This is a genomic window from Heliorestis convoluta (genome assembly GCF_009649955.1).
Lineage (GTDB): Bacteria > Bacillota > Desulfitobacteriia > Heliobacteriales > Heliobacteriaceae > Heliorestis > Heliorestis convoluta.
Map to the genome: position 1 here is coordinate 2,113,943 of NZ_CP045875.1, position 57,671 is coordinate 2,171,613.

55 protein-coding genes and 4 pseudogenes (2 of these 59 running past the window's edge) are annotated in these 57,671 nt (G+C 41.5%); 33 read left to right on the plus strand and 26 right to left on the minus strand.

Annotation, left to right across the window (positions count from 1 at the left end):
- Positions 1–796 carry the 3' portion of a metallophosphoesterase gene (locus FTV88_RS10160; protein ID WP_153725524.1) on the plus strand. Its footprint begins 296 nt before the window's first position, so the window shows 796 of its 1,092 coding nt (coding positions 297–1,092); the start codon falls outside the window, past its left edge; the stop codon is at positions 794–796.
- Between the two features lie 131 nt (positions 797–927).
- Here the strand turns inward: FTV88_RS10160 and FTV88_RS10165 are convergent, their stop codons facing one another.
- On the minus strand, positions 928–1,698 hold the full coding sequence (locus FTV88_RS10165; RefSeq protein WP_243137085.1) for a carbonic anhydrase: 771 nt from the start codon (positions 1,696–1,698) through the stop codon (positions 928–930).
- Positions 1,699–1,912: 214 nt separating this feature from the next.
- On the opposite strand from FTV88_RS10165, the gene FTV88_RS10170 reads away from it, so the two are divergent.
- The 5 genes from FTV88_RS10170 to FTV88_RS10190 all read left to right on the plus strand — a co-directional run bounded on the left by FTV88_RS10170 (position 1,913) and on the right by FTV88_RS10190 (position 4,654).
- Positions 1,913–2,446 (plus strand): hypothetical protein, encoded by a 534-nt coding sequence (locus FTV88_RS10170; protein ID WP_153725525.1) that lies wholly within the window; start codon positions 1,913–1,915, stop codon positions 2,444–2,446.
- Positions 2,447–2,701: 255 nt separating this feature from the next.
- Positions 2,702–2,899 carry a hypothetical protein gene (locus tag FTV88_RS10175; protein ID WP_153725526.1) on the plus strand — a complete coding sequence of 66 codons (198 nt, stop codon included), beginning with the start codon at positions 2,702–2,704 and terminating at the stop codon, positions 2,897–2,899.
- A 339-nt stretch (positions 2,900–3,238) separates the two neighbouring features.
- Positions 3,239–3,418 carry an aspartyl-phosphate phosphatase Spo0E family protein gene (locus FTV88_RS10180; protein ID WP_162007994.1) on the plus strand — a complete coding sequence of 60 codons (180 nt, stop codon included), beginning with the start codon at positions 3,239–3,241 and terminating at the stop codon, positions 3,416–3,418.
- Between the two features lie 88 nt (positions 3,419–3,506).
- Positions 3,507–3,899: an ATP-binding cassette domain-containing protein gene (locus tag FTV88_RS10185; protein ID WP_153725528.1), complete on the plus strand. Its 393-nt coding sequence runs from the start codon at positions 3,507–3,509 to the stop codon at positions 3,897–3,899.
- Positions 3,896–4,654: a DUF4351 domain-containing protein gene (locus FTV88_RS10190; protein ID WP_153725529.1), complete on the plus strand. Its 759-nt coding sequence runs from the start codon at positions 3,896–3,898 to the stop codon at positions 4,652–4,654. Before FTV88_RS10185 ends, FTV88_RS10190 begins: the two co-directional genes overlap by 4 nt.
- Before the next feature lie 595 nt (positions 4,655–5,249).
- Here the strand turns inward: FTV88_RS10190 and FTV88_RS10195 are convergent.
- From FTV88_RS10195 to FTV88_RS10210, 4 genes are all read right to left on the minus strand, one after another.
- Entirely contained in the window at positions 5,250–5,588 is a 339-nt protein-coding gene (locus FTV88_RS10195) for a type II toxin-antitoxin system PemK/MazF family toxin (protein WP_243137086.1), read from the minus strand.
- Positions 5,578–5,775 carry a DUF2281 domain-containing protein gene (locus FTV88_RS10200; RefSeq protein ID WP_151621232.1) on the minus strand — a complete coding sequence of 66 codons (198 nt, stop codon included), beginning with the start codon at positions 5,773–5,775 and terminating at the stop codon, positions 5,578–5,580. Before FTV88_RS10200 ends, FTV88_RS10195 begins: the two co-directional genes overlap by 11 nt.
- 276 nt (positions 5,776–6,051) lie before the next feature.
- Positions 6,052–6,336 carry a site-specific integrase gene (locus FTV88_RS10205; RefSeq protein ID WP_153725530.1) on the minus strand — a complete coding sequence of 95 codons (285 nt, stop codon included), beginning with the start codon at positions 6,334–6,336 and terminating at the stop codon, positions 6,052–6,054.
- A gap of 328 nt (positions 6,337–6,664) precedes the next feature.
- Positions 6,665–7,237 carry a hypothetical protein gene (locus FTV88_RS10210; protein WP_151621236.1) on the minus strand — a complete coding sequence of 191 codons (573 nt, stop codon included), beginning with the start codon at positions 7,235–7,237 and terminating at the stop codon, positions 6,665–6,667.
- A 553-nt stretch (positions 7,238–7,790) separates the two neighbouring features.
- Here FTV88_RS10210 and FTV88_RS10215 point away from each other — a divergent pair.
- Positions 7,791–8,060: a DUF4190 domain-containing protein gene (locus tag FTV88_RS10215; RefSeq protein WP_153725531.1), complete on the plus strand. Its 270-nt coding sequence runs from the start codon at positions 7,791–7,793 to the stop codon at positions 8,058–8,060.
- A 163-nt stretch (positions 8,061–8,223) separates the two neighbouring features.
- Entirely contained in the window at positions 8,224–8,370 is a 147-nt protein-coding gene (locus tag FTV88_RS10220; protein ID WP_153725532.1) for a hypothetical protein, read from the plus strand.
- A 122-nt stretch (positions 8,371–8,492) separates the two neighbouring features.
- Here the strand turns inward: FTV88_RS10220 and FTV88_RS10225 are convergent, their stop codons facing one another.
- Positions 8,493–9,224 carry an AAA family ATPase gene (locus FTV88_RS10225; RefSeq protein ID WP_151621240.1) on the minus strand — a complete coding sequence of 244 codons (732 nt, stop codon included), beginning with the start codon at positions 9,222–9,224 and terminating at the stop codon, positions 8,493–8,495.
- Between the two features lie 327 nt (positions 9,225–9,551).
- On the opposite strand from FTV88_RS10225, the gene FTV88_RS15510 reads away from it, so the two are divergent.
- Positions 9,552–9,761, plus strand: coding sequence for a hypothetical protein (locus FTV88_RS15510; protein ID WP_151621242.1), 210 nt, complete (start codon positions 9,552–9,554; stop codon positions 9,759–9,761).
- A 307-nt stretch (positions 9,762–10,068) separates the two neighbouring features.
- On the opposite strand, the gene FTV88_RS10230 is transcribed toward FTV88_RS15510, so the two are convergent.
- From FTV88_RS10230 to FTV88_RS10260, 7 genes are all read right to left on the minus strand, one after another.
- Positions 10,069–10,533: a CBO0543 family protein gene (locus tag FTV88_RS10230; protein ID WP_162007995.1), complete on the minus strand. Its 465-nt coding sequence runs from the start codon at positions 10,531–10,533 to the stop codon at positions 10,069–10,071.
- Positions 10,534–10,746: 213 nt separating this feature from the next.
- On the minus strand, positions 10,747–10,974 hold the full coding sequence (locus tag FTV88_RS10235) for a LysR substrate-binding domain-containing protein (RefSeq protein ID WP_153725534.1): 228 nt from the start codon (positions 10,972–10,974) through the stop codon (positions 10,747–10,749).
- A gap of 360 nt (positions 10,975–11,334) precedes the next feature.
- A complete protein-coding gene (gene tnpC / locus FTV88_RS10240; RefSeq protein WP_153725535.1) occupies positions 11,335–12,930 on the minus strand; it encodes an IS66 family transposase in 1,596 nt (531 codons plus the stop codon).
- A 71-nt stretch (positions 12,931–13,001) separates the two neighbouring features.
- A complete protein-coding gene (tnpB, locus tag FTV88_RS10245) occupies positions 13,002–13,358 on the minus strand; it encodes an IS66 family insertion sequence element accessory protein TnpB (protein ID WP_153725536.1) in 357 nt (118 codons plus the stop codon).
- On the minus strand, positions 13,355–13,918 hold the full coding sequence (gene tnpA, locus FTV88_RS10250) for an IS66 family insertion sequence element accessory protein TnpA (protein WP_153725537.1): 564 nt from the start codon (positions 13,916–13,918) through the stop codon (positions 13,355–13,357). The genes tnpB and tnpA (FTV88_RS10250) overlap by 4 nt, the downstream gene beginning before the upstream one ends.
- A 164-nt stretch (positions 13,919–14,082) precedes the next feature.
- The gene (locus tag FTV88_RS10255; RefSeq protein ID WP_153725538.1) at positions 14,083–15,768 is read right to left on the minus strand and encodes an MASE3 domain-containing protein; all 1,686 of its coding nucleotides are present in this window, start codon (positions 15,766–15,768) and stop codon (positions 14,083–14,085) included.
- 369 nt (positions 15,769–16,137) lie between these two features.
- The gene (locus FTV88_RS10260; RefSeq protein ID WP_243137087.1) at positions 16,138–16,518 is read right to left on the minus strand and encodes a GyrI-like domain-containing protein; all 381 of its coding nucleotides are present in this window, start codon (positions 16,516–16,518) and stop codon (positions 16,138–16,140) included.
- Between the two features lie 217 nt (positions 16,519–16,735).
- Between FTV88_RS10260 and FTV88_RS10265 the strand changes: the two genes are divergently transcribed.
- The 3 genes from FTV88_RS10265 (at position 16,736) to FTV88_RS10275 (ending at position 19,822) form a co-directional block, all read left to right on the plus strand.
- On the plus strand, positions 16,736–17,746 hold the full coding sequence (locus tag FTV88_RS10265; protein WP_153725540.1) for an arsenic resistance protein: 1,011 nt from the start codon (positions 16,736–16,738) through the stop codon (positions 17,744–17,746).
- Positions 17,747–18,070: 324 nt separating this feature from the next.
- Positions 18,071–18,268, plus strand: coding sequence for a hypothetical protein (locus FTV88_RS10270; protein ID WP_153725541.1), 198 nt, complete (start codon positions 18,071–18,073; stop codon positions 18,266–18,268).
- 147 nt (positions 18,269–18,415) lie between these two features.
- Complete coding sequence (locus tag FTV88_RS10275) at positions 18,416–19,822, plus strand: transposase (protein WP_243137088.1); 1,407 nt, start codon at positions 18,416–18,418, stop codon at positions 19,820–19,822.
- A 173-nt stretch (positions 19,823–19,995) separates the two neighbouring features.
- Here FTV88_RS10275 and FTV88_RS10280 read toward each other — a convergent pair whose 3' ends face one another.
- Together FTV88_RS10280 and FTV88_RS10285 are read right to left on the minus strand one after the other, a co-directional pair.
- A complete protein-coding gene (locus FTV88_RS10280) occupies positions 19,996–20,157 on the minus strand; it encodes a hypothetical protein (RefSeq protein WP_153725542.1) in 162 nt (53 codons plus the stop codon).
- A complete protein-coding gene (locus tag FTV88_RS10285; protein ID WP_153725543.1) occupies positions 20,157–20,399 on the minus strand; it encodes an AbrB/MazE/SpoVT family DNA-binding domain-containing protein in 243 nt (80 codons plus the stop codon). The genes FTV88_RS10280 and FTV88_RS10285 overlap by 1 nt, the downstream gene beginning before the upstream one ends.
- A gap of 308 nt (positions 20,400–20,707) precedes the next feature.
- Here FTV88_RS10285 and FTV88_RS10290 point away from each other — a divergent pair, with 308 nt between their 5' ends.
- The 3 genes from FTV88_RS10290 to FTV88_RS10300 all read left to right on the plus strand — a co-directional run bounded on the left by FTV88_RS10290 (position 20,708) and on the right by FTV88_RS10300 (position 22,953).
- Positions 20,708–21,307 carry a helix-turn-helix domain-containing protein gene (locus tag FTV88_RS10290; protein WP_153725544.1) on the plus strand — a complete coding sequence of 200 codons (600 nt, stop codon included), beginning with the start codon at positions 20,708–20,710 and terminating at the stop codon, positions 21,305–21,307.
- A gap of 144 nt (positions 21,308–21,451) precedes the next feature.
- Positions 21,452–21,850, plus strand: coding sequence for an IS200/IS605 family transposase (gene tnpA / locus FTV88_RS10295; RefSeq protein WP_153725545.1), 399 nt, complete (start codon positions 21,452–21,454; stop codon positions 21,848–21,850).
- Positions 21,850–22,953 carry an RNA-guided endonuclease TnpB family protein gene (locus FTV88_RS10300; protein ID WP_153725546.1) on the plus strand — a complete coding sequence of 368 codons (1,104 nt, stop codon included), beginning with the start codon at positions 21,850–21,852 and terminating at the stop codon, positions 22,951–22,953. Before tnpA (FTV88_RS10295) ends, FTV88_RS10300 begins: the two co-directional genes overlap by 1 nt.
- Before the next feature lie 149 nt (positions 22,954–23,102).
- Here the strand turns inward: FTV88_RS10300 and FTV88_RS10305 are convergent, their stop codons facing one another.
- The 3 genes from FTV88_RS10305 to mntA all read right to left on the minus strand — a co-directional run bounded on the left by FTV88_RS10305 (position 23,103) and on the right by mntA (position 26,017).
- Positions 23,103–24,815 carry a hypothetical protein gene (locus FTV88_RS10305; protein WP_153725547.1) on the minus strand — a complete coding sequence of 571 codons (1,713 nt, stop codon included), beginning with the start codon at positions 24,813–24,815 and terminating at the stop codon, positions 23,103–23,105.
- Between the two features lie 345 nt (positions 24,816–25,160).
- Positions 25,161–25,484, minus strand: coding sequence for a type VII toxin-antitoxin system HepT family RNase toxin (gene hepT, locus FTV88_RS10310; RefSeq protein ID WP_279236996.1), 324 nt, complete (start codon positions 25,482–25,484; stop codon positions 25,161–25,163).
- A 119-nt stretch (positions 25,485–25,603) separates the two neighbouring features.
- Positions 25,604–26,017 carry a type VII toxin-antitoxin system MntA family adenylyltransferase antitoxin gene (gene mntA, locus FTV88_RS10315; protein WP_153725548.1) on the minus strand — a complete coding sequence of 138 codons (414 nt, stop codon included), beginning with the start codon at positions 26,015–26,017 and terminating at the stop codon, positions 25,604–25,606.
- 336 nt (positions 26,018–26,353) lie between these two features.
- Here mntA and FTV88_RS10320 point away from each other — a divergent pair, with 336 nt between their 5' ends.
- From FTV88_RS10320 to FTV88_RS10340, 4 genes are all read left to right on the plus strand, one after another.
- Positions 26,354–26,764, plus strand: a complete 411-nt coding sequence (locus FTV88_RS10320) for a nucleotidyltransferase substrate binding protein (RefSeq protein ID WP_153725549.1) — start codon at positions 26,354–26,356, stop codon at positions 26,762–26,764.
- A complete protein-coding gene (locus FTV88_RS15640) occupies positions 26,761–26,922 on the plus strand; it encodes a nucleotidyltransferase domain-containing protein (RefSeq protein ID WP_207707856.1) in 162 nt (53 codons plus the stop codon). Before FTV88_RS10320 ends, FTV88_RS15640 begins: the two co-directional genes overlap by 4 nt.
- Before the next feature lie 964 nt (positions 26,923–27,886).
- Positions 27,887–28,027, plus strand: a complete 141-nt coding sequence (locus FTV88_RS16170; RefSeq protein WP_207707857.1) for a nucleotidyltransferase substrate binding protein — start codon at positions 27,887–27,889, stop codon at positions 28,025–28,027.
- A 121-nt stretch (positions 28,028–28,148) separates the two neighbouring features.
- Positions 28,149–30,377, plus strand: a complete 2,229-nt coding sequence (locus FTV88_RS10340) for a hybrid sensor histidine kinase/response regulator (protein ID WP_153725551.1) — start codon at positions 28,149–28,151, stop codon at positions 30,375–30,377.
- Between the two features lie 3 nt (positions 30,378–30,380).
- On the opposite strand, the pseudogene FTV88_RS10345 reads toward FTV88_RS10340, so the two are convergent.
- Together FTV88_RS10345 and FTV88_RS10350 are read right to left on the minus strand one after the other, a co-directional pair.
- A pseudogene (locus FTV88_RS10345) lies at positions 30,381–30,822 on the minus strand (YaiI/YqxD family protein).
- Between the two features lie 70 nt (positions 30,823–30,892).
- Positions 30,893–31,006, minus strand: a pseudogene (locus FTV88_RS10350) (peptide-methionine (R)-S-oxide reductase MsrB); the annotation flags it as partial.
- Positions 31,007–31,205: 199 nt separating this feature from the next.
- On the opposite strand from FTV88_RS10350, the gene FTV88_RS10355 reads away from it, so the two are divergent.
- Entirely contained in the window at positions 31,206–32,060 is an 855-nt protein-coding gene (locus FTV88_RS10355) for an RpnC/YadD family protein (protein ID WP_153725552.1), read from the plus strand.
- A 48-nt stretch (positions 32,061–32,108) separates the two neighbouring features.
- Here FTV88_RS10355 and msrB read toward each other — a convergent pair.
- Positions 32,109–32,534: pseudogene (gene msrB / locus FTV88_RS10360) on the minus strand (peptide-methionine (R)-S-oxide reductase MsrB); the annotation flags it as partial.
- 272 nt (positions 32,535–32,806) lie between these two features.
- Here msrB and FTV88_RS10365 point away from each other — a divergent pair.
- The 3 genes from FTV88_RS10365 (at position 32,807) to FTV88_RS10375 (ending at position 36,202) form a co-directional block, all read left to right on the plus strand.
- Entirely contained in the window at positions 32,807–34,963 is a 2,157-nt protein-coding gene (locus tag FTV88_RS10365) for an ATP-grasp domain-containing protein (protein ID WP_153725554.1), read from the plus strand.
- A gap of 40 nt (positions 34,964–35,003) precedes the next feature.
- A complete protein-coding gene (locus FTV88_RS10370; protein ID WP_153725555.1) occupies positions 35,004–35,420 on the plus strand; it encodes a secondary thiamine-phosphate synthase enzyme YjbQ in 417 nt (138 codons plus the stop codon).
- A 242-nt stretch (positions 35,421–35,662) separates the two neighbouring features.
- The gene (locus FTV88_RS10375) at positions 35,663–36,202 is read left to right on the plus strand and encodes a nitroreductase family protein (RefSeq protein WP_162007996.1); all 540 of its coding nucleotides are present in this window, start codon (positions 35,663–35,665) and stop codon (positions 36,200–36,202) included.
- A 698-nt stretch (positions 36,203–36,900) separates the two neighbouring features.
- Here the strand turns inward: FTV88_RS10375 and FTV88_RS10380 are convergent.
- Positions 36,901–38,055, minus strand: a complete 1,155-nt coding sequence (locus tag FTV88_RS10380) for an iron-containing alcohol dehydrogenase (RefSeq protein ID WP_153725557.1) — start codon at positions 38,053–38,055, stop codon at positions 36,901–36,903.
- A 360-nt stretch (positions 38,056–38,415) separates the two neighbouring features.
- On the opposite strand from FTV88_RS10380, the gene FTV88_RS10385 reads away from it, so the two are divergent.
- Positions 38,416–38,637: a hypothetical protein gene (locus FTV88_RS10385; protein ID WP_153725558.1), complete on the plus strand. Its 222-nt coding sequence runs from the start codon at positions 38,416–38,418 to the stop codon at positions 38,635–38,637.
- A 112-nt stretch (positions 38,638–38,749) separates the two neighbouring features.
- A complete protein-coding gene (locus FTV88_RS10390) occupies positions 38,750–40,903 on the plus strand; it encodes a stalk domain-containing protein (RefSeq protein ID WP_153725559.1) in 2,154 nt (717 codons plus the stop codon).
- Positions 40,904–40,982: 79 nt separating this feature from the next.
- Here FTV88_RS10390 and FTV88_RS10395 read toward each other — a convergent pair whose 3' ends face one another.
- Positions 40,983–42,176 carry a M14 family metallopeptidase gene (locus tag FTV88_RS10395; RefSeq protein WP_153725560.1) on the minus strand — a complete coding sequence of 398 codons (1,194 nt, stop codon included), beginning with the start codon at positions 42,174–42,176 and terminating at the stop codon, positions 40,983–40,985.
- 362 nt (positions 42,177–42,538) lie between these two features.
- Here FTV88_RS10395 and FTV88_RS10400 point away from each other — a divergent pair, with 362 nt between their 5' ends.
- Positions 42,539–43,231, plus strand: a complete 693-nt coding sequence (locus FTV88_RS10400; protein WP_153725561.1) for an ABC transporter ATP-binding protein — start codon at positions 42,539–42,541, stop codon at positions 43,229–43,231.
- On the opposite strand, the gene FTV88_RS15645 is transcribed toward FTV88_RS10400, so the two are convergent.
- The 3 genes and pseudogenes from FTV88_RS15645 to FTV88_RS10420 all read right to left on the minus strand — a co-directional run bounded on the left by FTV88_RS15645 (position 43,226) and on the right by FTV88_RS10420 (position 49,010).
- Positions 43,226–44,893, minus strand: coding sequence for a DUF92 domain-containing protein (locus FTV88_RS15645; protein ID WP_207707858.1), 1,668 nt, complete (start codon positions 44,891–44,893; stop codon positions 43,226–43,228). The genes FTV88_RS10400 and FTV88_RS15645 overlap by 6 nt on opposite strands.
- 643 nt (positions 44,894–45,536) lie before the next feature.
- On the minus strand, positions 45,537–47,195 hold the full coding sequence (locus tag FTV88_RS10415; RefSeq protein WP_153725562.1) for a glutamine--tRNA ligase/YqeY domain fusion protein: 1,659 nt from the start codon (positions 47,193–47,195) through the stop codon (positions 45,537–45,539).
- A gap of 202 nt (positions 47,196–47,397) precedes the next feature.
- Positions 47,398–49,010, minus strand: a pseudogene (locus tag FTV88_RS10420) (ABC-F family ATP-binding cassette domain-containing protein).
- A gap of 421 nt (positions 49,011–49,431) precedes the next feature.
- Between FTV88_RS10420 and FTV88_RS10425 the strand changes: the two are divergent.
- The 7 genes from FTV88_RS10425 to FTV88_RS10455 form a co-directional block, all read left to right on the plus strand.
- Positions 49,432–50,364: an alpha/beta hydrolase gene (locus FTV88_RS10425; protein WP_153725563.1), complete on the plus strand. Its 933-nt coding sequence runs from the start codon at positions 49,432–49,434 to the stop codon at positions 50,362–50,364.
- 634 nt (positions 50,365–50,998) lie between these two features.
- Positions 50,999–51,283 carry a hypothetical protein gene (locus FTV88_RS10430; protein WP_153725564.1) on the plus strand — a complete coding sequence of 95 codons (285 nt, stop codon included), beginning with the start codon at positions 50,999–51,001 and terminating at the stop codon, positions 51,281–51,283.
- 17 nt (positions 51,284–51,300) lie between these two features.
- Positions 51,301–52,575 (plus strand): hypothetical protein, encoded by a 1,275-nt coding sequence (locus FTV88_RS10435; protein ID WP_153725565.1) that lies wholly within the window; start codon positions 51,301–51,303, stop codon positions 52,573–52,575.
- Positions 52,576–52,791: 216 nt separating this feature from the next.
- A complete protein-coding gene (locus FTV88_RS10440; protein ID WP_497006441.1) occupies positions 52,792–55,062 on the plus strand; it encodes a heavy metal translocating P-type ATPase in 2,271 nt (756 codons plus the stop codon).
- 88 nt (positions 55,063–55,150) lie between these two features.
- A complete protein-coding gene (locus FTV88_RS10445; RefSeq protein ID WP_153725566.1) occupies positions 55,151–55,693 on the plus strand; it encodes a PadR family transcriptional regulator in 543 nt (180 codons plus the stop codon).
- 102 nt (positions 55,694–55,795) lie between these two features.
- A complete protein-coding gene (locus FTV88_RS10450) occupies positions 55,796–57,034 on the plus strand; it encodes an efflux RND transporter periplasmic adaptor subunit (protein WP_153725567.1) in 1,239 nt (412 codons plus the stop codon).
- Positions 57,031–57,671 carry the 5' portion of an efflux RND transporter permease subunit gene (locus tag FTV88_RS10455; RefSeq protein ID WP_153725568.1) on the plus strand. The gene runs 2,458 nt beyond the window's last position, so only the first 641 of its 3,099 coding nucleotides appear in the window; the start codon lies at positions 57,031–57,033; the stop codon falls past the right edge of the window. The genes FTV88_RS10450 and FTV88_RS10455 overlap by 4 nt, the downstream gene beginning before the upstream one ends.

The window sequence follows — 57,671 nt, forward strand, 5'->3', positions numbered from 1 at the left end:
AGCGCTTCTACTAACCTATGGTTCCTGGAACGCCAAAAACCCGCAAATCACTTCTTATGAGATTGCGATTGCCAAAGAAGCTAGCAATGAAGCAGGCTCTTTAGAAGAAATGACAATAGCCGTCGTATCCGATCTGCATCTTGGTACCATCATCCATAACGATCGCTTGTTGAAAATGGTAGAAATGGTCCAAGCCTTAGAGCCTGATCTGATCTTATTTCCCGGCGATGTTATCGACGAAGACCCAGGCCCTTTTGCCAAGCAAGATATGAAAGCAACTTTTGAAAAACTAAGAGCTCCTTATGGCATATACGCTGTACCAGGCAACCATGAATATATCGGGCAGCAATGGGATGAGATTTTTGCTTATCTCGAAGAATCGGGTGTCACCGTCTTGCGCGATGAATATAGACGAATTGATGATCTTTTCTACATTGTCGGCAGAGATGACCTTTCTCGGAAAAACTTCGCTGGAACAGAGCGAAAAAGCCTTGCAGAAGTCATGGAACAGATCGATCCAACATTGCCCATTCTTCTCTTGGATCATCAACCTTTTTATTTAGAAGAAGCCGTAGAGCAAGGCGTGGACCTGCAAGTATCAGGTCACACCCATCGCGGTCAGCTATTTCCCTTTAATCTAGTCACCCACTTTATGTTCGAGACAGACTGGGGTCATCTCGTGAAAGGCGACAGCCACTTTATCGTTTCTACAGGCTTTGGCACCTGGGGTCCACCGATTCGAATCGGCAATCGACCTGAAGTGGTAGAGATTCGGCTTTATTTTCGAGCCCCGTAAAAAGTTTTTAAGCATCGCAACAAGCGTGAAAAACATCAAAGGATCGTAGACACGATGCCTACCCTAAAGGCCTTTTTCTAGTAAAAAGCCAGATGACACTTTTTAAAAGGTCATCTGGCTTTACAGAACATTTAATCAAAAAAGCGTACTTCACCCGTTTCTAAAAGATACTTTGCCCCAACAATCTCTACCTTTCCTTGATCAACAAAAGGGCGAAGCGTCGTATTATTAAGTAGTTTTCCTACAACGGTTTCTATGTTCTTATTAATCGACGCTTCATACAGCAAATCTTCTTGTACACCTTCGCTTTGTGCTTTTTGTACCGAGGGCTGAATCAGCGATAGCAACGTAGTCATAGGGCTTGCCTCAGGATTTTCAATGGCTTCACAGCAGCTATCGACAGCGGCTATGACGGCACCACAGTTTTCATGACCTAACACAACTATCAGAGGGCTATGCAAATGCTCCACAGCATACTCTACAGAAGCCATAGCCACAGCATCAGCCACATTACCAGCAACTCGAATCACAAAAAGATCACCCAAAGCTTGATCAAAAATAATTTCAGGTGGCACTCTCGAGTCAGAACAACCAACAATAACGGCAAAAGGCTGTTGACCCTGCTCCTTCAATTGCACACGTTGGTCTTTGCTAACATCCTTGTCGGTCAATTTATGTTCTATATACCGCTTATTACCCTCTATTAACCGCTTTTTGGACTCTTCGGGTGTTAATGCCGCTTCTGCATTTATATTTTTCCCATCTAATAAAGCTAGGGCTGATTCTTCCTTGTCAAAAACAAGAGAGAATCCTGCAAAGGCTACGAGCAGAGCAATGCCTAAAAGGCTAAAGACTACATACATTTTCCAAGAACGAGGTCTTTTCCAAATAAAAATCTTCAAAAAATAGCTCCCTCCCTCAAACAAAAGAAACGTCTGCCTACATTTCTAATCTTTTTACTAAAATTTTTCTCTCAATGACCAAAAAAAGAATCACCAACCTTTCATAAAAAACTTATGAAGGCGATGGGAGGGTGAGAATCATAAGATTGTATTTTAGCCCTATATCACATTGGGGTTACTTCATAGAGGGCCTGGGATAACTAACAACAAAAAGGTGAACAAAACATTTTTTACTGCAATAACGCTATTTTTATTTGCTCTTGTTCTTTCTACAAAAGCTTTCGCAGTTGGCGGAGGAGAAATAGCTACAGAGGAGATTCATTTTGAAGAGTCCATAGTTGCTACGGAACAAGAAAAGCAGATAGAACAATTAAAATTTAATGAAATTGCAATTGAGAGCGAAATCAATGAAATTGATGAAAGTGAACCAACTCTTTTAGGCGTCAATACCTCAAAAAATCTGAATCTCTCACTAGGCGAGAAATGGTCAACAAACTTCAAAATGAATAACTGGTTTTCCGATGATCACAACGCATTTAACGTAAAAGTATCGAACGTGACCAGTGGCAAATATAAAATCCTGATCAAGGCTACAAATGGCTATAATTACGAAAGCCTTGAATATTCAAAAGGAGCGACTGTTACGATAAGCAATGCACAAAGTGACGTTACTTACACTGTAATCATCCTGAGCACATCAACCAATAATTTGATTGCAAAAGTTGATATTACAAGTTATATCAAGTGAAAAGTATAAATTTTCTTGCGAATGAGAATACAAAGGCACCTCAATAGGGAGGTTAAGATGAGAAAAGAAGCTTTTTTCATCCAAATTGTCATACCACTATTTGTTGGGAACTTTATAGCTGGTTTTCTAGGTAAGTATATTACAGACGGAATGATTGACTGGAAGTTCGCTTCATTTTATTCGCTTATATGGAGTCCAATATATTCAATGATATTATGGAAATCTCGTCATAAATTACATCCGTAGGGGATTTATATGAGTAGAATCACCTTGTACCTCCACTCTACACCTACATTAACCAACGAAGAGCAGTTCCCCACACATCGTGGCTGGACTGCTCTTTTTATTTTTGTAGAGGACGGTGGCTTTAATGACGAAAAACAGCAACAGCAATCTCCAACTCGACACCATCCACAACATCGACATCCACGACGGCCTCCGACTACTCCCTGACAACTCCATCGACCTCATCATCGCTGACCCACCGTATGGCATCAGACACTGTAAAAGCCCTTTGACATGGTTACGTCATGATCTTTTACTACCTTACGTCACGGATTTTTACTAGGTATTGACTAAAAAGGCTAGGGGATGTCACGATTTTTTACATGGTCAAAACTATCTTTATGCAGATAAAGAATGACTTCGTCAAACCTTAAACAATAAACAAACATTACACAATAAAAAGAGGTCTAGCTGTCAAAAAAATAAGAGATCTTTCACCCAAAAGCAGGAATTTGTAAGGGCATGTCGAATTAAGCAGATAATTCCACTTACAAAGGGATGAGGTATATGAGGGAGAAACTGGCGTTACTTAGAAAGATAGATAGAAAAAGAAAAGCCATGTACCGAGCTGCCGAATTAGGACAAGCCTATGAAACAATTTACAAACTCTCCTGTGAATTAGATGTTTTGATTGTGGAATATATGAAAAAATACCAACAGACAGATTTGATGCAATCGGCCTGTTAATGATGGCTTACATAGTAATAGATCGAGCATAGAATAAATAAATCTATGCTCTTTTTCATGCCTATTTTTACGTAAAGGTGGTGTAGCCGTGGTTTCTACGAAATACGAAATCTCCAAACAATTCACCATGGAAAGCCCGATCACGCCACGAACCCTCGCCATATCCGAAGCCTTTGGTATTTCCTTAGATGATGACCAGACCTTTACCGTTTACGATAACATAGCTATCACCATAACCCCCGGCGATATCGTCTACATTACAGGCGATTCAGGAAGTGGTAAGTCCATTCTACTACATGAACTAAAACAACGAATCCCTAACGGTATCAGCAACAGCGATTTTATCATCAACTCTGACCAACCCATTATCGAAGCTGTCGGCAAAGACCTTGATGAAGCCATGTACTTCTTATCGTTGGTGGGCCTCAACGATGCTTTCATCTTCCTCCGAAAATACAGCGAACTAAGCGATGGCCAATGATCAGCCGAGTCGTCCTTCATCCCAAATATCGTGGCATTGGCCTTGGTAAAAAGCTGATAAAAGATACTCTGCCGTTGACAAACAAGCGATATGTAGCTTTTATTCAGTTTTTCACAGGGCAAGACTATAAGCTAGAAGAAACTATGACCATAGAGTTTCCCAAGACAGAAAATCGTCGTGCTGATGGAGTTTTTCTTATAAGCAGTACAGAAGGCGAGATAGTCTGTCATATCGAATTTCAAAGCTCTAATGATTCGACGATACCTTATCGCACTGTTGACGTAGGTGCAATGAAGCACGAAGAGATTCTTAATCTCAGCAATCCAAAGCTGTATGCTCTATTGCCTGTCGTGGATCGAGAATATTACCAGTACAAGCCAGAAGAACACTTGAAGAAAAGTACTGAAGTGATTCTTGACAGTACATTATCTTTGGAAGAAAAAAGGAAAGTGCTATTTCAAGCTAATCTCTTAGCTGGCATAGTTCACGAAGATTCGTTGGTTAAAAAAGTCTTTGCGGAGGTGGATAAAATGATCAATCTTCAAGAGTCATCTACCTATCGACGTATTATTAGAGAAGGACAAAAGGATGCATTAACTAAGACTTTAATACGTTTGCTTAATATTAAGTTCGGAAAATTACCAGAGTCATACGTGGATCGTATAGAGAAGCAGGAGTATCATGCATTAGAGAATATTGCCGATAAAATATTTGAACTTGATAAACCTGAAGATTTAGACAAATATCTTAATTAAAGCATCATAGGTACAGGTAAACTACGGCCTGTGTCTCTCTCTATCTCGACGAGTTCCTTCCTTATTATATATACGTGTATTAACGTACAAAAAATTGCAAAAAATGAATATGCAGAGGGAGCAATGGCGAGGGCGTGTTAAACGCTTCTCGTCTTTTTTTGTTTCTTTCCAGATGACAACATCGTAATCACCGACCTTCGTCAATTCAACGATTATCAGCATTTGCTTACAGCAGGTTTTAGAATCGGCCGTATATGGGCCAATGAAAAGAGTCGACGTGACATTACCCAGCAAGCCGTAAGTGATCACGTTAACGCTGCCATTCGTAAGATAGCAACATTATATCGTCGTAAGGAGGTTGCCTAGATTATGTACGAAGTTCATAGTTTAACTTCGCCAGTGAATGATATTTTAGATACAGGTAGGAAGAGGGTTAGGTCGTTGGTGAAGCAGGGGAAGAAGTAGGGTTGTTGTAGTTAATCGTTTGAGTTAAGGCTGTATGTTATTGAAAGAGAAGCCCGTCAGAAATGATTTCTGGCTGGTTTTTAACCAAAAAGGACTGCTTATCGCAGTCCATCTAGACAAGTATTAATTGCTATTTTATTAAGTGTTCTATTTTAGTTCGTACACTTTTTAATACTTCTGTGTTCACTTTACCAAATCTTTTCCTGATGATTCTTTTTGAAAGTGTATAAACTTTGTCTGCTCTTACTGCTGATAAAACTTTAAGGGCACCCTCGTCTAAGTCTTTTTGTTCAATCAAGACTGAATAATCAAGGTCTTTTAATTTTGATGTAATAGCAACAACAAGAACATCATCGGTTATTTGATTATAATCATCATTTGAAATAATTAGAACAGGACGTTGTTTACTACTTGTTAAGTCACTGAATGGAACTGGAATTAAAACAATATCACCTTGTTTATGCATCATTCCAAACCTCATCATCTATATCATTATCCCAAAAATCAATACTACTTTCACTCGCTTTTGTTAAATCTTCTGATAAACTTTTTTCTTTTTTTGCTTTTAAATATTCAGCAAAGTCTAAGATTTTATTGACTTCTTGCTCTGGAATTTCATCAATAATTTTTAATAGTCGTTCCTTAGCAGTATTCATGATGTTCTTCACCTCTTTCAATGAATATTTTATCTTACGAAACTCTCGTTGTTAAATAACTAGCCGTTAGCCGTCATGAGCTAAAGTTGCCTTTTACTGTTAGCCTACCGTAGGCATCGGTCAATCACCTCTTACAGCAATTGTAAACGATAATTCAGTATAAATAAAGTTCAATCGTAGAAGTCAGCCATTTATCGCCATCCCAATCTTCTCAACAGCGTTAACCTTCAACTTCTGCGAAACACATCCGTACTTCTCCATGAAGTAGTCCAAGTGTTAATGCCCATAAGCTCCTGTATAACCCACGTCATCCCACCGAAGGGCCAGCAGTTCACCAACTCGTAACCCCGTTCCTAGCAATAGTTGAAAAGCGATACACAGTCTGTCCTCTTTGGAGATGGCAAGGAAAGTCGCCATCTCCGTTGGACTCATATAGGCCATATCGGTGTTTTCGTTGTTATTTTCTTTTCGTGGTTTATGTACGGTATTAGCAATGTTGACCGTTACATGACCTTCTTCAACAGCTTTTCGTAAAGCCGACCTAGCTGTAAACAGAATCAACTAAAGTTATCAAGACCCAGAAGGCTTATCGTAATAGCTGGACTCGCTTTACCGAATGGCTGGCGAAAGAGAACCCCCCACAAGACTTTTTCTCAACTTTTTAAGCCAATGCAACAGCAATCGTCAGAGGTCCAAGACGGCCTATGAACATAGGAATGACTGTTGTAGTTAATTGCTTGAGTCGTTTGAGTTAAGGCTGTAGTTATCGCTGTAGAAAGAGAGGCCCGTCAGAAATCATTTTTCTGGCGGGTTTTTACGTATATGCTGTGAACTATCGCACCCATTAGTTAAACAATTATTTGGCAAAAGTGCAGACTAAAATTATTTTTTATTCGGCTACTTTATGCCACTTAATATCATCAGTATTGAATACATTTGTATCCTTGGGAAGACCATAGTAAAAAAGTTTTTCCCCATCTTTATTAAATGCAGTAGGATTAAGTAAATATATTTGTTTACTAACTGGAAACAAGAAAGTAACACGTTCTCCCATGTTAATTCTCTTACTTTTTACATTAGGCTCTACACCAACTTCTATATATGAGACTTCTTCATCGTTGGAGATGATACTTATAAAAGTTGCGTCCGTATTTCCTGTTGAGACGTTTAGAACACCAGCTGTTTGAATTTTATCTGAGCTATATGGTGTATAGGTTGATACATTACTACGATAAAAAAGCCCATCTTTTTCAGTTAATACAGTTCGGTATAACTCTTCCTTGTCACTTTTAAACAAAAAAATAAAAGATGAACCTACTTTATATTCGCCTATCAACTCTGCATCGTTCTCAAGGAAGGAATGATTTTTAGCAGAACTTACTGCCGTAAACCTAAATTCACTAATAAAAAATATAAATACGATAACCAATAAAATAGGAAGCGTAATCATTAACTTTTTCATACCTTATCTCCTCTCTATATAGTAGACCCCTACAATAATAAAACTCTTGTTCCACTAAACTGCTCGTTAGTTAAATAAATGCTCGTAATCCATCATGAACATAGTAGCTTTTTGCCGATATCTTACCGTGAATATAACTTTTTATCTCTTACGGCGAAGGTTTGCTTTCGCCAGGAGTTGATGAAACTTCCTCGTAAGATTCCGTTGCAATACGGCTGTTCCTTTCGACGTTGTAACCACAAAGCCTGTATCTACATTCTGTGAATCGCCACAGAAATATCTAATTTGCCTCCTGTTACGAAAACAGGGTAGGATAGGTATATTTCCCATACCAAAAGGGGTAACGAATCAAACGTGGCCAATCTACGAAGTAGCTGGATAAGGGTCTTTTTAGTTTCATAAAAAGAGGGAGGACGGTGTCTTCCAAGTACAAAATCAGTTAACGCCTCTCTTATTGAAACAGTCGCTTGTAAAGTGGATGAATTTGTCCTAGGATAATACGTATATACTCTTGCCGGAAACAATTCACCAGAGAATTACATAGGGGGGAAGCATGAGTGATATGACGAATGGTAAAGCTATCGCTTCACTGGTACTGGGTATATTCTCCATATTATCTGCTATCTTAGTATCTATAGGACTTATACTTGGTGTTGTTGGCTTAATTCTTGGAATCTGGGGACTACAAGAAATAAAACGTCTTGAACAAAAAGGTAAGAACATTGCAATAGCAGGAATTGTTTGTAGTAGTATCGGTGCTATTCTACCCATATTGGCAGTTATTTTTGCGTATACGGCTTATCTGAACTATACTAATTATTAAACTATTAGGTGTAATTAATAGCTAATGAAAATCCTCACAAAAAAAGATTCTTAAGAAAGGCATCTCCCAATACGAAATCTAATTGGAGGAAAGTTGACGGAGCTGTGGAAAAGTCTATGGGATAAACCTAAATGCACTATCTGTAGCAAAGAGATCAAGGGTAATGACGTTGGCCGTCCAAGAAATCTACAAACTGGTCAACGGCAAAGAAATTGTAGGTGTTATCGTCTACGTCTATCCACTACTAGCTTTGGCAGGCCGTAATGTGGTAGCTGGCCTTCACGAAATGACCTCCCTCATTTATCAATAGAATAACTGTAGTTGAATATATCCGTCCGACTTTTTGTGCACCATTTTGTCGGTTGTAGAAAGAGAGACCCGTCAGAAAATTTTCTGGCGGGTTTTTGCAATAAAATGTTACAGCTTAAATTTTCATTCCATCAAGATTTCCAGCATTCTTTTTCTATTCATAAGAAATTCTCTGGTAACACGAAAATGCTCTGTTTCTTCGTAGGCAATCACAGCGATGCCTTCCTCTGAAAAGTGCATAATCGTTGCGTCAGGATAGGCCATAATAATTGGTGAGTGAGTAGCGATAATGAATTGTGAATCCAAACCAACTAAATCATGGATTCGAGAGATCATTGCCATTTGACGAGTAGGAGAAAGTGCAGCTTCTGGTTCATCTAAGATATAAATTCCACGACCCATAAAACGGTTCATGAATGTTGCAAAAAACGCTTCACCATGCGATTGATGATGAAGAGACTTGCCACCATACGAATCGATAATGCCAAGAACATCAACATTTGTAGAGAAATTATAAAAACTTTCTGCTCGTAAAAAGAATCCGTCTCTAGGTTTTTTTGGACTGCGGATTACTGTAAGATAACGGTGTAAATCTGAATGAGAATCCTGGGTAGAAAAGTTAAAATTCTTCGTTCCACCTTCTGGATTGAAACCAATAGCGACAGCAATAGCCTCTAATAATGTTGACTTACCTGTGCCATTTTCCCCTACAAAAAAAGTCACTTTAGGATGAAGTCTGATTTCATCTAGTTCTCGAACAGCTGGTAGGGAAAAAGGATATTCCGAATATGAAGGTAATTCTTCTTTACGAATCCGAATACTTCGGATATACATATCTCGCTTTTCTTCTAGCATCTATGCACCACCAAACAAATTGCAGAAAAAGGATTCGATGTATGTACGATTTATTGTAACATATTGGGCTCAGTTTGGCATAAACGTATCGGGTGGACAGGGCGTGAATCGAATATAGAATGTCGCCTCTGAATATTACGGTTCCAGAGAGCCGCAATTCCGGTGGTAGTTGAGCCACTTCTCCGGAAAAAATGAGCCTCGAAGAGACGGGCGAAGCCCCTTGCCATTGACAGACGGCGGTCTCGAACGGACAATCTAGGTGGCGGTGTTTGTGCGACATTGCTATAAATAATGCCAAGTACCTTAAGGGGCTCATTATCCGGAAGGGTGGCTCAAACAATCCGGAATAGTTGCTTGAAGCACGAAGAGTTTCGTAATCTCAGCAACCCAAAGCTGTATGCTCTACTGCCTGTAGTGGATCGAGAATACTATCAGGACAAGCCAGAAGAACACTTGAAGAAAAGTACTGAAGTGATTCTAGACAGTACATTATCTTTGGAAGAAAAAAGGAAAGTGCTATTTAAGCCAATCTCTTAGCTGGCATAGTTCACGAAGATTCGTTGTAATTAAAATAACACAGACATAGCTTAAATACGGCCTGTGCCTGTCTCTCTATCTCGACGAGTTCCTTCCTTATTATATATACGTGTATTAATGTACAGAAAAGTTGCAAAAACCTTCGTCAATTAAACGAATATCAGCATTTGCTTACAGCAGGTTTTAGAATCGACCGTATATGGGCCAACGAAAAGAGTCGACGTGACATTACCCAGCAAGCCGTAAGTGATCACGTCAATGCTGCCATTTGTAAGATAGCAACACTCAATCGACGAAAGGAGGTGGCTTAGTCATTATTCCGATATGTCTCTAAGAGAGGGTGGATTTTTTTCGAGTAATAGTAAATAATTACAATCCAAGCGAAATACGAAACAAAAGTCCAACCAATGTTCCATCCATTAAAATACATAACAAGACTAAGATAATGGGCAATGGCTTCACCAGCAGTAAGTGCTGTAGGAAATAACAGAATCAGCCATAGATGGTTCATAGAACGTCTGATTAGTAAATATCCGAAGTAAGATGCTACGACAGGATAAAGTCCAAGATTAAAAGGCAGGGCACTTATTGAGACATGATCATAAATCGGATAAAGGAGCCAGTAGCCCAAAGAAAATCCAAGCTCGTTAAAGAGAAAAGCAACAGCAGAAGCAATTGGGGCAGTCAATAAGACGATAAATTTATCTTTTCTGTACAAAAGAAGACCAAATATCCACGGCAAAATAAAGGCAAGAACAATATTTATTATCATGTAAATTAGGTTTTCCTAAGAAAGATAATCCATTCAAAAAACTTCTCGCCTTCTTTTGTTTCTTTCCAGATGATAATGTATCGTAATCACCGACCTTCGTCAATTCAAGGTGATGTGAGAGAAGTTCACAGTTTGACTTCGCCAGTGAATGATATTTTGGATACTGGTAGAAAGAGAGACCCGTCAGAATAATTTTCTGGCGGGTTTTTGCAATCACACTGAAATATTCTTTAAGCCTAAAAATGCAACAGCAGGGACAGACAATGCAATATCTTTGAGGTAAATTACGTTAATACTTCGAGCAATCATCAACTCAGGCACTTGGATAATATGTAACCGTCCTTCAATAACATCTTCTTCAACGACCATACTTGATAATACTGTAACGCCTAAATTGGCCGATACAGCTTGCTTAATGGCTTCTAAACTGCTGAACTGCATATGTATTTGCAGTTATATGGGCTATTTTTAGTTTGTATTTATTGAATGATTATCTTAAGAAACACTTTCTCAAAAGTGAATACTCCCCTCCACAGTGGGGTATGGTTTGAGGTATTGTTGGCTCCCAAGTTTTGGGAGTTTATGTACATGGTCTTTATTTTCAGAGTTCAATAATAGAAGTAATAAACTATGGCAGTATCGTTTTGGTAGTAATAGTCTACCTACTGATCTTAAGGAAATTTCAGAGAAATAATAAGATTGAAAAGTCTAAACGTAAGCGTCAAACAGTACCCACCTTCCTAATGCAAAAAAATCCCCACCTTGAAAAACAAGATGAGGATTCCGTTAATCTCTAAATTCCTATTTTGTTGCTAGACAGCTATTAGGCAAAGATTCTTTTGACCATGGAAGCAGTTGATCTAGAACCTGTTCATCTTCAGTATCTATGTTGGGCAACTGCTCGAAAAGGTATATCAGATAGGTAAAAGGATTCAAACCATTCTCCTTGGCTGTTTCAATAATGCTATAAACAATTGCGCTTGCTCGTGCGCCACTAGGAGTGTTACTGAACATCCAGTTCTTTCTTCCAACTACGAAGGGTTTTAAAGATCGCTCACTGCGATTGTTGTCAATTTCTAGGTTACCATCAAGCAAAAAGCCCTCTAGTTTTTCCCATTGGTTCAGGCAGTAAGTGATCGCTTGACCAAAGGAACTTTTAGGAAGAACTTTAGTTTCTTGTGTATGAAGCCATGCTAAAAAAGCATCTAGAACAGGTTTACTGCGCTCTAGACGTTCTTTATAACGTGTTTTAGCATCAACTTCTGCTTCTTTTAAGTCGCCTTCAATAGCAAAAAGTTGATTGCAATATTCTAGTCCTTGTTGGGCAACGACAGGCTTGGAGGATTTTTGGTTTGGTAGTGCTTTTAAGGCCTCATTGAATTTCCTCCGCGCGTGAGCCCAGCAGCCACAAAGCCTGACATTTTCCACGAGGTGGTACCCAGAATACCCATCTACGTGCAAAAAGCCTCTAAAATCCGATAAAAACTTTTTAGGATGCTCACCAGCTCGTGTCTCTTGATAGTCAAAAAGCACGATGGGTGGACCGACTGGCCCTGTGCGGTACAACCACATATAAGAATTGGTCTGCGCTTTCCGACCTGGCTCATGAAGTACCTGCAAGCTCGTCTCGTCACAATAGAGGTACTTCTGTTGCAACAGGTGGTGGTGCATCCGATCATAAAGCAGACTTAACCATCGGTTAGCGCCGTAAAGAACCCAGTTGGCCAGATTTTGGCGAGACAAATTAACGCCAAGGTGCAAAAAATGCTGCTCCTGACGGTAAAGAGGCATACCATATGCATATTTTTGGGTCATCACGTAAGCCATAACTGATGGAGAGACAAAGCTCTTTTGGAGTACCGGTGCTGGCATGGGTGCAGTGATAACCAGAGGTTTATCTGCATCAGGTGCGTCTTTCTCACAACAGCGACAAGAGTAGACATAGCGCACATGCTTGACCACTTTTACCTGGGCAGGAATGATCTTCAACTCTTGCCGTTCTTCTGTGCTCATTTCGTGCAAAGCACCACCGCAACAAGCACAATGCTTCTCTTCTTCGGGTAGACGGTATTCAATCGTTTCCACGGGCAGTCCTTCTATGTTAACAACGCGAGAACCCCGCTTTTTACGGCGTTGATGAGGTTGCACCTCAATGTTTTCTATGGGAGGCTCAACCAGAGGCGCTAGCGCTTCTAGCTCAGTTTCATTAAAAAGAAGCTCCTGCTGACCTGGAACAGTTCGTTCGCTAGAAGAGCCGTATTGCCGATGGCGATTAAGTTGAATCTGCTCCTTCAGCCAGTTCAATTGAGCCATTAATTCAGCATTTTGCTGTTCTAGTTGTTTACAGCGATTCTGGAGATATTCAATTGATTCAGTATTGTCAATGCTATTGCTCATACATAGTAATTTCGACAAATTCTGCGAATATCCTTTTTAAAGACGGCTAAGAGCTGAAAAAACATTTCTTTTTATAGGATTGTACGAGCCGTGACCACAGGATGGGCTTGATGCTGTTCGAGTGCAAGACCATCGAGCAACCAGCGAAGTTCTCGACGACTAATCTTTGTCGTTTTAGAACTTCCTTCTGTTGGCCATTGAAATTTCCCTCGCTCTAGGCGGCGGTAATATAGCCAAAAGCCATTTACTTCCCACTGTAAAATCTTAAGTTTGTCACGTTGGCGATTACAAAAGACAAAGAGACAAGGTGAAAAGGGATCTAGCTCGAAGACCTCTTTCACGATTACTGCCAAGCCATCGATTGATTTGCGAAGATCCGTAGCACCTGAGGCCAAATAGACCTTTTCGATTGCTGCTTCACTTATCATGGTACCGTCAGCGCCCTTACTACTTGCCTGAGTAGAACCGAATTGAATCCGGGTCTTACATCGATAATTGCCGGTCCTATCCTGATAGCCAAGCCATTCGGGCTATCGCGTTCTTTGGAACTGTCACTGTTCGCATTGTCTGTTTTTGTATGGCCAACGTCCATAGCAAATTTTTCTACGTTGTTCTTTATTTCGGATTCCTTTGCTTCTCTTAGTGTATCCTCTGCACCAGCATTGCTAACAGGCTCTGCAGCATCGGTTCCAACGTCATTTACTTTGGTATTGTCAGTTTCAGTGCAAAAGAGTCTCATATCTTCAGCTTCTGAATCTTGGGAGCTAACACTGCTTCCGTTATCCTCTTCATTATCACTTATCTCGATTGAAATCCACTGCGTTTTGGGGTTCGCTGAACTTTCTACGGCTTCAATCTTCTTAAGCCAATAACGCAGTTGATGAGCTTTGACATCATTGGCAGCACACCACTTTGGTATGCTTAGGCCGCTTGCTCTATAAGCAGCCACTCGTGCTTCCCATTCTTTTTTTAGATGTGCTCTTGACATGAAAAAATCCTCCCCAGGTTGTATTCTTGAGGAAGATTATCTCATAAAAGAAGTTGTGCTACCATGTGGGTACTGTTTGACGCTTACGTCTAAACTTAAAGCAATGGCATGAGAAGAGTTATTTGAAGGAGGTTGCCTAGGGAGAAAGTAACCATACTTCGGATTTAGGAAGTCTCTAGTGCTAAAAAGCTTTCATTTACACTATCGGGTGGACAGGGCGTGAATCGAATATAGAACGTCGTTCCTTGAGGACTACTCTGAAAATCCATTTTTGCCTTATGGTTTTCTACTACTTTATAGCAAGTGGCAATGCCCAGTCCTGTTCCATTTTTTTTCGTTGTGAAAAAGGGAGCCCCTATGTTATCCTGGATTTCCTTGGGAATACCTGTTCCTTGATCAGATATTGCAAGAACGACTACATCATCCTCGAAGGATGTTTTTAAGGTAACCGTACCCTTTTCAGGCATAGAGTCAAGAGCATTTTTGACGAGGTTAAGTAGTAGCTGTCTTATTTCATTTTCATCGAGAACAGTTTTGGGAACCGATTGAAGAACAGCAGTAACATACTTGTCTTGTTTATAAGCCTCTGCAGTCAATAAAGGCATTATCCTATTAATAACTTCGTTTACATCCATTTCTTTTGATTCTCTATTTTTTGTCCGAGCCAACGATAAGAACTCAGTAATAATGTCGTTGGCTTGATCAAGTTCACTCAGCATAAGTTCTACTTGTTTTTTATAAGGCGATAAATCCTTACGGATCAAGAATAGTTGTAAGAAACCTCTAACAACAGTTAGTGGATTTCTTACTTCATGTCCAATGCCAGCAGCCATTTGACCAACCGTATTCAGACGGTCGAGACGACTCATTTCTTTTTCGTATTTATTCTTTTCTGTTATGTCAATGCCCACATATAGAAAACAGGCTTTGCCATTTAACTGTATCGCTTCTGTTGTTAGCAATACATCACGAGTTTCTCCATTTTTGGCGTTGAAAGATACCAATATATTACGTACAGGTCGGTTTCTGATCAAACGATGCATGTCTTTTGTTAGAATATTAAATTCATTCTGGCTTTTATTGATGATTTCTTCTCGGCTATATCCTGTTGTGGCTACCCACTCTTTATTTACGTCAACATACTTGTAATCGTCGATAGACACAATAGACAAACTTACAGGAACTTTATGAAAAATTTTATAAAAACGTTCTGATGAGAGTTCTAAGTCTCGATAGGGAGCCGTAATGGTGCTAACAAAAATACCTTTAAATAAGTAATAATAGTAGCAAATCTTGAGCAAATGCCCCAAAACCATAAGATAAGAGTTGACAGAAGTGAATACTGCAAAAATAAGCTCCCCTGGTATAGTTATAAGTAAAGCAAGAAAAACATAGCGATCTTTCTCTGTTGACCAAGAATTGAATTTTCTATAACGAAAAAATAAAGCAAGGGCAAACATGGATGTAATTACAATTTCCATTAAGATTTTAGTTCCTGTTGCTCCTTGTCCGTTAATAAACAATGAAGGCATAGCAGGTGGGTAAAAAAGGAAAACAGATAAGATTATAGAGAGCAGCAGAGACATTAACAACCAGTTCCATTTGGTTGTTCGAAATATGATGTTTTTAGATATAAGAAGCAGCACCAATGCTTCAACAAATCTCCCAGCGACCCAAAAACGACTTGATAAATCGTGTTGGTCTAAAGGACTTTGAAAGTAACCAATAAAAGAAATAGTATGTATAACATCCATAACCGCAACAACAAAAAAACCAAAGCCGACAAGATGAATTTCAGGAGAAGCTCGGTGGAACAAAATCACTGTAATACATAAAGCCAGAAAAAGCAAAGAAGATGGCTATTGCTTCTACGGCAGTATGAGCTAAATAATGATGGTTACGCCAAATTAGATGGTCAAATAACCATGAAAATAGCAAGATCATCATAATTAACAAAAAATAATGGCGTAGTATATCATAAATATCATTTTTTTCTTTCACAAAGTTAAAAAAATTAGTCATTTTCACTCTCCTGCTATAGAAATTCATCTTCTTTTTGATTATATACTAAAACCATAGAATAATTTGTCGAATCGTGGTGCATACAAAAATTAGATAGAAATTTAACAAAATTGATCTCACAATTATAAAATTTTGTGGGCTATAAGAGGCATCTCCCAATACGAAATTTTATAATTTTTGCTAAGCAAATTTTGTTCTTATTCTACAAGAAAAACGATTTTCGTTAACAGCTCGCTTTCTGGAACTTCCAGAGGTGAGTTATAGTAAAATTCATAGACTACACCAGTGGGACTATAAGCATTTTCCATTGTCCACTTTTGCATAGCCTCATAAACAGAGGCCGAATCTTTGTATGGACCTTTATACAGATAGGATACTTGATGACTCGCTGGAATTTCACTAGCTTGGATGTCGCCTTTGCCACTGAATTGCTTCGACACGGGAACCCCTATCTCTATATCGAGATTATCCATATCCATGTTGTAATAGGCTCCAAAGGGGATACCGGCAGGTTTTTCTCCAATTTCAAGGAGATGCTGAAAAATAGCTTCATAAGCTTTGCCAAAAAGTGCTGGCAAGTCAATAAAAGGACCAGACCTAACAAAAAACCAGCCCTAAAGCTGCTAGGTACAGCCAGGCTGGTATTTAGACGATACAGATCATGTTCTTTCTTTCGCAACCATATTATACCACTGATAGGGTTCGTTTGTCACTCATGGGGGAATTATAAAACGTGTAATGCATTACAGCTTCTGTTATAATTAATGAAAATAGAAATCATTTCGGAGGACTTTCTTGGGTATTTTAGAAAAATTACATACATTGATTATTTTGCTGGCTGTCCTAGCAGGCTTGTTGTTAGGTCAAGTGGGAATCATAGAAGCAAATGCTGAAAACCTTATTGTTCCTTTCTTGCTTCTGATGTTGTATGGTCTTTTTTTAACGATTCCTATAAAAGACTTAAAAAAAGCATTTGTAAATTACAGGTTTGCTGGTGTCAGTCTAGCGATTAATTTTATTTGGACACCTTTGTTAGCATGGGTGCTTGGTGCGATCTTTCTCTCAGACCATCCGGCCTTATGGATTGGATTCATTATGCTGATGGTAACACCATGTACTGACTGGTATCTTGTCTTTACTGGTATCGCAAGAGGAAATCTTTCGCTATCGACAGCAATATTGCCTGTTAATCTAACTTTACAGGTTTTGTTACTACCGGTATACTTATTGCTTTTTGCAGGCATTATGGAAGCAGTCGATATGTCGATACTAATAGAGAGTATTTTGCTGATCATAGCTCTTCCGTTTTTGTTAGCCAATATAACGAGATTTCTGTTCTACAGAGCCAAAAAAGAAAAAATTCTAGAAGAAAAGCTATTACCCTTTTTTAGTACAGGTCAAATATTCTTTCTAAGTCTAGCCATCTTGTTTATGTTTGCTTCACAGGGAAGATATCTAATTGAAAATATTAGCATGGTCTATACAATACTGGTTCCAATTCTTGTCTTTTTCTTGATCAACTTTATAGTTAGCCGTATTATTAGCCCTATGTTTAATTTCTCTTACGAAGATTCAGCCAGTTTGACATTGACCACATTGGCAAGAAACTCACCACTAGCATTAGCTATTGCAGTAACAGCCTTTCCTGATCAACCAATTATAGCTTTAGCTTTAATAGTTGGCCCTTTGATTGAATTACCCTTATTGACAGGTATTTCTCAAATACTTTTAAGAATTCGTGGTAATAGGAATGAGCCAATCAATGAATCCAATATTGCTAGCGAACAGAGAGACCCATCAGAATAAATATTTTTTGGCGAGCCTAATTTTCTTCAAAGAGGATAGCTGCGTTGATGAGGGTAGATTTTTTTCAAGTAATTGAACTTGATAAGCCTGAAGATTTAGACAAATAATATCTTAATTAAAGTAACAGAGGTACAGGTCAACTAAGCCCTGTGCCTCTCTCTATCTCGGCGAGTTCCTTCCTTATTATATATACGTGTATTAACACGGGATCTTTGAAGCGTGGGGCACTAAGCCTCGCGTTTCTTTTTTTTCAATTAACACTTTGCGAATTGATAGCATAGTTTGCAACTGGAAGAATCTACCATAAAGAAAGGGGGAGTATAATTGAACTGGTTTCGTGAATTACCGATTGTTCGCAAAGTTAAGGTAGGACTAATTACAATCGTTTCCATCATGGCTCTAACCGTCATAGTTGCTGCCATGGGGTTTTTTGTAATTAACCAGAGTCTGCGCATGTTAACACCCAAAAAGCCCTCTAGCCCTTACGCCACAGGGCTTAGCGAAATTGTCACGAAAACGTGAAAATTCCAGAAATCCCGATACAAATTCGACAAAAACCATATTGATTTTCCATCTAGCGGTTCAATTTTCCATGAAAAAAAGGATTCCTCAGCCCTTTTGCGAAGTGTTTAAGCGCTAACCAAAAACACACAAAGGGAGGAATCCTCTGTGCATAGTTTACCACAAGAACCCGATATGATGGAAGATCATCTTCGTATTCCTAACAAGAAAAAAAGGAAGAAATCGAACAAAAAGAAGAACGGCAAATGGGTAGGAGATAAGGTTGGTCGTGAGATAGAAGACTTCGCCTGTTATGCAACAAAAATACACGATTTTTCTCGGATGGCTCACCAAGCAAAAGATAGTCGTAAAAGAGCTCAAATCAAAGCGCCTATCATTTTTATCGTTGTCTTTTTTGGTGCCTTTTTCAGTATGGTTAGTATGGCGCAGTTAGATCATTGGCTAAAAAGTAAAGTTTTTGCTAGGTTTATTCCTAGTAGATTTCGCTTACCCTCCCATGACACAGTTCGAAGAGCACTGCAGAAGTGGGATTTAGATATTCAACGACAGCAACACCAAGAGATTGTAATTTGCTATAAAGAGCAAAAAGGACCTAAAAAAGGTAGCATTGATGGTCTGAGAGTTACGGCCATAGACGGCGTTGAACTCTTTCACAGTACCGCCTACAAATGCAAAGATTGTTTGACCCGAGAAAAACGAGATGGCAGCACAGAGTATTATCATTCTATTGTCGTGGCCCAACAAGTTGGCGGCGGGGCTAACATCATTTATGATTGGGAAATGCGTAAGCCGAGGGATGGTCAAGATAAAGACGAAGGTGAATCGACAGTAGCTCTACGCTTAATCAAAAGCTTAAAAGAAAAGTACGGAAAAATCACCGATGTATATACCTTAGATGCCCTTTACGCCAAAGCTCCTATTATCGAAGCCGCGTTAGCAGCAGGCTCCCATGTTGTGATTCGCATGAAAGATAAGCGTATGCGAATTATGCAAAGAGGCCATAAAGAGTTTTCTGAGCGTAGCTATGATCATTTTTGGGAAGAGAATGATAGACGAGGCAATTCTATCTATGTGCAAGCCTGGGAGCAAGAAGGCCTTACAGATTGGGATCAAGTCTCTATACCTCTACGACTCATCAAAATTATCCGTCATACTACGAAAACAATCATAGAAGGCAACGAAAAGGTACAAGTCACAGATATCACAGAGCAATGGCTTGTCACAACCTATACAAAAACAGAAGTAAAAGTACAAACAATCGCCCGAATTGCTTGTGAGCGTTGGGAAATAGAAAATGTCGCTTTTCGCAATCTCAAGACTTTTAATCACATAGACCACTGCTTTGTTCATCATCCTGTGGCTATCGAAGCACTGATTAACTTTCAAGTGATGGCCTTTAACCTAAAGCGAATGTACTTTTATCATCACTTATCGAATTTTCGAAGTTGGGATATCCAGTTAAGAGAAGTCATCAACGAAATGCGTGAAGCAGCTCGTTGGGGAAAACTCAATTTATGTCGTTGGCTCTGGAAGTGGGGGCTTTGTGTATTATGAATCTATTCGGATGGAAGAGGGTGTTGGAGGAGCAAAAATTGTAAAATAAAAAATCTATCAATTTCTACATAGGGATATTTCAACATGGAATTGGTTAATTTGAACAATTTATAAACGTTTTTCATGGTGATGATTTGTTGATTATTAATGCTGGACGTTGTGTGTGTATCTAACTAGAGGTTGTTATGAACGTGCGTAGACTCTGATTGTTTAGGGCGATTGATAGCTGAATTAAGAAGTTCTGGTATTTTTACGCCTTTTTGTTCTTTTGGACTATATCTTTCTATCACTAGCAAGTTAATTGAAATAACTTCTCGCTCTGTTAGATACCGCATTATCGCTCAACCAGCTTTTTTAGAGTTTCATCGTATTCTTTCATGTTCTTATCTAAAAGATCAAAAAAATCAGAACTAATGCCTTTGGGTAACTGAACCTTCTCGCTTTTACGAATAACAATTGTATCACCTTGCTCTTCAACAGAAACGTTGTCACCTTGTTGGAGACCAAGACGATTTAACAATTCAATAGGAAAGGTCACACCCAAACTGTTACCGATCTTTGTTAGCTTGCGCTCCATTGTATCACCACCATGCTATTTTTCATTATTATAATATGCAAAAACTATAATTGTTATTACTGTTATAACACAAGTTGGATAACATCTCTAGGAGCTTGTATTTAGAATGAAATACGAAGCCTGTTAAAGGATTTTTTAGTGAAGATATTCTCAAGAACCTCCGGTGTTGGTCACGAAATTTCTTCGTGTCATAGTAGTACCGTTGCACTATAAGAAAGAGTCGCTTCTATCGGTAATGATACCCAAAGAAGCGACTTTTTCTTGTATAATGGATCGTAAAACCCTAAGAAAAGGAGCAACGACCAGCTATGGCACCATTAGAAGTCCGTCACTTTGGATTGCAACTTCTTGCATTAAGAAAAGAGAAAAAGCTAACACAAGAACAACTGGCCCAAGAGCTAAATGCAAAATATGGTCACAGTCTCGGCAAGTCGTCCATATCTCACTACGAAAATGGCAATCGACTCCCAGAAATCCCTGTCCTCGTCGATCTGGCTGACTTTTTTCAAATAACCCTTGATCAACTGCTTGTCTTACATCCTCTTCGCAAGGAAAAAGACCACCAAAACAAAGCCCATGAAAAGGAAGGTCATGAAAACCAAAGTCGCGAAAGCAACATCCATAATAGTCAAACCCATGAAAAAATAAAAGAGAATGACCATAGCTTTCATGAAGAAAAAAGCGACTACAAACATGCTCTAGAAAAAATGAAAGAGCAAGAAAAAATTCTTGAAGTGGACCTAGAAAAAATCGTGAATCAATGGATCCTCACAATAGAAGATGCTCCCTTACTAAAAATAAACAATCATAAACTAGGTACGAAAGATCGAGCCTTAATGATATCAGCTCTAAAAATCGGCTTTGAACTCGTAAAAAGTCGTAAGGAAGAGCAAAAAGAAAAAGGGTAAAAAAGAACTGAAGCAAAAAACTTTTGGCAGCAGAAGCCTTCTTTTACAGAAACGTAGCCGAAAGCCCACGGTTTCAATCGTGGGATGAAGGCGGCACCCGTTTCTGATATTGCAGTACAACATACAAACTGATGCAATATTGATATGGGACAAGAATATAGACGCACACAGACAACAGTATCTTTAATCAACTATCATTTCGTGTTCTGCCCTAGATACAGGCGAAAAGTTTTGGTAAAAGACGTAGATAGAAGGTTTCGGGAAATCTTACAAGAAGTATGCGACGAAAATGAAGTAAACATTGTTGAGTTAGAAGTAATGCCTGATCATGTCCATCTCTTTGCCAATGCCCTCCCTTCTATAAGTCCATCGGATATTATGGCAAAAGTAAAAGGAGTGACTTCAAGGAAGCTGCGGCAGGAATTTAAGCACCTGCACCATTTGCCTAGTCTTTGGACACGTTCTTTTTTCTGTTCCACGGCAGGAAACGTATCCAGTGAAACAATTCAACGGTACATCAAAGAACAAAAAACAAGGGGGTGATGAAAATTCAAATCACCGTAAAGGTTAAGTTGGAACCTACAAAAGAACAGTCGGTACAGCTTTTAACGACAACAAGAGAGTACATTCGCCTTGTAAACCAGATTGTATCAGACTATGTTTTTGTAGACTCATACTTGAAGTACACCAGCAAAGATGTTGTGGCAGACCTTCCTAGTGCAGTTAAGAATCAAGCCATCAGAGATGCAAAAAGTGTATTCTCGAAGTACAAAAAGAATGTATTTGATAATTCAAAGCTTGCCCCTGAAAAGCAGAAAGAAGTTAAAGTGCCTGTTCTAAAAAAGCCTGTTGCTATCTGGAACAATCAAAACTACTCGCTGAAAGGCAACATACTATCTTTTCCGGTATGGATTGATGGCAAATCAAAGCGAATTAGTGTTAAGGTCATTTTGACTGACTACCAACAAAACCGATTAACGGGTAAGCGAGGTAGTCTTCGCATAACTCAAAAGGCAGGTAAGTACATAGCACAAATAGCCGTAGACCTATCCATGGAACACCAGCAAACTGGTGCTGTCATGGGTGTGGATTTGGGTTTGAAAATTCCTGCTGTGGCTGTTATAGAAGGCGGTAAAACCAAGTTTTTGGGCAATGGCAGACAGAACAAATTTGTAAAGCGCAAACATCGGTCTATCCGGCGCAAACTTGGCAAGCTGAAGAAGTTGTCAGCAATCCGTAAACGTCACGATAAGGAACAGCGCTGGATGAAAGATCAGGATCACAAGATGAGTCGGCAGTTAGTTAATTTTGCAAAAGAAAATGGCGTTGCTACAATTCGCCTAGAAAAGCTCTCAGGCATTCGCCAAACGGCAAGAACAAGCCGTAAAAACGAAAAAAACCTGCATTCTTGGAGCTTTTATCGGTTAGCATCATTTATTGAGTATAAGGCCCGTCTTGAAGGAATCAAAATAGAGTTCGTTGATCCTAAACATACAAGCCAGAAGTGTCCGATTTGCGGCCAACTCAATAAAGCAAAGGACAGAAAATACAAGTGTAAATGTGGGTTCCAAACACATCGAGATCGATTGGGCGCAAGCAACATCATCACTGCGCCTGTGGCCGATGGTAACAGTCGGTCAGCCTAGACAGCTTATAGCTCTGGTCTAGGACGGGCTGCTGGCACAGCCCTGAACTTGGGGTCATACTCCGATAGCAGAAAGGCACTTCGGTTTAATCACCCAAGAATCCCAGCGGCTTTAGCCGTGGGAGTGTCAATTAAACTCACTTCACTCACTTAACTCTGTGTACCACGAACTTCTTCTGCATACTGCTCTATCTTCACCATGACAGCATCATCTTTCATGAGATCTAAAAGCTTCTGGCGTAGTTGGCGATTTTCTAGAATACCTCTACGCACACCCGAAGGCATAGCAGGATCGAGTTCAACAACCATGTAAGTAAAAATCAATAAGCCTGCTTCTGTGTCGGCATCCTCCTCGATTCTTTTCCACGCTTCTTCCGTGAGGCAAATACCTTTTTGAGAAGATGTAGCAAACAAGACTTCTTTTTTGCTAGATAACTTTGAATACATCTTTTCGTAAAGAGAATGGCATCCTTGCATATAAACTTTTGCTTGATAAGCGATCATTTCCAAGAAAAGCTTTTGAGGCTTCAAAAGAACAGAACCTTCCCTATAATATAGGAAAAAACTCATATCGCCTTCCAAGACTATAGAAGTTATGGCTGCCATATCGTCATCATTGAGATCATCGACGCCAAGGTCGTCGACATCGAGATCACCGACATCGAGGTCATCGTCTAGATCATCACCAACGAGTCCATCGTCATCATATTCAATGTCTTCTTCAAGGTCTTTCTCCGCCGCTAAACGATTCATATCATTCAAATCCTTTTCATACTTTGCAACTTCTGCCCGAACCTGTTGCTCAATCTCCTCTTTTTGTTCTGGAAAAAGTCGAACTAAGACGGAAAGACCTTCTTCTAGAGGAATATAGCGTTGAATATTGCGCCCTGTGTACTTCAATTCTAATAAAATGGTACCAAATTGTCCTTCCACCGTTCCAGGCACATCTGGTGATTCTTTGAAATAATCCATAACCTCATAAGTAGAAGGTTCCAAAAAGACCCAAGTACTACAAAGGCTTTTAGCAAATTCAACAGGAGAAAAACAAGGACCTTCTTTCTCGATACAAGCCAACTGGGCCAACCTCTCAAGATCACCCTTGTTATTAAGCCATTGAATATAAAGTCGTAAGACGCCGATTTGCTTACTACTTTCATAGTTTTTTAACTGTGACAAAAACCAATGATCTCGTTCGGCCACATTTTTATCAAAAAGAATTCGCAGAGCCTCTTCCTCAGGTCCGTTCCAATGATGATAGAAAGCATCAAACAACGCTTGTCCTGATAAAAATTGACTCAGTCGTTGATACATCTTTTCAGAATCAACGAGAACAGGCATATTGAGAGGTTTAGTTACAATCTCATCAGCCCAGCTTTTGGCTTTCAATGCTTGCTCTCTTGTAAAATCACCATGAACAGAGGCAAAAGGCGCCAGGCGTGTTTCGATCAACATAGCTAGCGCTAGAACGTAGATATGATAAGGACAACCTTGTGTTTTACTGTCAAAAATACTTGCCATGTTCCGTTGTTCACGAAAACCCTTACACAACTCTTCCAAAATATCAGAAGATTGACTTTCTTCAGTGAAACTTTTGTAGTGATCAAGATTGTAAGCTAGACGAAAAGACTCAGCTATTTTCAGACTTTCTAAATCACCGCAGACTTCCCAATGCCTCGTTTTTTCATGAACTTCTTCATCCTTAGCCCTACAATACTTTGCGATTTGCCAGCGCCCTTTATCTTCCAAACGAATACTAGCAAATGGATAAGCCTGAAGAAGCTCCAATGTTTCTTGGTACAAACGGTTCCAACGATCCTCCGTAATTTGATGAGGCATAAAATTCAAATTAATGTAAATTCCCACCAACGACACTCCTCGCAAAAAAAGTTGTTACTACCATTTTAGTTTACCCAAAAGAAACATCCAACAATAAGTTTCCTTCAAAGAAAATAATCGCGCCCTAGAACATGCCACTAGAACACAAAATAGGACAATACCCAAGGGGGGCTCACCCAGCCAAGGGTCGCACCAAGAAAAAAACCTGAATATTCTGATAAACATACATAGAATTACAACTACGCAACAGCTATGACATGGGCAGTCGAAGCGTCAACAAGACCGCGCAATAAAATGAATGTTATTTTTATTAGCGAAAGAAAACAAAAAGGTACCTACTGGTAATAAAACCCCAGAAGGTGCCTTTTTGCTTTATTCACTATCCATCCCTAGATATCGGAAAATATATCGGACATATTTTTCATAATAAGTCAGCACATCTTGAATAGAGCTGTAAACAATATGATCATCAATTTTCTGGTACTCATGGACAATGACATTACGCAAACCTGTAGAAGGCGCTATTTTGAGTGCAAACTCTATAGGAAGGACTTCTAATTCACCTAATTCTATAAATGAGGAGAAGTAATCGACGGTCGGTCCTTTCTTCAGCGCTTTGAGAATCATGTTGTTGATATCAGTTGCCACTTCTACAATCAATTGAATCGTTCGCTCAACAGCTCTTTTATGAAGGATTTTTTTTTGTACTCATCTTCACTAAGATGTGCACTAATTGCCTCTAGTTCTGCGCAGTAGCCTTTCAGAATGAATAACTTTTCCAATATGATTTCTTTTTCTATAAAGGTCATTCCTCTTCACCCTTCCAAACGTGATTGAAGGTACGCTTTGCGTTGGTCACGAAATTTCTTCGTGTCATAGTAGTAACGTTGTGCATAAAGACTGTATCGATAGAAATCGCCTTGTTCTTTTTCATAGAGAAGGCGACCTTTGGTGACAACTTCGAACTTCATAAGACCTGATGATATTTGCAAGTTGATGAGATCGATTTTATCGGACTGGAAGAGTAGGGCTAAGTCCACAATCAGTTGTAGCTGTTGTTCTGGTGTTATCCTTTTATCACTTAGGAATGCTAGATCAATGTCACTTATACCAGGTCGAAAGTGTGCTTGTCCATAACTTCCAATAAGAATAAGTAGCTGTAGGTTATATTTCTGAGCTATTTTTTCGATTTGGGGTTTTTGTTTTTTTATTTCAAAGCTATCTGCCATCAAATATACCCTCCTTTTCCCATTCCTATCTATTATTTTACTAAAATCTCCAGAAAATTAAAAGAGAAAAACTCTTGGAAGGCTTGATAACATTGCACTTGCCTTTGATGAAAATAAAAGGCAGGTGTTAGACTTGGAAAAAAGTATGTAAAATTACAGTACTTTATATGATGTCCAGAAATGAAAAAGCAAATCAATTTCCATTATATCCTAAATATTACGTTGATGTGGTATAATAATGAGATATAGAGTCTCTGTATGAATTAGAATAAGGGTCACCAAAGTCGGCGTCATTTTAATCTTGCACATATCATCTTGAACAAGGGCGGTGAGATAGTGGATCAAAAGGATATCCGATGGATTCAAAGATTCCACAACTATGAAAAAGCATTGATGCAACTTCAAGAAGCAGTGGAACTGATCAATCAAAGGGAACTTTCAAGGCTTGAGAAACAAGGCATGATCCAAGCTTTTGAGTATACCCATGAATTAGCTTGGAAGACTTTGAAAGACTTTCTTGAAAACAGAGGAAATACAGATATATATGGATCAAGAGACGCAACAAAACAAGCATTTCAGTTAGGTTTGATAGAAAGTGGAGAAGTGTGGATGGAAATGATAAAAAGTCGAAATATAACCATCCATACTTATGATGAAAAAACAGCAGATGAAGTGATTTTGCTTATAAGAGATCAGTATTATGAAGAATTCAAAAAACTTAGAAACAGGATGCTTGAGTTTAAATGAAAAGAGAACAAGAAAAATTGAAATACGGTCTGAAAAATAGTGTGCTAGAAAGCATAATAAACATTCTTTCCCAAAGACCCAAAATTGAAAAAGCAATTCTTTATGGTTCAAGAGCAAAAGGAAATTTTAAAAATGGCTCTGATATAGACGTGGCTTGATAGGCAAGGAATTAGATATAAGGGAATTGAACAAAATTTCTTTATTGTTAGACGATCTATATTTACCCTATAGTATTGATTTATTGATATTTGAAAAAATAGAAAACCAGGATTTGATTGAACATATTAATAGAGTTGGAATTACAATTTACGAAAAGCGATGCCCTTCTGGATAACCCTGCCAAGGCAGCATTATCCAGAAGGGGTCGTACCGTGCGCCACGCTAAGGGCGCAAGCATGATGTGGGTGGGAACCCCACCAGGCGATAACAAGTAAGGAGCCCAAACGACAGGTAGGAAGTCGGATTGCTGCATAGTACCAATGAGACGGCTTCATCTTTGTCAGACATTGTGTCGTTCAAATTCTTTTTATACCTTCCAAATCAAAGTAGACATTTCTAGCCTTAAATGGTGCGGGGTTGGTGTATGTTAATTTGAATTTTTCAAAATCACTCATTCTTTTGGGATGATAGTAGGGCTTTTGAAATGTTAATTTTTTATCTCGAATCCAACCAGGAACTTCTAAGTCGAGAATTTGCAAGTAGTAATCGATTAAAGCTGAAACTACAGTTAAGTATTTTATTTCATGGTCATCACATAGATTTACGTCTACAGTAGTGTAGAGGCTATCAATAAAATCTTTATCTTTGGATTTTAAAAATTCTAACAGTTGACGTTTAGAAAACCAGCTATCGACTGCACAAAGCAGTTCGTATAGGCTGGTTTTTGTTTCCTAAGAGCAATCCATGATATACTTCTCAATCTCTTCAACCTTTTCAAAATCGAAAATCTTATCGGCAAGTATCTGTAAAGTGTTTGAATCTTGTTTTTCAATAAGCGCAAGAATTTGTATAATTAATTCTTGATTGTAAACGTATCCAGCCAACAAAAGAGCACTTTCAAGGCTTGAGAAACAAGGCATGATTCAAGCTTTTGAACATACCTATGAATTGACTTGAAAGACATTGGAAGAATTTCTTGAAAACAGAGGAAATACAGATATATATGGATCAAGAGACGCAACAAAACAAGCATTTCAGTTAGGATTGATAGAAAGTAGAGAAGTGTGGATGGAAATGATAAAAAGTCGAAATATAACCAGGTAAAGGAAAGATAGTACTTGTTATTTCAATGACAGGATATTGCCATCCTATGGAGAATCTTAACTTTTATGGGGGGCGAAGCTACTAGATTTTTGGTGTATTTTACGCTAAGGTGGGAGCAAAAGTGAATATTGATGCACTTTACTTTTTTAAGATTATTGCAATCATATCTAGTATCGGTACTTTTATACTCGGGATTTACGCTTATATATCATCCCGGAATAAAGCAGGCGTCAACGCCTTTGTTGGATTATCCTTTGCAACCAGTATCTATGCTTTGGGATATGCTTTTTTCCTAACGAGTCAATCGGTTCCTGAGTACTTGTTTTGGCTGAAGTTCCAGTATTTAGTGATTCCGCTGATACCGGTATTGTGGTTGCTCATGAGCTTGTATTATAGCCAGATGGATCGCTATATTAACAAATGGACTCTTACGGTTATACTGATCATACCAGTAATTACATACTTCATAATCTATACTAGCCAATTCAGCCATTGGTTTCATGCTGATTTTTCATTTGACAGAACGGGACCTTTTATCACAGCAGTTATTGGGCATGGCTTCTGGTATTTAATTTTCGTTGGATATTTATATTTATGTTTGCTTCTTGGAAGTTTGATTATGGTCATATTCCGTAACCAGGTGACCGCTATTTATCGTAGAAACATTAACTATATGCTCATCGGTTTGCTCTTTCCAGTGATTGGGCATATGCTATATTTTACGAAAATCAGCCCCATCGACTTAGCTCCTATTTTTGTTTGTTTTATGGTGTTTTTTCAGGCAGTTGCCATCTTGAACTTACGCTTTTTTGATTTGGTTCCCATTGCCTATGGTAAAGTTTTCGACAGTATTCAAGATGGTGTCATTATTCTTGATTCTGCAGATCGACTGATTGAATTCAATTCGACCGCCGCATCCTTCTTTCCCATCTTGAATGCTGAAGCCCTGACGCAAAAGGCACCCGATCTACTGAGAGACTATCCTGCGTTGAGAGAGCAAATTATTCGGGTCATCGAAAAAGCCGATATTGAAGTCGTCGGTGTTGAAGAGCGGTTTTATTTCTACTCTCGTCTATCACCAATTTATAATAATAAGAAGTATGTTGGAAAAGTCATTTTGCTCAGCAATATGACCGAAAAAAAGAAAGCGGAAGCCGAACTGAAAAAAGCGAAGGAAATGGCCGAGGAGGCCAATCAGGCAAAAAGTCGTTTTTTGGCCATTATGAGCCATGAAATCCGTACACCGATGAATGGAATCTTAGGGATGAATGATCTGTTATTAAAAACCCCTTTAAATGTAGAACAAAGAGATTATGCACTAACCACCCAAGAATCGACAGAAGTGCTTCTAAGCGTAATTAACGATATTTTGGACTACTCAAAAGTGGAAGCTAACAAACTTGTTCTGGAAAATATCGCTTTCGATCTCAATAGAACTGTTCAGAGTGTAATTAAATTTTTTACGAAACAAGCCAGTGAAAAAAATCTGACCCTTTCTGTCGATGTTACACCCCAAATTGATAAAGCTCTATTAGGAGATCCCACTCGGTTGCAACAAGTTTTACTCAATCTATTGAGTAATGCCATAAAATTTACCCATTCCGGTCAGATTTGCTGTAAGGTAACGGTTCAATCGAAAGATGAAAAATCTATGAATATTCACTTCGTAATTGCCGATACTGGCATTGGAATCGATGAAATTCACCTGAATAGCCTCTTTTCTCCCTTCGTTCAAGCCGATGCCTCAATGAGCCGGAGCTATGGCGGTACAGGTCTTGGGTTAGCCATCTCAAAACAGCTTGTTGAACTGATGGGAGGAGCAATTGGAGCTACCAGTAAGAAGGGGGAAGGGTCAACCTTTTTCTTCACCATTCCCTTTGATGTAGCGGAGTCCTTGCCACTTGAAAACAGTGGGTCAACAAGTACACCCTTGACTGTTGCTTCCGAACCTCCGTTGTGGAAGATTGAGCGCCCTGTTCTTCTTGTTGAAGATAACCGCGTGAACCAGAAGTTGGCCGTTTTTTTGCTGAACAAATTGGGATTGACGGTCGCTATTGCTCGTAATGGCCGGGAAGCCGTCGAAGCGGTCCAAGAAAGGGAGTTTGAACTGATTTTCATGGACTGTCAAATGCCTGAGCTAGACGGCTTTGAAGCAACCCAGCTCATTCGTGAGTGGGAAGCGAACAGTGAGCGGCGGACTCCCATTATTGCCATGACAGCCATGGCTATGCAAGGAGATCGGCAGAGATGTATTGATTCGGGAATGGATGATTATATCAGTAAGCCGATTAAAATGGAGCAAATCATCACTGTGTTAAAGCAATGGCTTTCTCCGCAAAGTGAATCTTAGACACTACATCCCTAAATAGCCTTGCAACATCCTTCTTAGCTGCATTTCAAAAAATTGATCATCTTCTTTGCTTCGCTTTTTTAAACCTCTTGTTCTACCACCACTGCGACGAAACTTTGCTTTCATTTCCCGCTCTTCTAGAAGAAAATCGATCGTGTCGACTTGGAATTCCCGTCCTCCAGGCTCAGACAACGGCCTTTTTTGCTAGTATCATCGCCGCCAGTCCCCAGTCTTGTGTTATCACAATATCGCCTTTATGCGTCATATTCAAAATTTTCAGATCGGCCTCCTGCGAGGCGTTGCCTACGGTGATATGATGATCCGATTGAATATGATGGTTAAAGCTAGCAACAGTCCACAAATCGATCTGATATTCTTTGGTCAAACGAGTGCATATTTCCATAACGCCTTTGGGGCAGGCGTCAGCGTCTACGATAATTTTAATATTTTTCACTCCTACTACTTTGCTCCAAAGAGAAGCGGAATCTCTACGACTTCAGGTCCACAGGGAGGAGTCACTCAAAAGACTCGTCAAATAAGGATAAATACTCGCCATAGCCTTCCTTTTCAAGATCTTCTTTCGGTATAAATCGCAAAGCTGCTGAGTTAATGCAATAGCGAAGACCACCCAAGAATTGACAGAAGTGCTTCTAAGCGTTAAGAAAAAATATTTCAGGAACAAGCATTCCAAAGAAGGTAAAAGATGTGATAAAATACAAACAGATGGAACCCAAATAAACCCATAGCAATCAAAGCAACACATAGTAGTAGCGAAAAGAAATATAAACTGAACCCCGCCATCAATAAACCAAAAAAGGAGTCTGCTCAATGAAAAAGCAATCAGACACAGCAGAAAGCGAGGTTAGTCGACAAAACAAAGACATCGTTCTCAAAGCAGTCGCCGAAACATTCAAAGAAAAAACGCTAGAAATTTTCGGCTTACATACAGCTCCCATCCAACAAATCATGCCTACCGTACTCCCCGTCGTAGAAGCCAAAGAAAAACGAATCGACTTTGTCTTTCTATTAGCCGACGACACCATGCTCCACCTAGAATTTCAGACCCAAGCACTCAGCGACCTTAGAAGAATCGCTTTTTACGGAGCCCGAATCGTAGAGCGGCATAACAAACCAGTCCAGACAGTCATCCTATACGCAGGAGACGTAGAAGAATCCATAGGAGACTTAGAAATGGGCTCACTCACCTACAATGTAACAAACCTATACTTCAAAGGCCACAACGGAGACGAAGAGCTAGCAAGAATCAAGCAAAAAATAGAAAAAGGAGAAGACCTCGACGACTATGACCAGCTTAAACTAATCTTCCTTCCCTTCATGAAAAGCAAGAAAGACAAAGAAGAAAGAACCATAGAAGCAGTAAAACTAGCCAAAAACCTAAACTCACCAAATAGCTTCTTTGTAATCGGAGCAATCATAGCAATATCGGATACCTTTCTATCCCAAAGCACCAAAAAAGCACTGATGGAGGTGTTAAAAATGACAGAAATTGAACAATGGATTCGAGAAGAAGGCCGAGAAGAAGGCCGAGAACAAGGTCGCCAAGAAACCCTACGAGAAAAAACCATAGCTGCCCTAAAAGCCGGCCTCGAAGTCACCCTCGTAGCTCAAATCATGGGGCTAGAAATAGAAGAAGTACGGAAGCTGCAAAAAGAATTGGACTAACCTCCAAAGAGAAGGGAATTTCTACGACTTCAGGTCCACAGGAAGGAGTCACTCAAAAGACTCGTCAAATAAGGATAAATACTCGCCATAGCCTTCCTTTTCAAGATCTTCTTTCGGTATAAATCGCAAAGCTGCTGAGTTAATGCAATAGCGAAGACCTGTCGGTGCAGGACCATCTTGGAAGACATGCCCCAGATGGGAATCTGCTGTCTGACTTCGAACCTCAGTTCGGATCATAAAATGACTAAAATCTTTGCGCTCTTTAATTTCAGTAGCCTGCAAAGGTTTGGTAAAGCTAGGCCAACCACAGCCAGAATCGAATTTGTTCTTGGATGAAAAAAGTGGCTTGCCGCTGATAATATCTACGTAGATACCTTCTTGCTTGTGATCCCAATAAGCATTGCGAAAAGGCGGTTCTGTGCCGTTGTTTTGCGTAACTTGGTATTGCAGGGGGGTTAATTTTTTTAGAGCTTCTTCTTTGTTGAAGAAGTTTTTTCTTTTTTCCTATTGTAAGATAGGCTTGTGTATATGTGAAGCTTTCTCAATGTTGATGACAATGAACAGACAAGAACGCTCTCTTGCATGGGAAATTACAAAGCAATAATTGAAGTTGAACCTCATTGCTAATCGGAATACAGTAAATCGAATCATTTGCTATCTTGTCAGAATTTGCAGAAAGAGTATACTCAGATTATAGTGCAAATATGTCAAAAGTGGGTGCCCGCAAATTCTGATGAGGTGAGCAGATGAAAATTGCCATCGTCTACAATCGCGATAGCCAAGCAGTGATTAACCTTTTTGGCATCCCCAATCGAGAAAAGTATGGTCTGAAGACGATTCATATGATTCGCGATGCTATCAAAAAAGGTGGTTACCAAGTCAAAACATTTGAAGGTGACAAGAACTTAATTAGCAATTTAGAAGACTACATGCCCTCGGTGATTTCAGGGGAGCGCCCTGGTCTGGTTTTTAACCTTAGCTATGGCATACAAGGCCGAGCTCGTTATACTCATGTGCCTGGTATTTTAGAGATGCTAGGTATTCCTTATGTCGGATCAGGGCCAGAAACACAAGCCATTGCCTTAGACAAAGTGGTAACGAAAGTTATCTTAATGCACAAAGGGTTGCCAACGCCTCGTTTTTGCGTGCTAGAAAAGCCAGACTCCCCGTTGTCAGAAGACTTGTCCTATCCTTTGATAGTAAAGCCAAAAGACGAATCCATTTCTCTTGGTTTGCGCATTGTCTATAACGAAGAAGAGCTACGGGCTGGTGTAGAAAACATTTATGAAATGTTTCAGGCGCCTACCTTAGTGGAAGAGTACATAGAAGGGCGCGAGATCAATGTAGGTTTGCTAGGCAATGATCCGGTACAAGCCTTGCCGCCCGTAGAGCTCGACTTTGGCGATGGCGAACAAATTTTTAGCTATGAAGATAAAATGGAAATCAGTGGACGCCAAGTGCGCAAGGTTTGTCCAGCCAATCTATCGATAGAAGAAAGAGAGCGTTTGCAAAATCTAGCCATTGAAGCTTTTAAAGCACTCGGTTGTTTTGACGCCGCTCGTGTAGATTTTCGCTTGGATCGCGATGGCAATCCGTATATTTTAGAGATTAATTCTTTACCGAGCTTAGGCGAACAGGCTTCCTATGTTTTTGGCGCTTCCCATATCGGTCTAGATTATACGGCCCTTGTCAACAAGCTGATAGAAGTAGCAGCACAGCGTTACTTTGGCCCTCTTGTCCCTGTCGATGCACGTAACGAAACTTGTAAAGCAAAAAAGTGTTTTCACTATTTAACGAAACATCGTGATAAAGCAGAAGAAGAGCTGAAAAGCTGGACCCATCTTGCTAGCAGTACGGACGATCCTGCCGGATTAAGTGCCGTCCTTCGGCGCATTGGTCAGCGCATGGAAAAGCTTGGCTTAGAACCTGTCGAAGCGTTGACCAACGGTCGTTCAGCTTGGACTTGGCAGACAAAAGCTTCGTTAAAAGGCGGCACCCTGCTCGTTGTTCCTGTCGACACACCACGGGAACGAGGTGGCTATCCTGTGCCTTTTCGTCGCGATCCAGAATGGCTTTTTGGTGAAGGAATTGCTTCGAGCCGAGCCGGCCTCCTGTGTGCCTTGCAAGCTTTTGAGGCCTTACGATCGGTCCGCAAGCTACGGACGACACCGCTAGGTCTTTTTGTCTATACCGATGAAGGAAGAGGGATGCGCTATAGCAGTTCCCTGCTCAAGCAAGCGGCCCAAGAGGCCGGGCAAGTGCTCGTATTACAGCCAGGCTTTCGCCCAGGCAAGGTTGTCGATGAGCGACGAGGATCTCGAAAATACAGCTTGCTTGTAGAAGGACAGCCACAGCGTATTGGAGCTCGCGGCAAATATTGTGACGTGTTAAGCTGGTTTTTACAAAAAGCACAAAAATGCGCAACGCTTAGCCAAAGCGATCAAAAGCTATCGGTGGTGGTACAGGAAGTAAAATCAGAGCGTTTCAGTGTTCTCATGCCGCACCGAGTTTGGGCTACTGTCTATGTCACCTATATGGATGAAAAGCTCGCTGACAAAGCAGAAGAACAATTGCACAAGCTCTTCTCTACCAGTCATAAAGAGATTCAAGTGTATCTAGAAAAGTTAGAAGAACGGCCGCCTCTACTGAAAACAACGCAAAGCAGTGCCTTGTTGACGCAATTGCAAGATATTGCTGAGCAATGGAAGCTCCCTTTTGGTGCTGAAGGAGGCTTATTGCCCTCGCCGGCTGGCGTTATTCTGGCAACGGTACCCATCCTATGTGGCATGGCACCAGCAAGTCGAGATTTATACACGCCTCATGAAGCCATCCCACGTGGTGAACTTTTGCAACGGACATTGCTGCTAACACTTTTTTTACTAAGTACCTCTGAAATAGGCTGATCAGAGGGGTCGTTTACGTAGAAAAGGAGGGCTTTGTGCTTTGAAATCCTATCGAAAGGAACTTTGGTTTACGACGAAAACGAGAAGGGCTTTTCTGAACATTACACCGACGATTGAAGAATGCTTAAAGGAAAGTGCGATTCAAGAAGGTTTGCTTCTGTGCAATGCCATGCATATAACGTCAAGCGTTTTTATTAATGATGATGAAGCGGGGTTGCATCGTGATTTTGAGCGTTTCTTAGAAAAATTAGCGCCAGAAAAGCCTTATGATCAATATGATCACAACGGCTATGAAGACAATGCCGATGCACACCTCAAGAGAACGATAATGGGTCGAGAGGTCGTTGTTGCTGTTACAGAAGGCAAGCTTGACTTCGGACCTTGGGAGCAAATCTTTTATGGTGAGTTCGATGGGATGAGGTCGAAACGAGTCTTGGTGAAGATTGTTGGTGAGTAATTCACTTTTTCTGTGAAAAGGAAATAAAAAGGTGTAGTATTACCAATATCTTTGCAATACGAAAAAGCCCTTGCGCTGTACTTAAAAAAGTCGTGCAAGGGCTTTTTGTTTTTGAAAGTTCTTTCAATACATTTAACTAAATTTCCATCATCATAATAGAGATAGCTCAAGGACAAAGAAATACTTAAAAGGGATTTTTCACTTTCTGTCGAAACTAACAGGCAATGATAGGAGGTATTGATATGGCTATACTCCCTGCAATTATGAAACGCGAGAGCAAACGATCGTATCTTAACAAAGAAGTACCCCAAGCTATTGTAGAAGAACTACTAGAAGCATTGCGTTGGGCACCATCTTGTCGTAATTACCAACCTTGGCGTGTTACCGTTGTGCAAAGCGAAGAAGGTAGAACGAAGTTAGCTTCCGCTTTAGCCCCTGGAAATGAGTGGGCTGCAAAAGCACCTCTTGCCGTCATCGTATCATCCAATCCCAAAGACGATATGAATCTAGGTGGTAGAGAATATTACCTTTTTGACTGCGGCCTTGCGGTGCAAAACCTTCTACTTCAAGCCACAGAAGCTGGATTGATGAGTCATCCGACAGCGGGTTGGAAAGAAAAATCAATTCAAGAAGCTTTTCAGATTTCTGCAGAAGAACGTGTTCTTTGTGTAATATTTATAGGCTATCCTGGCTCGATAGATGACTTGGATGAAGAAACGAAGGCAAAAGACCAAGCACCGAGAATTCGGAAGCCCCTGGAAGAATGGGCACGCTTTTTCTAAAAGGGACGTTTTTCTGAACTTTTTAGAATAGCGTTGTTATTTGCTAACCAATCATGCCCGGTTGGCAAAGCAGAAGATGCAAATCACTTTTTCTGATTACGTTGGGGTAACTGCTTGCAGGGGCCAGGGCATCACGCTTTCCTCCGCTCTGGACTGGTCCCACGCTGTTACCGCCAGCAAGCTGGCGACAGCTGAGGTCCCAAGTCCCGCTGCGGAAAGCGTGATGCCCAGGCCCAGAAAGCTTCTACTGATTGTTACTCCCATTGGCATTGCTTTGCGTAACTTTTTGCTATGTATACGCAACTGGCTATTGTATTTGCAATAGGATAGGCTCAAACCCAGTCACAACCAGCAAGATGTACCTGGGTCAGGCGTTATGACTTCCTGGAGAGAGGACTTCAGACCTCAGCCATCGGCAGCTTGCTGCCGCTCATGGCGTGGGATGAGTCCGTTCGGAAGGAAATCATAACGCCTGACCCCACCACAAATTATCTATTATCGTACTAACCAATCATGCCCGAGGTTAGGCATAACCAAAGATAATAACTGCCAAACAAAACGTTCTCGTACCACGCACGCGCGTGCCAGCACACAAAAAAAGCACAAGCCACAGGGACTTGTGCTTTTTGAAACTCTACATCTACGACTTCACAACAATAGCTTCTTCAGAGGTCAACTATCCCAACAACAGCTTCACCCTACAGCGCATTGCGGAAAATCTGAATTATGTCACTAAGCCTAGCCAGACGAGGATTGGTAAAGGAGCAAGCATCTTTCATCGCATTTTCAGCCATGATTTGCAGATCTTCTTCCTTAACACCTAGATCAGTAAGTCCTGCTGGAATACCAACATCGGCAGAAAGCTTACGAATCGCTTCGATAGCTTTATCAGCAGCGTCACGAGTAGACAAGCCTTCTACATTTTCACCCATGGCGATAGCAATATCACGGAAGCGCTCAGGGCAAGCGATCAAGTTGAAGGACTCCACATGAGGGAGCAAAATGGCGTTACAAACACCGTGTGGCAAGTTGTAGAAGCCGCCGAGCTGATGAGCCATGGCATGAACATAGCCTAGAGAAGCATTGTTAAAGGCCATGCCAGCGAGGAACTCCGCATAAGTCATCGCTTCACGAGCTGGATAGTTGGTACCATTGGCAACAGCCGTACGTAAGTTTGTCGCAATTAACTCAATGGCCTTAATCGCACAGGCATCGGTAATCGGTGTAGCAATGGTGGAGACATAGGCTTCTACTGCGTGAGTTAAAGCGTCCATGCCCGTTGCTGCAGTCAGTCCAGGTGGCATGCCCACCATCATATCAGGATCATCGATAGAAACGGTTGGAGTAACACGCCAATCGACGATAGCCATTTTTACTTTACGAGATGTATCCGTAATTATACAAAAACGCGTCATCTCAGAGGCCGTACCAGAGGTTGTATTGATAGCAATGAGAGGTAGAATTGCTTTGGTAGACTTATCTAAACCTTCATAATCACGAATGCTTCCACCATTGGTAGCAACCAGAGCAATCGCTTTGGCGCAATCATGAGGAGAACCACCGCCAAGCGAAACAATCACATCGGCATTGGCTTCATGCAAAGCTGCTAAACCCGCTTCTACATTCAAGTCCGTTGGGTTGGGCTCAGCACCATCAAAGATTGAACAGCCGATGCCAGACTTTTCGATCAATGCTTTCATCTGATCGGCAACACCTAGCTTCACCAGATCTTTGTCCGTCACGATAAGAGCTTTGTTGCAACCTAACGTCTTGATACGCTCACCAGCTACTTGTGCAGAACCTTTCCCCATAAGATTTACAGTTGGCATAAAAAATGCGCGGACTTCAGACATGAAGATCTACCTCCTAGATATTATGCGTGATTTGATAACATAGTTCGATTCTTTTTCTTAATGTATCCAGAAGTGGTGCAAAGAAAACCATGGAAGCAAAAAGCACGTGAGAAGGCAAAAGATACAGAAAGAAAAAGTAAAGAGAATAGATAGCAATAGCAAATGCTACAAAGAGAGGCGAGGCGGTTCCATATGTACTTGTTATTGCATATTATAAATGATTGAATTAAAAGTTCAATAAATTCAATCAATATAGATAATTATAACAATCACAAAGTTACCAGAATTTTTTTATTGTTATAAAAAGGGCAGGTAGAGAAGTGTGTAGAATAAATTCAACAAAGGGAGGTAATTCAGAAAATGACTCGCTTTATAACAGGCCTGATCATTGGTTCTTTTCTCGGAGGTGCAGGCATCTTCGTCGTTACAGGATCGGATCTCGTTCAAGGAGGCAAAGCCGTAGCCCAAGCTGTGCAAGCGACGGTTTCAATCGTAGCAGAACATGTCGATGAAGAAACAATGAAAACGATCCAACAAGAAGTACAGGCTAAAGTGCTCGATTCGATTACAAAAAACGAATAATACGAATCTCCTTAAACATGGAAATATGCAAAAAAGGATTTTTCCTTCTCTGTGGTGAATATTCATTAGGTCTATTTTTTTGAGACTTTAATGATAGAGAAGGAGTCTTTTTATGTTCAATGTTATAAGAACGCAAAAGATTTTGTTGGCTACGTTTTTTTCCTTATGGACTTTTCTTCTTTATGGACCTGTAGTAGAGGCCCATACGCCCATTCCATCAGATTCGATTGCTTTAAAAGAAAGTCGACCGGTGACGGCGGGAGCGCAGCTTCACGAATATCTATGGCATACGGAGCATGGACCGGCTAAGATTTTTGTGATTGAAGTTGATTTGACTCATCCTTACATACATATTGATACAATGGCTGGCAAAGGTAAAATTACAGAGCGATTGAATGTGACAGCCATGGCTCGTAACAACGGCGCTGTGGCGGCGATTAATGGAGATTTCTACAATATGACGGCAGAAGGCTCTCCCATTGGACCGATGGTCATGGATGGGCGTCTCATTACGTCACCGATTCGCAACAGTGGTCTTTATGCTTTTGGAATTACAGAAGAATTGAAAGCCTATATTGATAGCTTTACATTTTGGGGGACTGTGAAGGCACCGACGGGCGCTCTTTTTGAGATATCTGGATTGAACAAGACTTTTTATCGCATGAACCCTGACAACAGTCACGGTTTTACCAATCGTCTTCAACTTTATGATGAATTCTGGGGCGGCTCGACGCGAGGTCACGATGGTTTGAACCCGCCTACAGAAATGGTTCTCGTCGATGGACAAGTTATCGCTTTTTCTGTTGATGAATACTATCCTGGGCCTATTAAGACAGGCATGCAGATTTTACGTGGCCATGGCCAAGCAGCTGATTTTTTACTTGAAAACTTTCAAATCGGTGATTTTGTTCAGATTGACTATGCCTTTGGTCCCGAGGTAGAATGGCGTACCGTGCTAGGCGGTCATTCTATGCTCGTTAAAGAGGGGCAAGTCATTCCTTATGCTCGAGAAGCGGCCACCTTAGATGGCTTGCGTGCTCGTACGGCCCTTGGTTTTTCAAAAGATCGGCAGACCCTTTATCTAGTGGGCATTGAAGGACGTACCGAGGAAAGCAAAGGACTTCGATTGGCCAATTTGGCTCGCTTCATGCACCATATTGGCTCCTATGAAGCCTTGAACTTAGATGGAGGCGGCTCAACGACCATGGCGGCTCGGCCCCTTGGAGATATGCAGCCTCGACAGGTTTTTCGTACAGAGCAAGGTACGGAGCGCTTGGTGGTCAATGGTCTCGGTATTTTTTCAACAGCGCCTCCCGGAAGAATGGCTGGTTTGCGATTGACGGGCAATACTTTGCTCTTGCCTTCTGAAGCGATCGCTTATCAGCTCTACGTCTATGATGAATATTACAATCCTGTGGATGTGGCTACCTTGCGCCCGCGCTGGCAGCTTACGGGTACTGTTGGTACTTTAGAGAACAATCGTCTTCAAGTGGAGCGGTCGGGACAAGCTATTGTAGAAGTGGCTGTTGAGAACTTCAGGGCCACCTTGCCGATTCGAGTACTGGGAATAGACGATATTGCTTCTATAAAGATAGCGACGACAGCGAAAGAAATGAACCTTGCTACACCGAACCAATCCGTACCACTGACGCTTTCTTTGACAACCAAAGAAAAAGAACAGCGTGCTATCGCACCTTCTATGGTTGAGTGGATTCTTTATAACGCCCAAGGAACGGTTTCGCCATCTGGCCAATTAACCATGCAGGGGACGGAACTTGTAGATGGTGAATTTATTACCCTAGCAGCCCGTTATAGCGATGGGGAGCGATATCATCAAGATTGGCTCCTGCTACAGCGCCAGGGGGACAAGCTTCTCTTCGTAGATAAAAAGGATTTGCCCACAAGAGCCATTGGTATGGAATTGAACAATTTACCTTTCTATACAGACCCTGCCCCTTATATCAAAAACGAACGCACTTTAATTCCGATGCGTCGTATTTTTGAAGCGCTTCGTGCGGAAGTATCCTGGAATGGCGAAGAGCAAAGTGTAACAGCCCAGCGTGGTGATGATACCATTACTTTGTTTATTGGAAGTAAGGAAGCCTACCACAATGGAGAGCTGGTTATGTTAGATGTGGCGCCGGAGATTTATCAGGATCGAACCATGATTCCACTTCGCTTTGTTTCTGAGGCTTTGGGGGCTACCGTTGAGTGGGATGCTTTGAATTGGGTTGTTAGGATTTTTAGCGATAACAAAATGGATTAAAAAGGATTTGTATTACCTAAATCCTTGCAAACATCAAAAAGCCCTTGCGCAGTACTAAAAGTTGCGCAAGGGCTTTTCGCTACATATACAGACTGGCCAAAAAAATGCCCAAGCTCTCTTCATAGATCTCATCAAACTGTGCAATAGGCAAAGGATTAACACCTCGTCCCAATTCGACAGTAAAGCCAGGGCGACGCCATTGTTGTATAAACCAATCTTTATAGCCTGCATAACTATCGACATAGCGAATTGGCACATAACCACTAACTCGTGCAAACTCATTGACGATTGCTTCTGACGCAGGCGGCTCTAGGCCTTGAAAACCCCAGAATATTACTTTTCCTTGGGTATGGTAAGCAAGGACACGGTCAAAATCACTTCTCTCTGTTAAATCAGCCATGGCAATTGCTTCTGGTTCTGTCAAAGGCGCTTCACCGGGATAGTCACTAGGCGCCGGTAACGGTGGCTTTCGTACCGCTTCCCTTTGCCATAAAGCCGGAAATTGGTTGTTCAGATCGACACCGCGAATGTTAGCACGCCAGTTCGAAAAATCAGTCCGCCCTTCATTTAATGCCAATACAAAGGTGCGGTAAGGCTCTTCCGCTGGTGCACCACGAATGACAAGGTCAACGCCATCGGGATTGACCATTGGAACCATAGAAAGCAAAACATCTTCATAATAGGGCGCCATGACAAGGCCTCGAATTGGTCGTCCATTCGTTAAAGCAAGTACGTATTCATTGAGCGTCTGCATCAAGATAGGCGTTGTAATCCACTCCTGGGCATGAAAAGAGCCATTAAAATGAACGCGCTTATCTCCGGCACCAACGCGGATTTCTGGAATGGCCTTACCCATAACAGACCTTCCGACTGTTTCATACATCATAAAAGGATATATTTCGACCAGTCTCTGCAAATCCTCCATCATGGCTCTGTAGTCATAATTTCTTTGCCCTTCAACGACAGGGGCCGTAACGCGCTGTGGTAAATAGATAATTTGTCCGATTTGCAACGCTTCAGGACGAACAGGAAGGTTCAGTAAATAAAGAGCATCTAAAGGAATCCCTATTCTCTGTGAAATATGCCAAAAGGTATCGCCCGCAGCAATGGTATAGGGAAGGGCTCTGTAGCCAGGGATCTTCACTTCTTGCCCTAAGGTTAAACGATTTGGATCAACAATAGCTCGATTGGAATCAATGATGAGACGCAAAGGAAGGGCAAAAAGTTGACTGTAGTACCATAGACTGTCGCCTCGACGGACCAAAACTTTCACCTGGTTTCCTCGCTTTCATTAGAAAGTAGGAGTGGGAAAAGAGTGGTTTGGCAAGGGGATAAAAGAAAGATGTAATCTATATGCAATTGGAACTTTGCATAGATGAATTCTTTCAAAGGATGCTACAAAGGCAATTGCCAAGCCTTTATCAGTATATTGTAAAAGAGCTTGGCTTAGCCAAGGTAATGCACAGAAATCTGAAATAACAGCTGTGCCACCACTAGATAACTATCTGTAGGGTCTGCTCTGATAGAGAGTGTTAAAAAGTTGGGACATATTTCAAATACTATGCATATGCATTCCAAACTTTTCATAAAGGAAAGCAATCAAAGTTTTTATCGATCAAGAAGGAGTGGTGAAGGATGCTTGAGGCTCGGCAAATTACTCAAATCTATGGGAAACAAGAACGTATCGTGCTCGATCATCTTGACCTACGAATTGGTTCCGGGGAGTTCGTAGCAATCACCGGTCCTTCTGGTTGTGGCAAGACTACACTGCTTTGTATACTTGGCTCGCTCTTACGACCGACTTCTGGTGAAGTCTGGATTGATGGTCAATGTCTCACAGAAATATCGGCCCAGGAACTGGCCTATCTGCGAGCAGAAAAAATCGGTTTTGTTTTTCAGTTTCCGGCATTTTTGCCAACGCTAAATATTATGGAAAACCTATTATTGCCCACTGCCTTGGCTTTGAAAAAAGCGCACCAAAGCCGCAATAACGAAGAAAAAAGTCTAGAGCAGCAGCGTCTAGACCAGGAAGAAGTACACTATCGAGCACTTGTGCTTTTAGAGCAAGTGGGACTGGCAGGAAGAGAGAAGGACCTCCCTTCCACGCTTTCTGGTGGAGAACAACGGCGGGTTGCTGTGGCGCGAGCTTTAATCAACCGACCTCGTTTGTTGTTAGCCGATGAACCAACAGGAGCCCTTGATCAGGAAACAGGAGAGCACCTGATAGATCTATTGGCTCAATGGAATGAAAAAGAAGGACTTACTCTGGTTATGGCAACGCACGATCATTCCGTTGCACGGCGAGCTCGGCGTCAGATTTGTTTATAAAAAAGGAAAGACGACAGCTGCAGCCAGGGCTGCGCCAACAATAGAGCTAACAAAATTCACCATGTCATTGGTCATAAAAGGCCATCCCCGGTGGAAGCGATTGGGCTTTCCACTGCGGGTGGTCTTTTTTTCCGTTTCTTGACCTGTTTCCGCATCTATGTACATGGCCTGCACCGTTGCACCCAGATAACTATCAGCCATAGAACCACCAAGACCGCCGACGATGCCGGCCAAAATAATCCAAAGGTGACCGGCAAGGTGGCTCCATACATGAACAAGCAGAGAAGTTCCAGATTCGCTGCCCAGTCCAAAAAGCGCTCCAAAGAGATAAGGCAGAGCTGTAAAAATCCAAACCGTCAATCCAATCACAAAGCCACCGAGTACAACGGCTGCTGTCCCTAGCATGGTGATGCCACCGCTTGTGCCAGGCGCAACCACTTTGCCTGTCGTAATCAAACGAGGTGGTTTTTTGCTTAAAACACCTATCTCTGTAGCCCAAGTATCAGCATTCACTGTTGCCATGGTGCCAATAAAGGCAGCAAAAAGCCAAAGTTCTAAAGGCTGAAAATAGTAAAGAAGAGCAAGCACTGCCCCAAAGCCACCATTGGCCAGCGCTTGTCCAAAATCACGGCGACTGCCTTTGTCGAACTTATCGGCGGCTACTTTGGCTTTCTGGTCTTCTCGATACGTAGAAAGAGCAGAGCCATAGACAAAAAAAGCAACCAAGGTGAGACCCCAGAGGAGGCCGCCAAAGCCAAAAATCAAAGTCCCTACCAAAAGAGCGCCAAAGACACCACTTGCAGAAAGAGAACGACGTCTATAGGCAATAAAAGCAATGATTGCGCTCAAGATAAGACCCAGAAAAAGCATCGCCCAAGGCAGAGGAAAGGGCAAGTGAATCAAACCCCATAGCGTAAAAGCGGTTCCTACAGGAACGGCCACATTATCAAGCCCTTTTAAGGAGATGGCTTCTAAAAATGTAGCCACAAGCGCTGCAATCAGAGAAAAGCCCAGTACAGTGCTAAGAACAAAGGCCATTGGAACCTCTAGCGAAGCTTCAGCAGCGCTGCTTAGAGCAGAGCCTGCAACGCTTTCGACAGAACCTATTGTAGAATTAAGGTACAAACTTTCCGCAGGATTTCCCATCAAAAAAAGTGTCAAGGCAATGACTATAAAACTAAGGCCAAACATAACGAGAGAGCCTTCGAAGGTACGACGATGGCCTCGAATCAAGTAAGGCCTTTTGCCATAAGCCCGTCCCAAAATGGCGGCAAAAGCATCGCCCCAAGTCATAGCCATTACAGCTGCTACAGCAATGTAAGCTTGATCTTGTGGCCAAAAGAACAGCAACAGCAAAGTAATAGAAAGAGCAAAGTAAACAGTGCCTGGACTATCGCCCGAAAGATCCATTGCTTTTACAAGGCGGTAGCGATAGCTTATATAGTTCAAAACAATAAAAGAAGCAATGGGAATCAGGCCAATCCAATAGGACTCGAAATAAAGAACAGCGCCAACAATCCACATGCCAGCACCAATATGTACGATTTTACGAGTAAACTCAGCAGGATAGTTGCGCCATTTCTGAACAAGCGTAGCCAGTATTAGCAAGCCGAAGACATACGCATAGGAAGCAAAAAGACCGATCAAATCGTGATAGCTCATAGAGATCCCTCTCTCTCCTTGAGAATATACTGAAATTCTATCACAAGTCGCGACATCTTGCTTCCTATTGTTATTTCACCTTATCAAAAGTTTGTAAAACTTGAAAAGCTGCTGCTCTTACGCCATTCCAAAATACAAAATATCTTCGGCCCGTATCGGTATCACAAAGCCTATACTTCAGGATGTTCTGCTCAGAATGGGCCAATACTTCCTCCCAGTATTTTTGGCTGCTCTCCCATTGATCACAAAAAGAGATGTCGGAAAAAAAGCCGCCAATATCGCACTTGGATTTTACACCATTTTTGCAATTTGCACAGCTTCTATTCACAGTACGCAACACCTTCTCTTGAACCCCTCTCTCACCCGAAAAACATTTATTATATATATTAAAAACATATTCTATAGAAATCCAATATAATATATTTTTAATAGTATTACAATACGCTTTTCATGTTTATTTGTTAAAATTTTAATCCTTTCCCATCAAATCATTTGGATTATATTAACAACTTATGCGAATGACCAATAGAAAGTGCTAAAAAATATCGATACAATATTAAGACTTAAGAGAAAATTTTACAAAAAAAAGCACCTGGCTCTTCCAAAGGAAGAGTACCAGGTGCCGAACTTCTGTAGCCTTATCTTACTTGGGAATAACAAAAGAACTTTTCAAAGATACGATATGATTAAAAACAAGACGATCTTCTCTGGTATCTTTGGGGTCTACATTAAAGTAACCGTGACGGAAAAACTGAAACTTGTCATGGGCTTTACTATCTTTCATCGTTGGCTCTACAAAACCAGCAGAAATCTCCATGGAATTGGGGTTAATTTGCTCCAAAAAAGAACCATCCTTTTCGCCTTCTTGATCAAGAAGAAGAGGTTCATAGAGGCGAAACTCTGCAGGAAGAGCCTGAGAAGCTTCAACCCAGTGAATGGTACCTTTTACTTTCCGGCCTGTAAAGCCACTGCCGCTTTTTGTCTCGGGATCATAGGTACAGTGTAGCTCAATAACGTCCCCATTCTCATCTTTAATCACTTCTTCACAGCGAATAAAGTAAGCATGCTTTAACCGCACTTCATTGCCAGGAAAGAGGCGGAAGTATTTTTTCGGTGGCTTTTCCATAAAGTCATCTTGTTCTATATAAATCTCACGAGAGAAAGGAATCTGACGATGGCCCATCTCTAGATTTTCAGGATTGTTTTCCGCGTCCAACATTTCTATCTGGCCTTCTGGATAGTTGGTAATCACTACTTTTAGAGGTCGAAGTACTGCCATAGTACGAGGCGCTTTGAGCTTTAAGTCTTCACGAATAAAATGCTCTAACATTTTCACATCAACGACACTATTGCTTTTGGCCACACCAATCTCACGGGCAAAGTTACGAATTGCCTCTGGTGTAAAGCCGCGGCGTCGAAGGCCTGAGATGGTAGGCATCCGAGGATCATCCCAACCATCAACGACTTTCTCGTCTACCAGTTGCTTGAGCTTGCGCTTGCTCATTACCGTCTGGGTCAAATTGAGGCGAGCAAATTCGTACTGATGAGGCTGTGCTTCCATTTCACACTCTCGGATCACCCAGTCGTAGAGAGGACGGTGATCTTCAAACTCCAAAGTACAGATGGAATGGGTGACACCTTCAATGGCATCGCCAAGAGGATGGGCGTAATCGTACATCGGATAGATGCACCAGCTATCTCCCGTGTTGTGGTGCGTCGCATGGGCAATGCGATAGAGTACAGGATCGCGCATATTTATGTTGGGGGAAGACATATCGATCTTGGCACGAAGAACTTTCGCACCATCGCCGAACTCGCCTTGTCGCATCCGCATAAAAAGATCAAGATTCTCTTCTACAGAACGATTTCGATAGGGACTTTCTTGTCCCGGTTCTGTTAATGTACCGCGCGTTTTTCGTATTTCTTCTGCTGAAAGATCACAGACATAGGCTTTTCCTTTTTGAATCAATAGGACAGCACGATTGAACATTTCTTCAAAATAGTTAGAGGCGAAAAAAAGACCATCCCACTGGTAGCCAAGCCAGGCTACATCTTCTTGAATGGATTTAACAAACTCTACGTCTTCTTTTAGCGGGTTCGTGTCATCAAAGCGTAAGTTTGTTTTACCGCTAAAATCATCGGCTAGATCAAAGTTCAGGCAAATCGACTTGGCATGGCCGATATGAAGGTATCCATTCGGTTCTGGTGGAAAGCGAGTAATCACTTCATCAACTTTGCCTGTGCGCAAATCTTCGATAATAATATTTTTAATAAAATTTGATGTTGTGGCCTTCGGTTCCAATCTCAATCACCTTTCTGTAATAGAGGTATCTGAATTAAAACTCATCTTGTCATACTGTTATCCTACATAATAACCGACAGGGGCAGAAAAATTCAACAGTCTGTGCTTTTACTATACTTATACTTTACCCATTCAATAGGAAAAAAAGCCTTGCCCGATGAATGGTGCTTCACAGGCAAGGCTTCGTTGTTCCTTGGCTTATTTATCCAGCTGCTTCTTCAGCTTTTTGTGACGCCTTAAATGCTAGGTACTCATCAAAGGTCATCATACGGTCAATCAAGCCATCTTCTGTAAGTTCTATAATGCGATTGGCAATCGTTTGCGTGAACTGATGGTCTTGGGAGACAAAAAGCATAGAGCCATCAAAGCTCATTAAGCCGTTGTTCAGCGCAGTAATCGATTCAAGATCAAGGTGGTTCGTTGGCTCATCGAGAATCAGCACATTAGAGCCGCTAAGCATCATCCGCGAAAGCATGCAACGCACTTTTTCTCCACCGGAGAGGACCGATACTTTTTTCAAAGACTCTTCGCCGGAGAAAAGCATGCGACCGAGGAAGCCGCGGACAAAGCTTTCTTCTTGATCTTTAGAGAACTGACGCAACCAGTCAATCAGGTTGAGATCGCAATTCTCAAAGTAAATGCTATTATCTTTCGGGAAGTAAGCTTGGCTTGTTGTCATACCCCACTTGAAAGTACCACTATCGGCTTCCATTTCTCCCATTAAGATCTGGAAAAGAGCTGTCTTGGCGTGGCCGTTCGGACCGACAAAAGCAATTTTATCACCTTTGTTTACAGTGAAAGAAATGTTGTTAAGCACTTTTTCACCGTCAATGGTTTTGCTTAGGTCTGTGACAGTTAAGATGTCTTTGCCTGCTTCTCGATCGGCCTTGAAAGCAACATAGGGATATTTGCGGTTAGAGGGCTTAATATCGTCAAGGGTGATCTTATCGAGTAGTTTCTTCCGTGACGTAGCCTGCTTAGATTTAGAGGCGTTAGCACTAAAGCGGCGAATAAACTGCTCCAAATCTTTAATCTTTTCTTCTTTTTTCTTGTTGGCGTTGCGTTGCAGCTGCAAAGCAACTGGCTCGATTCGTACCAGAAATCGTAGTTGCCCACGTAAAGTTGGATCTTACCAAAGTCAATGTCAGCAATATGGGTACAAACCTGGTTGAGGAAGTGACGGTCGTGCGATACAACGATGACCGTTCCTCTAAAGTCTGCTAGGAAGTTCTCGAGCCAATTAATAGAGTCTAAATCAAGATGGTTCGTCGGCTCGTCAAGGAGAAGGATATGGGGATTGCCAAAAAGAGCTTGGGCCAGCAAAACCCGTAACTTCATATTACCTTCTAGCTCGGCCATTTTTTTGTCGTGCATCTCATTTGGAATACCCAGGCCTGTTAGCAAGCCTGCCGCTTCTGATTCAGCATCCCAACCGTTAAGCTCTGCAAACTCGCCTTCCAATTCAGCAACGAGCATGCCATCTTCTTCAGAAAAATCAGGCTTGGCGTAGAGGGCATCTTTTTGCTCCATGACTTCAAAGAGTCGGCTATGGCCCATAATGACTGTTTTGATAACTTCATAGTCGTCAAATTCATAATGGTTCTGTTTTAAGACAGCCATCCGTTCACCTGGTGTTTTGGTAACTTCACCGCTAGAAGCGTCGATTTCACCAGAAAGGATTTTCAAGAAAGTGGATTTACCGGCACCGTTGGCCCCGATGAGACCGTAACAGTTACCAGGCGTGAACTTGATGTTCACGTCTTCAAAGAGGGCTCTTTTGCCAAAACGAAGGGTCAAATTCTGCGTGGCGATCATGACGAAAAACCTACCTTTATACTTACTAAAATACGTACTTGCTGAAATACGATTTGGTTCAAAAATCTATTAGACAGCGAGCTCGCGAAAAACTCCCCATAAGAAAGGCTGGGGAGTTCTCTTAGCGCCTGTGCTTCACATGAAATAGTTTGACACACATAAAAATAGTATAAACCATATTGGCTTTCGGTGCAAATCATTCAGGATTTTTATCAATCTTTTCAACCACCAAATTGTAAGCTTTTTGCAGGGGAAAGTACAAAGAAGAAGAATAAAGCATACAAATAGTCCATGAGAAAGAGCCATTAAAGAAAGAGCCCACCAGCAAAGCTTTGCTTATGCCCAGTTCCATAAAAGATTGGATTGAAATGAGAGAAAATAGAGTAAATAGAATAAAGAGAAAAGTAGGTGAATCTTCTCAATGATCCGTACGAGTGCCCTGCCTTGGCTTTTAGGAAGTCTCGTGGTTGTACTTTTTATTGTTATTTCAGGCTTTCTTTACATTGGTGTACAAGTGGGCCTGGCCTTGACACAGCCAGAGCGAAAGCCTATTGAGCATGACCTTGTAGAGTTGTTCAATTACGAAAGTGTAGAATTTCAGAGCCGTGATGAACAGGAAATGCTGCGAGGTTGGCTATTAACATCAGGAAAAGAAGAAGAATGCAAGCAAACGGTTATCTTCGCCCACGGCTATGGGATGAATCGCCTGCAGATGGATCTACCCGCCCTAGCACTGGCGAGAGATCTTTTGCAAGCAGGGTACAACGTCTTGCTTTTTGATTTTCGCAATTCTGGAGAATCGACAGGCGATCAAACTTCTGTTGGTCTTTATGAAGTGCAAGACTTACTAGGAGCGATTGACTTTGTATTGCAGCGAGATAGAGATCAAGAGGTTGTATTGCATGGTTTCTCCATGGGAGCGGCCACGGCCATTCTTGCAGGTGCTACCGATGAGAGGGTTATCGCTGTTATTGCTGACAGCCCTTTTGCAGACTTGACACAGTATATGCGAAAAAATTTGCCTGTCTGGACTGACTTGCCTGCTTTCCCCTTTAACTGGATCATTATGAAGACCATTCCGGTCGTTACTGGCTTACAACCGGAAAAAGTAAGTCCTGTTGCCGTGGCCGGTCAATATAAAGTGCCTCTTCTCTTACTTCATGGTGATGCTGATCAGGTGATTCCTTACGAGAATGCTGTTGAAATCGCCAATGCGGTGGGTGTTGAATTGGCTCGCTTGGTCATCTTTCCTGAGGCCGGCCATGTGGGTGCTTATCAACAAGATCGTGAAACTTATGTACGGGAAGTGGTCACTTTTTTGGATGAAGTGACGTCGTCGTCAGGCTGTGAATAGTGTCACGTGTCACGGGGATGTTTCGTTTGCCACGCAATTTTCATCTTTGGTTGTGCCCGACCGGGCATGGGGGGAGTACGAAAATAGCTACTCTGTGGTGGGGTCAGGCGTTATGATTTCCTTCCGAACGGACTCATCCCACGCCATGAGCGGCAGCAAGCTGCCGATGGCTGAGGTCTGAAGTCCTCTCTGCAGGAATTCATAACGCCTGACCCAGATACATCTTCTTGGTTGTGACTGAGTTTTGGCTTATTGCATTGCAAATACAATAGGCCGTTGCGTATATATAGTAGAAAGTTGCCCGAAGCAATGTCAACGGGAGTAACAATCAGCAAAAACCTTCTGGGACTGGGCATCACGCTTTCCGCAGCGGGACTTGGGACCTCAGCTGTCGCCAGCTTGCTGGCGGTAACAGCGTGGGACCAGTCCAGAGCGGAGGAAAGCGTGATGACCTGGCCCCTCTAAAAGGTCACGCTATTATCCGTATAAAAAGGTTATAGAATTATGTAAGCAGGAGAAGATCCTGCTTTTTTCTTTTTTTGACCTCTTCTATCGGATAGTATCAATAAATATCTTAAATAAGAACCACTGGGGTTATAGAGTGTGATCATCTGGGTACTAGAAAGGGGGCCTTATGACAGAAAAGAAAGTTTGTCCTTTTTGTGGTGCTGAATTTACAGAAAATGACCAATGTCCCTTTTGCACGCATGGGAATGAGGTAGGTAATGATCAAGCTACAACGGAAAATGCAGGGGAAGATAGAAAGGAGGGCATAGAGGAAGCGACAGAAGCACCTACAGAGAAAAAGGCAGCAGAGACAGCAAGTGAAGAGGCAACGGAGGAAGCACCTACAGAGAAAAAGGTAGCAGAGACAGCAAGTGAAGAGGTAACGGAGGAAGCACCTACAGAGAAAAGGTAGCAGAGACAGCAAGCGAAGTGGTAACGGAGGAAGCGCCTACAGAGAAAAAGGCAGCAGAGACAGTAGGCGAAGAGGTAACGGAGGAAGCACCTACAGAGAAAAAGGTAAAAGTGACAGCAACTGAAGAGGCAGTAACTGAAGAAGTAACTGAGAATTTGGCTGAAAGTAAAAGAGTGGAAAAAGCTGAATCAGAAGCGATAGCGTTGCAAGCACCGATTTCTTCATCTAATACGGAAGCGTCTGACACGGAATCGTCAAAAAGCATTTGGGAGAAAGTTTTTTTAGCGAACAAAGCGCTATTACCTCTCTTTGCTGTAGGCTTTATTATTGTTATTGCTGCGACCATTCTTCTATTTAACTATAACAATGAAAAAAAGAGAGAAGCTCTATACGTAAGCAATATAGAAAAAATTGCTACGGAGCATCGCTCTATCCAAAGCGCTTTTGCGACGATTTTGCAAGAAAGCCTACGAGAGCGTTCAAGGGGCATGACAGTTGAAATGCTCAATAGTCGCTTAGAAGGTGAGATGAACAGGATTCAGCAATTACAAGAAAGAACCGAGGCAGTAACGCCTCCAAAGAACTATCAAAGTTTTCACCAAAACATAAGGGAACTGTTAGAACTACAAAAAATTATTTTTCAAGATATCATAATGGTGCTTCAAAACCCTCTGAATCAAGAAACAGATAGAATCATCGATCGACTTTATGGCACGATCATAGAGTCGAAAGAGCTCTCTAGCAATGTACAGCTTCCGTCCAACCAAAGGTTTCATACTACTGATTTCGTCAGTATTACAAACCAGCTTGCTCTCTATGTGGAAGAAGAGCGGAAAATATACAAAGAAAAACTAGAAAAACTAGAAAAGAATCAGGCTTTTTTTGACCGTCTTGATGGGATCCAACAACGCTGGGATAGTGCAAAAACAGATCTAGAGCATGCACTGAACCTTTTCCGCGGTGGTGAAGTTCCTTGGTATGATTATTACGCTACCATAGAAGAAGCAAAAAGAGTTCGTCAATCCATTCGTGATGAGCTCAATGGTGTGCCAGCACCGGCGGGATTAGAAGAGTTAAAAACCCAACTAAACCGATTGCTTACTGATGCGGTTTACTATTGTGACCTTATGGAGAGGGCAGGAACTCTTTACCTTTATGGTGATTACGACTATAGCGAGCTACGTCGGCAAGAAGCGCAAGAATTGAACCAAAAGGTTCAAAAAAACTATGGAAATTACAAAAAGAACTATCAGATTCAAAAAGAAGTTATGACTAACTTAAATAATTTGTAAGAGAGTTGCCTGTATATTCAGTGAATAAAAGCAGCGATAGCACTGTTGAAAGACAGAACGGCTGAAGGTGAACAAAATGGTTACACCTTCAGCCGTTCTGTCTTTTTTTATGATTGACAAGACACCAAATTAAGTCATACACTATATATGAATGAATGTTCATATGTAGTTCTAAGAAGCTTTGCAGAAGAGCCCTAAAGGAAGCGAGGGAAAAATGTGGCAACTACAACAACGAAAGCTTCGTCAATCACAACAACAGCATCAACGAAAGCTGCTACATCAATGACAGAGCCAGAAATTCTACAAGTTGACGGCATTACTTGTATGGACTGTGCACGTACCTTTGAAAAACATGTGCAAGCATTGCCTGGTGTAGAAAAAGCAGGTCTTAATGCTGTGACAGGTCGCCTAACCATAGAAGGAAGAGTTGATCTAGAAGCGATTCAAAAGCTTGGGGCCCATGAGAACTATCGAATCTATAAGCACAGAAGAGCGAGCACCGCCCATGCTTCGACGGAAGGAGCGTCGATAGAAAAGTCAAGAGATTGGAGAAAAATTCGACTGATCCTCTCTGGTTTTTTTCTTACCCTTGGCTTTGTAACAGAATGGACGGCAGGCCCTGAAGGGCTAGCCATTGGCGCTTTTTTGACAGCCCTTGTATTCGGTGGTTGGGGCAACTTTATGAAAGCCTCTCGATCGCTACCCAAGCTTCAATTTAACATGAGCGTTCTGATGACCATTGCTGTCTTAGGGGCCGTGGCCATCGGGCAGTGGGAAGAAGGCGCTACCGTTGCCTTTTTATTTGCCCTTTCTGAAATGCTTGAAGGCTGGACCATGGATCGATCGCGACGATCGATTCGTCAATTGATGGACTTGTCGCCAAAAGTCGCCACAGTTCGGCGCGGCTGTTCGCAAAAAGTCGATATAGAGATTCCCGTTGAAGAAATTCGCCTGGGAGATATTATGATGATTGCTCCAGGGCAAAAAATTGCAATGGATGGGCGGATTATCAAAGGTCAGTCAGCCCTTCAAGAGGCTGCTATTACAGGGGAATCGGTGCCCGTTGAAAAAGGACCTGGTGATGAAGTTTTTGCTGGAACTTTAAACAGTCATGGTGCCTTAGAAGTGAAAGTGACCAGACGGGTGCAAGATAGTACCATTGCTAAAATTATTCATCTCGTCGAAGAAGCGCAAACCAAAAGAGCACCGGCCCAAGCTTTTGTAGAACGTTTCGCCGCTGTTTATACACCCATTGTGATGGCCTTGGCGCTCCTGATTGCAGTGGTTCCACCACTTTTTTGGGGCCTAGAATGGAGTGCTTGGATCTATCGAGGCCTGGCTTTGCTCGTCGTAGCTTGCCCCTGCGCCCTTGTTGTCTCAACACCCGTTGCCATTGTTAGTGCTATTAGCAAAGGCGCCAACCATGGCTTGTTAATCAAAGGAGGCCTTTATCTAGAAGAAGTAGGCGCTCTTAAAGCCATCGCTTTTGATAAGACAGGAACCTTAACAGGGGGAGAACCTGTTGTCACCGATACAATTGCCTTTGGTTCGCTACAAGAAAAAGAACTACTCCAACTTGCCGCTTCTGTAGAAAGTCCTTCGGAACATCCTTTAGCCAAAGCGATTATAAGAGCTGCTCATAACAAAGGTCTATCTTTAGAAGAAGTCAACGATTTTAAAGCTCTACCAGGTCAAGGTGCAGTCGGGACCGTGCGAGGTAGAACCATCTATATTGGCAATCGCAAGCTCTTTGCAGAAAAAGGTCTCTTAAAGGAAAGAGCGAACTTATCTTCAGATCGAGCCATTCATCATAATGTAGTGATCGAAGAGATTGTTGAGAAGTTACAAGCAGAAGGTAAAACAGCAATGCTTGTAGGCGATGAAAAAACTATCTTAGGCATTGTAGCCGTAGCCGATGAAGTAAGATCAAGCAGTGCAGCAACCTTACAAAGGTTGAAAGCTTTAGGAATAAAAAAAATATATATGTTTACCGGTGACAACCCTGCGACAGCCAAAGCCATTGCAGCGCAATCAGGTGTTGAGCACTATCAGGCAGAGCTTTTGCCTCATGAAAAAGTGGAAGCTTTAGAAAAAGTCATGGCCCAACATGGCAAAGTCGCCATGGTTGGTGACGGAATTAACGATGCACCAGCTCTTGCGCGATCTACTGTAGCCATCGCTATGGGCGGTGCCGGCACGGACACGGCTTTAGAAACAGCAGATATTGTTTTGATGAAAGACGATCTAACCAAGCTTCCCTATGCGATTGCATTAAGTCGCAAAGCCATGACCATTATTCGCCAAAATATCACCTTCTCCATTGCGATTAAAGTCATTGCAGTCTTGGCTGTCTTTCCCGGCTGGCTCACCCTCTGGTTGGCGATACTGGCTGATATGGGTGCTACCATCCTCGTGACTCTTAACAGCTTACGTTTGCTTGGATATGGGCCTGATAGCTTTGAAAAGACAGAAACCTCGCATTCTTAAAATGCGGGGTTTTTTCTGTCTTGACAAGGTTATCAAAGCTGTTATAGTAAGAATGTTGATATGAATATTGTTAATATGCGTATCAACAATGACAGAGAAAGTAGGTGAAGGATTGAAAGGACAAGATGTTATACTTGGGCTTTTGATGGAAAAAGCCAGGACTGGCTATGAGATCAAGCAAGAGTTTGAGAGTCTTTTTCCAGATTTTTTCGTCGCTACTTTCGGTACAATATATCCGACTTTAAACAAAATGGAAAAGGAAAAGTACATAACGAAAGAAGTAATTCACCAAGAAGGAAAGCCGAGTAAAAACGTCTATGCCATCACGGAAAAAGGGAAAGAAGTTTTTTACGATTATCTAAAGAGCCCCTTAGAGCAAAAGATGATTCGTTTTGACTTTTTTATGAGGCTTTATTTTAACCAATACATCACTTCAGAAGAGCTTGTAAAATGGATTGATCAAGAAATTGAACAAACGAAAATAACGCTACAGCGACTCGAAGAAACGATTCAAAGGTCTGATCAGTGGAATGAGGGACAGCTTTTCTGTTGGGAATTAGGGATTAAGATCAATCGAATCTTTCTCGAATCATTGAAGGAAGCTCGGGAAAAGTTCTCCCATTCTTCTTAAAGAATCCCTAGGCGCAGTTGTTAATAGCGAAGGAAAGCAAAATAACCATGCCCCAGCAACAAGTTACCCCATTATAGTGTAGAAAGATAGGAGTGAGCATTTTTGCTTGCTATCAAAAAACTAACCCTTCTAACGCTGGTTGTGCTTATGGCGTTAGGAATAACAGCATGTGGTAATCAAAATGACAGCGTAGATACTTTGGCCGTTTTGGTGGAAGTACAGCCTGTTGAGAAGACGTTACAACAATCCTATCGAGAGCTTTCAGCAACTTTAGAGCCTTTAGAAGAAGCCGCTATTGCCTTTGAAGTAGGAGGCCGAATTCTTGATCTGCTTATGAAAGAAGGAGATCGAGTCAACCAGGGCACTGTGTTAGCTCGACTCGATAGTTCCGATTACGCTTTAGAACTAGCAGCAGCCACAGCACAACGGAGGCAGCAAGAGGCCAATCTAGAGCAAATCGAGACAGGTGCCACAAGCTTTGAGCGAGCGCAGTCAGAAGCGATGCTGGAAAAAGCGCGAGCCAACTACGAAAAAAGCAAGGCAGACTTTGAGCGGATGGAAGTGCTTTACGAAAGCGGTGCTCTCTCTCGCAGCGATTTCGAAATTGGCCAGACTCGTTACATAGCAGCCAAAAATGATTATGAAATCGCTTTACAAAGTCACAATAACATACTTACAGGAGCTCGCAGTGAAGTTCGGGATATGAACCGCGCCGTCTTAGATCAAACGATTGCACGCGAAGAAAGAGCTCGCTTAGCTTATGAAAAAACTCAATTACGAGCGCCTTTTGCAGGCACTGTGATCAGTCGCCTGACATCAGAAGGTCAATTGGTGAGTGCTGGAACACCCATCTATCGCATTGGTAAAATCGATCAATTAAAAGCAGTTCTCTCTGTACCTGATCGAGAGATTCAGCAATGGCAGGTCGGTGAAACAGTAACGCTCACGTTGTATGGAGAAGAACGCAAAGGTACAGTGCGCTTTATCTATCCGGCAACCCATGCTTCTGCCGGAACCATTGGCGTAGAAGTCTGGCTTTCCAATCTAGAATTAGACTGGTACGCCGGTCAAGTCGTAAAAGTTTTTAAAGCACTAGAGACTCGCGAAGCTATCTGGGTGCCTGTTCAAGCCGTCGTTCGTCGCGGTGAAGAACCTTATGTTTTTGTCTATGAAGAAGGTCGTGCTGTAAAAAGGATTGTTCAGATAGGTAATTTATTCAACGACCACTATGCCATTGAAGGTGGTCTTACAGAAACAGATCAAGTCATCATTACCCGAGTGGATCAACTATTTGACGGTGATGAGGTGGTTCCTTTAGAACAAGCAGGTGAAGAATCGTGATAGAATATATCATTAAAAAGCGAAAAATCACCTTGTTTTTCTTCGCCATGCTACTCATGCTAGGCATCCTTTCTTTTGCCCAAACGCCACGGCAGGAAAGCCCTGATGTAGTTGTTACCATTGCGACGGTAACGACACCCTATCCAGGGGCCCACCCTGAAAAAGTAGAGCAAGCCGTAACACGAAAGATTGAAGAGCGAATCAACGAAATTCAAGGAATCAAGTACGTTTTCTCTAACTCCATGCCTGGTGTTTCATCCATTGTTGTAGAATTAAATCCCGATGAAGATCCGAAAACAAAGTTCGATGAACTGCGCAACAAAGTACGAGACGCCGAGCGAGATTTACCCGCTGAGGCGCATCAATCGATTATCAATGACGATCTGAACAGAATCTATGTACAAACCTATAACATCACGGCAGCGACTCGTGATGAACTTTATACTTTACGAGACACTTTGCGTAGTTGGCGCGATCAACTGCGGACGTTGCCCAATGTATCGAACGTAACCATAACAGGCTTGCCCGATGAAGAAGTCCATATTACCTTGGATATGCAAAAAATCTATAACTTCGGCATTCCTTGGGGCGCCGTTTTATCAGCTGTACAAAATGTCAATGAAACAGTTCCTCTTGG

Bases quoted from the DNA above. Each gene is read 5' to 3' on its own strand.
- FTV88_RS10175 (WP_153725526.1), top strand. From the start codon at position 2,702: ATGAGTAGAATCACCTTGTACCTCCACTCTACACCTACATTAACCAAC.
- FTV88_RS10180 (WP_162007994.1), top strand. From the start codon at position 3,239: ATGAGGGAGAAACTGGCGTTACTTAGAAAGATAGATAGAAAAAGAAAA.
- FTV88_RS10190 (WP_153725529.1), top strand. From the start codon at position 3,896: ATGATCAGCCGAGTCGTCCTTCATCCCAAATATCGTGGCATTGGCCTT.
- FTV88_RS10195 (WP_243137086.1), bottom strand. From the start codon at position 5,588: ATGATGCATAAACAAGGTGATATTGTTTTAATTCCAGTTCCATTCAGT.
- FTV88_RS10200 (WP_151621232.1), bottom strand. From the start codon at position 5,775: ATGAATACTGCTAAGGAACGACTATTAAAAATTATTGATGAAATTCCA.
- FTV88_RS10210 (WP_151621236.1), bottom strand. From the start codon at position 7,237: ATGAAAAAGTTAATGATTACGCTTCCTATTTTATTGGTTATCGTATTT.
- FTV88_RS10215 (WP_153725531.1), top strand. From the start codon at position 7,791: ATGAGTGATATGACGAATGGTAAAGCTATCGCTTCACTGGTACTGGGT.
- FTV88_RS10220 (WP_153725532.1), top strand. From the start codon at position 8,224: ATGACGTTGGCCGTCCAAGAAATCTACAAACTGGTCAACGGCAAAGAA.
- FTV88_RS10225 (WP_151621240.1), bottom strand. From the start codon at position 9,224: ATGCTAGAAGAAAAGCGAGATATGTATATCCGAAGTATTCGGATTCGT.
- FTV88_RS10230 (WP_162007995.1), bottom strand. From the start codon at position 10,533: ATGATAATAAATATTGTTCTTGCCTTTATTTTGCCGTGGATATTTGGT.
- FTV88_RS10235 (WP_153725534.1), bottom strand. From the start codon at position 10,974: ATGCAGTTCAGCAGTTTAGAAGCCATTAAGCAAGCTGTATCGGCCAAT.
- tnpC (WP_153725535.1), bottom strand. From the start codon at position 12,930: ATGAGCAATAGCATTGACAATACTGAATCAATTGAATATCTCCAGAAT.
- tnpB (WP_153725536.1), bottom strand. From the start codon at position 13,358: ATGATAAGTGAAGCAGCAATCGAAAAGGTCTATTTGGCCTCAGGTGCT.
- tnpA (WP_153725537.1), bottom strand. From the start codon at position 13,918: ATGTCAAGAGCACATCTAAAAAAAGAATGGGAAGCACGAGTGGCTGCT.
- FTV88_RS10280 (WP_153725542.1), bottom strand. From the start codon at position 20,157: ATGCGGTATCTAACAGAGCGAGAAGTTATTTCAATTAACTTGCTAGTG.
- FTV88_RS10285 (WP_153725543.1), bottom strand. From the start codon at position 20,399: ATGGAGCGCAAGCTAACAAAGATCGGTAACAGTTTGGGTGTGACCTTT.
- FTV88_RS10290 (WP_153725544.1), top strand. From the start codon at position 20,708: ATGGCACCATTAGAAGTCCGTCACTTTGGATTGCAACTTCTTGCATTA.
- tnpA (WP_153725545.1), top strand. From the start codon at position 21,452: ATGGGACAAGAATATAGACGCACACAGACAACAGTATCTTTAATCAAC.
- FTV88_RS10300 (WP_153725546.1), top strand. From the start codon at position 21,850: ATGAAAATTCAAATCACCGTAAAGGTTAAGTTGGAACCTACAAAAGAA.
- mntA (WP_153725548.1), bottom strand. From the start codon at position 26,017: ATGGCAGATAGCTTTGAAATAAAAAAACAAAAACCCCAAATCGAAAAA.
- FTV88_RS15640 (WP_207707856.1), top strand. From the start codon at position 26,761: ATGAAAAGAGAACAAGAAAAATTGAAATACGGTCTGAAAAATAGTGTG.
- FTV88_RS10355 (WP_153725552.1), top strand. From the start codon at position 31,206: ATGAAAAAGCAATCAGACACAGCAGAAAGCGAGGTTAGTCGACAAAAC.
- FTV88_RS10365 (WP_153725554.1), top strand. From the start codon at position 32,807: ATGAAAATTGCCATCGTCTACAATCGCGATAGCCAAGCAGTGATTAAC.
- FTV88_RS10375 (WP_162007996.1), top strand. From the start codon at position 35,663: ATGGCTATACTCCCTGCAATTATGAAACGCGAGAGCAAACGATCGTAT.
- FTV88_RS10380 (WP_153725557.1), bottom strand. From the start codon at position 38,055: ATGTCTGAAGTCCGCGCATTTTTTATGCCAACTGTAAATCTTATGGGG.
- FTV88_RS10385 (WP_153725558.1), top strand. From the start codon at position 38,416: ATGACTCGCTTTATAACAGGCCTGATCATTGGTTCTTTTCTCGGAGGT.
- FTV88_RS10390 (WP_153725559.1), top strand. From the start codon at position 38,750: ATGTTCAATGTTATAAGAACGCAAAAGATTTTGTTGGCTACGTTTTTT.
- FTV88_RS10400 (WP_153725561.1), top strand. From the start codon at position 42,539: ATGCTTGAGGCTCGGCAAATTACTCAAATCTATGGGAAACAAGAACGT.
- FTV88_RS15645 (WP_207707858.1), bottom strand. From the start codon at position 44,893: ATGAGCTATCACGATTTGATCGGTCTTTTTGCTTCCTATGCGTATGTC.
- FTV88_RS10425 (WP_153725563.1), top strand. From the start codon at position 49,432: ATGATCCGTACGAGTGCCCTGCCTTGGCTTTTAGGAAGTCTCGTGGTT.
- FTV88_RS10430 (WP_153725564.1), top strand. From the start codon at position 50,999: ATGACAGAAAAGAAAGTTTGTCCTTTTTGTGGTGCTGAATTTACAGAA.
- FTV88_RS10445 (WP_153725566.1), top strand. From the start codon at position 55,151: ATGACAGAGAAAGTAGGTGAAGGATTGAAAGGACAAGATGTTATACTT.